The sequence below is a fragment of the Rhizobium leguminosarum genome, assembly GCF_001679785.1.
Lineage (GTDB): Bacteria > Pseudomonadota > Alphaproteobacteria > Rhizobiales > Rhizobiaceae > Rhizobium > Rhizobium leguminosarum_R.
On sequence record NZ_CP016289.1, the window covers coordinates 515,561 to 573,231 of the forward strand.

At 60.9% G+C, this 57,671-nt stretch carries 53 protein-coding genes (2 of these 53 running past the window's edge); 34 read left to right on the forward strand and 19 right to left on the reverse strand.

Features of this window, described 5'->3' with window-relative positions:
• Positions 1 to 165, reverse strand: the start of a protein-coding gene (locus BA011_RS33955; protein WP_065284074.1) for an aldo/keto reductase. It extends 867 nt beyond the left edge of the window; the window shows 165 of its 1,032 coding nt (coding positions 1–165); it begins with the start codon at positions 163 to 165; the stop codon falls past the left edge of the window.
• A gap of 237 nt (positions 166 to 402) precedes the next feature.
• Positions 403 to 1,665 (reverse strand): flavin monoamine oxidase family protein, encoded by a 1,263-nt coding sequence (locus tag BA011_RS33960; RefSeq protein WP_065284075.1) that lies wholly within the window; start codon positions 1,663 to 1,665, stop codon positions 403 to 405.
• Positions 1,666 to 1,857: 192 nt separating this feature from the next.
• Here BA011_RS33960 and BA011_RS33965 point away from each other — a divergent pair, with 192 nt between their 5' ends.
• From BA011_RS33965 to BA011_RS34000, 8 genes are all read left to right on the forward strand, one after another.
• Positions 1,858 to 2,457: a class I SAM-dependent methyltransferase gene (locus BA011_RS33965; RefSeq protein WP_065284076.1), complete on the forward strand. Its 600-nt coding sequence runs from the start codon at positions 1,858 to 1,860 to the stop codon at positions 2,455 to 2,457.
• Between the two features lie 121 nt (positions 2,458 to 2,578).
• The gene (locus BA011_RS33970) at positions 2,579 to 3,253 is read left to right on the forward strand and encodes a response regulator transcription factor (RefSeq protein ID WP_065284077.1); all 675 of its coding nucleotides are present in this window, start codon (positions 2,579 to 2,581) and stop codon (positions 3,251 to 3,253) included.
• Complete coding sequence (locus BA011_RS33975; RefSeq protein WP_065284078.1) at positions 3,250 to 4,629, forward strand: ATP-binding protein; 1,380 nt, start codon at positions 3,250 to 3,252, stop codon at positions 4,627 to 4,629. Before BA011_RS33970 ends, BA011_RS33975 begins: the two co-directional genes overlap by 4 nt.
• An 87-nt stretch (positions 4,630 to 4,716) precedes the next feature.
• Entirely contained in the window at positions 4,717 to 5,697 is a 981-nt protein-coding gene (locus BA011_RS33980) for a 3'-5' exonuclease (RefSeq protein ID WP_065284079.1), read from the forward strand.
• Between the two features lie 181 nt (positions 5,698 to 5,878).
• A complete protein-coding gene (locus BA011_RS33985) occupies positions 5,879 to 6,025 on the forward strand; it encodes a DUF1127 domain-containing protein (RefSeq protein ID WP_003594835.1) in 147 nt (48 codons plus the stop codon).
• Positions 6,026 to 6,653: 628 nt separating this feature from the next.
• Positions 6,654 to 7,490: a 5-dehydro-4-deoxy-D-glucuronate isomerase gene (gene kduI, locus BA011_RS33990; RefSeq protein ID WP_065284080.1), complete on the forward strand. Its 837-nt coding sequence runs from the start codon at positions 6,654 to 6,656 to the stop codon at positions 7,488 to 7,490.
• Positions 7,487 to 8,251 carry a 2-dehydro-3-deoxy-D-gluconate 5-dehydrogenase KduD gene (gene kduD, locus BA011_RS33995; protein WP_020052789.1) on the forward strand — a complete coding sequence of 255 codons (765 nt, stop codon included), beginning with the start codon at positions 7,487 to 7,489 and terminating at the stop codon, positions 8,249 to 8,251. The genes kduI and kduD overlap by 4 nt, the downstream gene beginning before the upstream one ends.
• Before the next feature lie 42 nt (positions 8,252 to 8,293).
• Entirely contained in the window at positions 8,294 to 9,034 is a 741-nt protein-coding gene (locus BA011_RS34000) for a FadR/GntR family transcriptional regulator (RefSeq protein WP_065284081.1), read from the forward strand.
• A 27-nt stretch (positions 9,035 to 9,061) separates the two neighbouring features.
• Here the strand turns inward: BA011_RS34000 and BA011_RS34005 are convergent, their stop codons facing one another.
• Positions 9,062 to 12,349, reverse strand: coding sequence for a GH36-type glycosyl hydrolase domain-containing protein (locus BA011_RS34005; protein ID WP_065284082.1), 3,288 nt, complete (start codon positions 12,347 to 12,349; stop codon positions 9,062 to 9,064).
• 344 nt (positions 12,350 to 12,693) lie between these two features.
• Between BA011_RS34005 and BA011_RS34010 the strand changes: the two genes are divergently transcribed.
• Together BA011_RS34010 and BA011_RS34015 are read left to right on the forward strand one after the other, a co-directional pair.
• Positions 12,694 to 13,362: a hypothetical protein gene (locus BA011_RS34010; protein ID WP_065284083.1), complete on the forward strand. Its 669-nt coding sequence runs from the start codon at positions 12,694 to 12,696 to the stop codon at positions 13,360 to 13,362.
• Positions 13,363 to 13,967: 605 nt separating this feature from the next.
• Complete coding sequence (locus tag BA011_RS34015; protein ID WP_065284084.1) at positions 13,968 to 14,228, forward strand: hypothetical protein; 261 nt, start codon at positions 13,968 to 13,970, stop codon at positions 14,226 to 14,228.
• Positions 14,229 to 14,461: 233 nt separating this feature from the next.
• Here the strand turns inward: BA011_RS34015 and BA011_RS34020 are convergent, their stop codons facing one another.
• Entirely contained in the window at positions 14,462 to 16,003 is a 1,542-nt protein-coding gene (locus BA011_RS34020; protein ID WP_065284085.1) for a DHA2 family efflux MFS transporter permease subunit, read from the reverse strand.
• A gap of 484 nt (positions 16,004 to 16,487) precedes the next feature.
• Here BA011_RS34020 and BA011_RS34025 point away from each other — a divergent pair, with 484 nt between their 5' ends.
• Complete coding sequence (locus tag BA011_RS34025; RefSeq protein ID WP_065284086.1) at positions 16,488 to 18,509, forward strand: beta-N-acetylhexosaminidase; 2,022 nt, start codon at positions 16,488 to 16,490, stop codon at positions 18,507 to 18,509.
• 85 nt (positions 18,510 to 18,594) lie between these two features.
• Here BA011_RS34025 and BA011_RS34030 read toward each other — a convergent pair whose 3' ends face one another.
• Positions 18,595 to 19,059, reverse strand: coding sequence for a winged helix-turn-helix transcriptional regulator (locus BA011_RS34030; RefSeq protein ID WP_065284087.1), 465 nt, complete (start codon positions 19,057 to 19,059; stop codon positions 18,595 to 18,597).
• Between the two features lie 90 nt (positions 19,060 to 19,149).
• Between BA011_RS34030 and BA011_RS34035 the strand changes: the two genes are divergently transcribed.
• Positions 19,150 to 19,965, forward strand: coding sequence for an oxidoreductase (locus tag BA011_RS34035; RefSeq protein WP_062940247.1), 816 nt, complete (start codon positions 19,150 to 19,152; stop codon positions 19,963 to 19,965).
• Between the two features lie 84 nt (positions 19,966 to 20,049).
• Here the strand turns inward: BA011_RS34035 and BA011_RS34040 are convergent, their stop codons facing one another.
• On the reverse strand, positions 20,050 to 20,790 hold the full coding sequence (locus BA011_RS34040; protein ID WP_065284088.1) for a helix-turn-helix domain-containing protein: 741 nt from the start codon (positions 20,788 to 20,790) through the stop codon (positions 20,050 to 20,052).
• A 277-nt stretch (positions 20,791 to 21,067) separates the two neighbouring features.
• Here BA011_RS34040 and BA011_RS34045 point away from each other — a divergent pair, with 277 nt between their 5' ends.
• Entirely contained in the window at positions 21,068 to 21,982 is a 915-nt protein-coding gene (locus BA011_RS34045) for a DMT family transporter (protein WP_065284089.1), read from the forward strand.
• Between the two features lie 35 nt (positions 21,983 to 22,017).
• On the opposite strand, the gene BA011_RS34050 is transcribed toward BA011_RS34045, so the two are convergent.
• The 5 genes from BA011_RS34050 to BA011_RS34070 form a co-directional block, all read right to left on the reverse strand.
• On the reverse strand, positions 22,018 to 23,220 hold the full coding sequence (locus BA011_RS34050) for an ROK family transcriptional regulator (protein ID WP_065284090.1): 1,203 nt from the start codon (positions 23,218 to 23,220) through the stop codon (positions 22,018 to 22,020).
• Positions 23,221 to 23,316: 96 nt separating this feature from the next.
• Positions 23,317 to 24,516 carry an MFS transporter gene (locus tag BA011_RS34055; protein WP_065284091.1) on the reverse strand — a complete coding sequence of 400 codons (1,200 nt, stop codon included), beginning with the start codon at positions 24,514 to 24,516 and terminating at the stop codon, positions 23,317 to 23,319.
• A gap of 163 nt (positions 24,517 to 24,679) precedes the next feature.
• Positions 24,680 to 25,456, reverse strand: a complete 777-nt coding sequence (locus tag BA011_RS34060) for an SDR family oxidoreductase (protein WP_065284092.1) — start codon at positions 25,454 to 25,456, stop codon at positions 24,680 to 24,682.
• A 25-nt stretch (positions 25,457 to 25,481) separates the two neighbouring features.
• Positions 25,482 to 26,345 (reverse strand): MurR/RpiR family transcriptional regulator, encoded by an 864-nt coding sequence (locus BA011_RS34065; RefSeq protein ID WP_065284093.1) that lies wholly within the window; start codon positions 26,343 to 26,345, stop codon positions 25,482 to 25,484.
• 21 nt (positions 26,346 to 26,366) lie between these two features.
• Complete coding sequence (locus tag BA011_RS34070) at positions 26,367 to 26,756, reverse strand: RidA family protein (RefSeq protein ID WP_012555064.1); 390 nt, start codon at positions 26,754 to 26,756, stop codon at positions 26,367 to 26,369.
• 111 nt (positions 26,757 to 26,867) lie between these two features.
• Between BA011_RS34070 and BA011_RS34075 the strand changes: the two genes are divergently transcribed.
• The 4 genes from BA011_RS34075 to BA011_RS34090 all read left to right on the forward strand — a co-directional run bounded on the left by BA011_RS34075 (position 26,868) and on the right by BA011_RS34090 (position 30,824).
• Positions 26,868 to 27,350, forward strand: a complete 483-nt coding sequence (locus BA011_RS34075; protein WP_065284094.1) for a hypothetical protein — start codon at positions 26,868 to 26,870, stop codon at positions 27,348 to 27,350.
• A 30-nt stretch (positions 27,351 to 27,380) separates the two neighbouring features.
• Positions 27,381 to 28,856 (forward strand): M81 family metallopeptidase, encoded by a 1,476-nt coding sequence (locus BA011_RS34080; RefSeq protein ID WP_065284095.1) that lies wholly within the window; start codon positions 27,381 to 27,383, stop codon positions 28,854 to 28,856.
• Positions 28,857 to 29,957, forward strand: coding sequence for a D-TA family PLP-dependent enzyme (locus BA011_RS34085; RefSeq protein ID WP_065284096.1), 1,101 nt, complete (start codon positions 28,857 to 28,859; stop codon positions 29,955 to 29,957).
• A gap of 282 nt (positions 29,958 to 30,239) precedes the next feature.
• On the forward strand, positions 30,240 to 30,824 hold the full coding sequence (locus BA011_RS34090; protein ID WP_186806613.1) for a GNAT family N-acetyltransferase: 585 nt from the start codon (positions 30,240 to 30,242) through the stop codon (positions 30,822 to 30,824).
• A gap of 63 nt (positions 30,825 to 30,887) precedes the next feature.
• On the opposite strand, the gene BA011_RS34095 is transcribed toward BA011_RS34090, so the two are convergent.
• The 7 genes from BA011_RS34095 to BA011_RS34125 all read right to left on the reverse strand — a co-directional run bounded on the left by BA011_RS34095 (position 30,888) and on the right by BA011_RS34125 (position 37,737).
• Positions 30,888 to 31,781 carry an arginase family protein gene (locus BA011_RS34095; protein ID WP_065284098.1) on the reverse strand — a complete coding sequence of 298 codons (894 nt, stop codon included), beginning with the start codon at positions 31,779 to 31,781 and terminating at the stop codon, positions 30,888 to 30,890.
• A 19-nt stretch (positions 31,782 to 31,800) separates the two neighbouring features.
• A complete protein-coding gene (locus BA011_RS34100; protein WP_065284099.1) occupies positions 31,801 to 32,178 on the reverse strand; it encodes a VOC family protein in 378 nt (125 codons plus the stop codon).
• Between the two features lie 142 nt (positions 32,179 to 32,320).
• Positions 32,321 to 33,454 (reverse strand): ABC transporter ATP-binding protein, encoded by a 1,134-nt coding sequence (locus BA011_RS34105; protein ID WP_065284100.1) that lies wholly within the window; start codon positions 33,452 to 33,454, stop codon positions 32,321 to 32,323.
• A 94-nt stretch (positions 33,455 to 33,548) separates the two neighbouring features.
• Positions 33,549 to 34,754 carry an ABC transporter substrate-binding protein gene (locus BA011_RS34110; RefSeq protein ID WP_065284101.1) on the reverse strand — a complete coding sequence of 402 codons (1,206 nt, stop codon included), beginning with the start codon at positions 34,752 to 34,754 and terminating at the stop codon, positions 33,549 to 33,551.
• 73 nt (positions 34,755 to 34,827) lie between these two features.
• Positions 34,828 to 35,685, reverse strand: a complete 858-nt coding sequence (locus BA011_RS34115) for a carbohydrate ABC transporter permease (RefSeq protein ID WP_003553169.1) — start codon at positions 35,683 to 35,685, stop codon at positions 34,828 to 34,830.
• Positions 35,682 to 36,566 (reverse strand): carbohydrate ABC transporter permease, encoded by an 885-nt coding sequence (locus BA011_RS34120; RefSeq protein ID WP_017958115.1) that lies wholly within the window; start codon positions 36,564 to 36,566, stop codon positions 35,682 to 35,684. Before BA011_RS34120 ends, BA011_RS34115 begins: the two co-directional genes overlap by 4 nt.
• 13 nt (positions 36,567 to 36,579) lie before the next feature.
• Positions 36,580 to 37,737, reverse strand: a complete 1,158-nt coding sequence (locus tag BA011_RS34125) for a Gfo/Idh/MocA family protein (protein WP_065284102.1) — start codon at positions 37,735 to 37,737, stop codon at positions 36,580 to 36,582.
• A 332-nt stretch (positions 37,738 to 38,069) separates the two neighbouring features.
• On the opposite strand from BA011_RS34125, the gene yghX reads away from it, so the two are divergent.
• Positions 38,070 to 38,957 carry a YghX family hydrolase gene (yghX, locus tag BA011_RS34130; RefSeq protein ID WP_065284103.1) on the forward strand — a complete coding sequence of 296 codons (888 nt, stop codon included), beginning with the start codon at positions 38,070 to 38,072 and terminating at the stop codon, positions 38,955 to 38,957.
• Positions 38,958 to 39,023: 66 nt separating this feature from the next.
• Here yghX and BA011_RS34135 read toward each other — a convergent pair whose 3' ends face one another.
• Entirely contained in the window at positions 39,024 to 40,397 is a 1,374-nt protein-coding gene (locus BA011_RS34135) for an MmgE/PrpD family protein (protein ID WP_065284104.1), read from the reverse strand.
• Positions 40,398 to 40,436: 39 nt separating this feature from the next.
• Here BA011_RS34135 and BA011_RS34140 point away from each other — a divergent pair, with 39 nt between their 5' ends.
• The 16 genes from BA011_RS34140 to BA011_RS34215 form a co-directional block, all read left to right on the forward strand.
• Positions 40,437 to 41,411 (forward strand): LysR family transcriptional regulator, encoded by a 975-nt coding sequence (locus tag BA011_RS34140; RefSeq protein ID WP_186806614.1) that lies wholly within the window; start codon positions 40,437 to 40,439, stop codon positions 41,409 to 41,411.
• 37 nt (positions 41,412 to 41,448) lie between these two features.
• Positions 41,449 to 42,354, forward strand: a complete 906-nt coding sequence (locus BA011_RS34145; RefSeq protein ID WP_065284106.1) for a LysR family transcriptional regulator — start codon at positions 41,449 to 41,451, stop codon at positions 42,352 to 42,354.
• A gap of 178 nt (positions 42,355 to 42,532) precedes the next feature.
• Positions 42,533 to 43,477: an ABC transporter permease gene (locus BA011_RS34150; protein WP_065284107.1), complete on the forward strand. Its 945-nt coding sequence runs from the start codon at positions 42,533 to 42,535 to the stop codon at positions 43,475 to 43,477.
• On the forward strand, positions 43,474 to 44,292 hold the full coding sequence (locus BA011_RS34155; protein WP_017992060.1) for an ABC transporter permease: 819 nt from the start codon (positions 43,474 to 43,476) through the stop codon (positions 44,290 to 44,292). The genes BA011_RS34150 and BA011_RS34155 overlap by 4 nt, the downstream gene beginning before the upstream one ends.
• Complete coding sequence (locus BA011_RS34160) at positions 44,289 to 45,917, forward strand: ABC transporter ATP-binding protein (protein ID WP_065284108.1); 1,629 nt, start codon at positions 44,289 to 44,291, stop codon at positions 45,915 to 45,917. The genes BA011_RS34155 and BA011_RS34160 overlap by 4 nt, the downstream gene beginning before the upstream one ends.
• A 1-nt stretch (position 45,918) precedes the next feature.
• Entirely contained in the window at positions 45,919 to 46,782 is an 864-nt protein-coding gene (locus tag BA011_RS34165) for a serine hydrolase (protein ID WP_065284109.1), read from the forward strand.
• Between the two features lie 24 nt (positions 46,783 to 46,806).
• The gene (locus BA011_RS34170) at positions 46,807 to 48,351 is read left to right on the forward strand and encodes an ABC transporter substrate-binding protein (protein ID WP_065284110.1); all 1,545 of its coding nucleotides are present in this window, start codon (positions 46,807 to 46,809) and stop codon (positions 48,349 to 48,351) included.
• A 133-nt stretch (positions 48,352 to 48,484) separates the two neighbouring features.
• A complete protein-coding gene (locus tag BA011_RS34175) occupies positions 48,485 to 49,933 on the forward strand; it encodes a M20 family metallopeptidase (RefSeq protein WP_065284111.1) in 1,449 nt (482 codons plus the stop codon).
• 146 nt (positions 49,934 to 50,079) lie between these two features.
• Complete coding sequence (locus tag BA011_RS34180; protein WP_065284112.1) at positions 50,080 to 51,213, forward strand: transporter substrate-binding domain-containing protein; 1,134 nt, start codon at positions 50,080 to 50,082, stop codon at positions 51,211 to 51,213.
• 1 nt (position 51,214) lies between these two features.
• On the forward strand, positions 51,215 to 51,838 hold the full coding sequence (locus BA011_RS34185; protein WP_065284113.1) for an ANTAR domain-containing response regulator: 624 nt from the start codon (positions 51,215 to 51,217) through the stop codon (positions 51,836 to 51,838).
• A 188-nt stretch (positions 51,839 to 52,026) separates the two neighbouring features.
• The gene (locus BA011_RS34190) at positions 52,027 to 52,872 is read left to right on the forward strand and encodes a nitrilase family protein (RefSeq protein WP_065284114.1); all 846 of its coding nucleotides are present in this window, start codon (positions 52,027 to 52,029) and stop codon (positions 52,870 to 52,872) included.
• Positions 52,873 to 52,901: 29 nt separating this feature from the next.
• On the forward strand, positions 52,902 to 54,050 hold the full coding sequence (locus BA011_RS34195; protein ID WP_065284115.1) for a substrate-binding protein: 1,149 nt from the start codon (positions 52,902 to 52,904) through the stop codon (positions 54,048 to 54,050).
• A 51-nt stretch (positions 54,051 to 54,101) separates the two neighbouring features.
• Positions 54,102 to 54,935, forward strand: a complete 834-nt coding sequence (locus tag BA011_RS34200; RefSeq protein ID WP_065284116.1) for a branched-chain amino acid ABC transporter permease — start codon at positions 54,102 to 54,104, stop codon at positions 54,933 to 54,935.
• Entirely contained in the window at positions 54,928 to 56,685 is a 1,758-nt protein-coding gene (locus tag BA011_RS34205; RefSeq protein ID WP_237352801.1) for an ABC transporter permease subunit, read from the forward strand. Before BA011_RS34200 ends, BA011_RS34205 begins: the two co-directional genes overlap by 8 nt.
• Positions 56,678 to 57,385, forward strand: a complete 708-nt coding sequence (locus BA011_RS34210) for an ABC transporter ATP-binding protein (RefSeq protein ID WP_065284118.1) — start codon at positions 56,678 to 56,680, stop codon at positions 57,383 to 57,385. The genes BA011_RS34205 and BA011_RS34210 overlap by 8 nt, the downstream gene beginning before the upstream one ends.
• A gap of 13 nt (positions 57,386 to 57,398) precedes the next feature.
• Positions 57,399 to 57,671, forward strand: the 5' portion of a protein-coding gene (locus BA011_RS34215) for an amidase family protein (protein WP_065284119.1). Its footprint extends 888 nt past the window's final position; 273 of the gene's 1,161 nt are visible here — the first part of the coding sequence; it begins with the start codon at positions 57,399 to 57,401; its stop codon lies beyond the right edge, outside the window.

Sequence of the window (57,671 nt, forward strand, 5' to 3'; positions counted from 1 at the left end):
GGCGCTATAGACATCGGCGGTATCGATGAAATTGCCGCCCCAGGCGAAATAATCGTCGAGCAGCTTGTGCGAGGCGGCCTCATCGGCCTCCGCGCCGAAGGTCATGGTGCCGAGGCAATAGGCGGTGACGACGGTCCCGCTGGGACCGAACTTGCGATAATCCATTTCTTCCTCCTCATGCGGATACCCGCAGCCGACGTGCAAACGTCGGGGTAGAAGCCGGGGCTCCTGCAATCAATGACAATGACAATATTGTGCTTGAGGCGGCCGCTTGCCGCCGGATGACGTATAGCGCCCTGGGCTTGGAGCACAGGGGCGAGGGCAGCATAACCAATCCCGCCCGCGCGACCAAGTGAGAAAAAATATTCCTGCCTGCCGCGGCAGCCGGCGAAGGCACGGACTTCACGAAAACGAGTCGGCGATCCGATCGGCTGCGGCGACGCCGGTCTCGTAGGCGCCGTGCGCAGTTGAATAACGCGACTTCGAACAGGCCTCGCCGGCAAAGAAGATCCGCTCGTCATGCGGCGCGGCGAGACGGCCGCGTTGATCGGAGGCGCCGGGCTCGGCGTAGGAATAGGAGCCGCCGATATGGGGCGCTGCTGCCCAGGCCGACATCGCGGCGACCGACAGCTCCTTGCGGATGTCAGCACCGAAATGTGCCGCCAGTTCGTCTCCTGCGAAGGAGAAGGCAGCCTCTCTGCCTTGCCCCTCCAGATCATGCGCGAGGTCGCCGGCGAAATAGGCCTCGACGACGGGCGCGCCGAACGGCCGGAGCTGATAGGTGCCGGTCGCGCCGCGACGGGTAGAGCCCAACATATGCGTGTCCGCCGGCAGCGCCTCCTGATTTGCGAGCCTCAGGAAGAGCTTGTCGGCGAGCCCGAGCGGCAAACGGGCCGCTGCCTCGATCTTGTCAGGCAAAGGCGGGTCGAAGGCGATCTTGCCGGCGGCAAGCACATTCGTCGAAACCGTCACCAGCACCGCGCGGGCACTGAGCACGCCCTGGTTCGTCTCGATGCCGATACGACCGGCATGACGATGGTCGATGCGGGTTACCTGAGTGCCGAGCCTTGCCCGAACCGGCTTGCCGTAAAGCGAGACCAGCGTTCCATAGCCCTCGCGCACCCGCCAGTCAGGGCCAGGGCCAGGATCATATCTGTTGTAATCGAAGACCGACGACCGCTCCAGTTCGGCGCCGGTGATATAGGTGCCGACCGCCCGGATTTGGCCGTTCCAGGGATTGCCCGGCTCGAGCATATCGGCCATGGCCGCATCATTCCCCGAGTGGCTTTCAAGTCGCTCGAAATAGGCGCCGATCTCCTGCCTAGCGGCACGCGCCTCCGCGTCATCCCGCGGAAGCTGCCGTCCGCCATCATTCCAGGGTGCCGGCGTGCGGTCGACCGTCAGTCCGACCTCGCCGGCGATCGCAGTCCAGGCATTGGTCCGCGCGCCATGCAGCCAGCCGCAGCCGAGATCAAGCCCGATATCGGCAGCTTCAGGCAGGCTGACCGTCCAGGCGCGACCGCCGAGACGATCGCCGGCTTCAAGGAGGAGGATGGAAAGATCGGGGCGGATTGCCCGCAGGCGACGGGCGGCGGCAATGCCGGCGGCACCGGCGCCGATGATGACGACATCCTCGTCGGCACCTTTGCTGTTGTCACCAGGCATGCATTCTCCTTCGGTCGCTCGCCGCCTATTCGCTACCGGCCGTTCCCGCCCGATCACGCTCGATTGAAAGATGCACCTGCAGCCTGTCTCGTATGAATATCCGCGTCAGCGGCGATCCGCCAGCGACATGACAGACTGTTGCAATGTTGAGCCGGTTCATGGGTGGGATCAATCAGCCACCGTGAAGGTCCCATGCCACGTTTCGATCGACGACGCTTTCTTCTTGCCTGGCTACGCGCGCCGCTGCGCATCGCCTCGATCACACCATCAGGCCCCCGCCTTGCGGGCCTGATGACCAAAGAAATTTCTACGTTAACCGGGCCGGTTCTCGAACTCGGCCCAGGCACCGGCGTTTTCACCGCGGCCCTTTTGGAACGCGGCATTGCAGAGCGCGATCTGACTCTGATCGAATACGAACGGGATTTCGCCACGCTGCTTCAAGATCGCTTTCCCGACGCCAGGGTGCTGCATCTGGACGTGCGGGAGATGTGGAAGACGGCGCTTTCCAGAAGCTTTTTCGGTGGTGTCGTCAGCGGGCTTCCGCTTCTTGCCATGCGGCCGGACGATGTGCAGGCGCTGCTCGATGGCTGCTTTTCCAACCTCAGACCGCATGGTGCCTTCTATCAATTCACCTACGGGCCGAAATGCCCTGTGCCCGTCGAAGTCCTCGACTCCCTCGGTCTTGCCTCAAAGAGGATCGGCTGGACGTTGCGCAATATCCCGCCAGCCGCGGTCTACCGCATCAGTCGCCGGTACCAGCCAATGGCCCTGATCGAGCAGCGCCGTGCATAATGAGAGATAGTATCCTTGTTCGAGGCGGCAATCCGGCGTTCGATGCGCTACTGCTGCTGCAGGCGTGGCTGAGGTGATATGGTCTCTTCCTGTGGATCGACGGCCCCGTTAGGAATGTGAGATGCGCATATTACTGATCGAGGATGAACCTCAAATGGCCGTGGCGCTCCGGGGCGCCCTGACCAGGCACGACATGGTGATGGATCATGTTTCGACCCTACGCGACGCCGAACTGGTGATCGGCGACGGTGCCTACGATGCCGTCCTTCTGGATCGGCAACTGCCTGACGGCGATGGCCTGGAACTCATTCCGAAGATCCGCAAGAAGGGGCTGACGCTGCCGATCATCGTCATCACCGCCAAGGGAGAGGTCCCAGACAGGATCACCGGCCTTGAGACCGGCGCCGACGATTACCTTGCCAAACCCTTCGTCTTCGACGAGCTTCTGGCGCGGCTGCGTGCCGTGATGCGCCGCTCCGAAACCTTGCGCCCGGCACTGATCTCGATCGGCCGTCTTTCGTTCGATCCGACCTATTGCGACATCATCGTCTCCGGCCTGCGTCTGGAAATGCCGCGCCGGGAGGCGCTGGTGCTCGAATGCCTCATGCGTCGTGCCGGTCGCATGGTGCCGCGACCGGCCTTGATGGAAGCGGTCTTCGGCTTTGACGACGAGATCCAGTCGAACGCGCTCGATTCCCACATATCGCGATTGCGGCGCAAGCTGGCGGCATCGCAAGCAGGCGTGGTCATCAACGTTATCCGGGGCGTGGGTTATCTCCTGCGGGAAGCATCATGAGCAAACGATGCTCCTATTCGCTGCGCAAGCGCCTGTTCTGGCGCCTTCTTGCCGTGCAATCGGTGGTGCTCATCCTGGTGATGATCGTGCTGATTTCGGTTGGCAAGATATCCGAATACAGGTCGACGGAGGGCACGATCGAGGTCCTGCGCCAGGCCGTCTTCCGCCAACCCACCGGAGAGTTGAGCCTGAGGGAGACCGAGGATCTGCGAGAGCTGCGCAAGGACGCGCCCGATCTGTGGTACACTGTCCGTGACATGCAGGGGCATGTTTTGACCGAGGGCCGAATTCCGGAAGAATATGCCACAATCGGCAACACGCTCGATCATGTCGGCGAGGCCGAGTTCGGCATGAATCTCGGCGACCACGACCCTCCGGCTGCCCGGATGAAGTGGATCGCGACGGATTGGGGACAGGTGCAGTTTCTGACGGGCACCGACGGCCCCATCTCGTCCACCTTCATCCTGCTCAAGCTTTCGCTGGTCCTTGCGAAGATTGTTATTCCGATCGTGGCGGTGATGGCGCTGGGTGCGTTGATCGCGACGCCGCTCGTCGTGCGACGATCGCTGGTCGGGATCGACCAGGCCGCGCTCCAGGCCGATACGATCGATATCGACCAGCGTGGCGGCCGGCTGTCGGAACACGATATTCCCGAAGAGATCGCGCCGCTGGTACACGCCGTCAACCGCGCGCTCGGACGTCTCGACGAGGGTTACGAGCGGCAGGAACGGTTTCTGACCGATGCCGCGCATGAGCTGCGCACGCCGATCGCCATTCTGAATACGAGAATTGGAGCCCTGCCGCACAGTTCGATCAAGACAGACCTCCTGGAAGATGCAGCGAGGCTCGCCGTTCTCACCGAGCAGATGCTCGATCTTCAGCGGCTGAAACAGGGCAAGGTCCAGTTCACCAAGATCGATCTCGGCCAGTTGGCGAGAAAGGTCATGATCGAGATGGCGCCGCTGGCCTTTGCCGCCGGCTACACGGTACAATTCGATGTCGACGGCGCCGGCGAGATCGAGGGCGATCCTCTGGCGCTGCAGCGCGCCCTGATGAACATCCTGCAGAACGCGATCAACCATGGCGGCAGGAAAGGCACCATCTCGCTGACATCAGGCTGCAACTGGATCGAAGTTAGGGACGAGGGACCGGGCATCCCCGCCGATATGCGCGATCGCATATTCGAGCCGTTCTTCAAGCGCCATCACGACGGACGCGGTGCCGGCCTCGGCCTCAATCTCGTTCGCGACATCCTGCGCATGCACGGCGGTGAAGTGACGATCGACAACCACAGTCCCGGGGCGGTCTGCCGGCTGAGCTTCCCGACAGACAAAACGGCACATGTTGATACTCCACCACATCTGGCGACTGCATAATTCAAGGTGCTACAGCGGCGCCTCTCGAAAAGGCGCGGTGCTGTCCGTGCGATGGATTAAATCGCCTCTTCATGACATATAGATTCGATGAGCGTGCACAGAGATTCGCAACTCGACATGTTTGCCAAGCCAGCGCCCGCGACGGCCAAGGCACGCGGTCCATCGCACCGGCGGCCATCGCAGCCGGTCGTCCATTCCGATGAAGACATGGCGCGGGCGCTCGAAGAGAGCGGCAACTATCGCATCTTGAGAAAGCTGGTCGCCCGGCCGATTGCGTCAGTCAGACAGCCGGGGTTTTCGCGCCTCGGTGTCGTTCTCGATACGGAGACCACGGGTCTCAACCATCGCAGCGACGAGATCATCGAAATCGGCGCCGTCGCCTTTACCTTCGACGATGACGGCGCGATCGGCGATATCGTCGGCATTTATGGCGGCCTGCAACAGCCGTCCCGGCCGATCCCGCCCGAGATCACCCGGCTGACGGGGATTACCGACGCGATGGTCGAAGGACAGCTTATCAATATCCAATCGCTGCGAACGCTGATCGAGCCGGCGGATCTGATCATTGCCCACAATGCCGGTTTCGACCGGCCGTTCTGCGAGGCCTTCTCGAAGATTTTCACTGGCAAGGCCTGGGCATGCTCGGTTTCGGAGATCGACTGGAGCGCCCGCGGCTTCGAGGGTACGAAGCTCGGCTATCTCGTCGGCCAAGCCGGGTATTTCCACGAAGGCCATCGCGCCGTGGACGACTGCCACGCACTGCTGGAAATCCTCGATCGAGAGCAGCGCGGCGGTGAAAGCCCGTTCACCGAGCTTTACCGCGCCAGCCAGCGCTCACGCATCCGTATCTTTGCCGAACACAGCCCGTTCGAGATGAAGGATCATCTGAAGGGGAGGGGTTACCGCTGGTCGGACGGCAGCGACGGCCGCCTGAAATCCTGGTGGATCGAAGTCGGCGAAGAGGATCTCGACGATGAGCTATCCTATCTGCGCTCGGATATTTACCGCTGGGCCGAGGCGGAGCCGCCGATCGTGCGGCTGACGGCCTTCGATCGTTTCAAACTCTGACCGCGAAGCGGTTCGGATCCTGATGCTGCAAGATATGGCGACCCATGCAATCGCCGCATAGGTGCAGTGATGCATTGGCGCTGCAATAATCAGATGTCCCGTACTATATAGAGCTCATCGAAGCGAACGAAGCGCCAAGGACTGGCAGCTAAGCTTCGAAAGCCCACGAAAGGGGATCATCATGAACGTAGCACGCTCTTTCAATAACTGGCGCAAGTACCGTCAGACGGTCGCTGAACTGGGTCGTATGTCCGCACGCGAACTGGACGACCTCGGCATCGGCCGCGGCGACATCCGCAACGTCGCCCGCGCAGCCATCGCCCGCTAACGGCAGCTTAGACCAAGCATCTTCAAAGACTATGCCAGCGCCTGCTTCCTCCCGAGCGGGCGCTTTGCTTTTGTGCTTCCAGCGAATGGACAAGGGTAATCGAGCCTCCCGCTTTTCGCATAACGCATAGCTGCCCTGCAAAGAAATGCCTATCAACTGAGCAAGAAATAAGTATGATTATTTCTATCGAAGCGATGCACCTCCTCCCGCGTCCCTTCGATGTACAGGCGCCCCATCCTCCTCCTCCCAGGGTCGTCTGTGGAATGACAGCACTCCTCCTCCCAGCTGTCGTTCGGTTTTTTACGAAAGCCTGCCGCACCTCCTCCCGCGGCAGGCTTTTTCGTTTTGGCCCAGGAAAATGTCGGACCGCGCCGAAGCGTCCGCTTGCGATCATCGCTTGGATGATGACCTCATCATCTCCTTAAAATTCTCCTATCCATCCCCGAATTCGTTTCGTGCTCTTGAGGGCCTTACCTCTCTCGAGCGCGCACGGACAAACATGTTGACATCAAACTTGTCGTACAACTATGTAACCAGCTGGATACCGCCGCGGCGGAACCGGCCGGACAAGACCGGCTCCCGCGACAGCGACGACCCGTGGCGACAATGAAGCGGAAGGAAAATTGACATGCAGATCGACGTGAGGCACGCCTCCCATCCCGAGGCCGTGCGCAATTTCGACACGGAGACGCTGCGGCGTCATTTTCTGGTGGAAACCGTCTTCGCGAGCGGCGAGATCCAGCTCACATATTCGCATTACGACCGGATGGTCATCGGCGGCGCGACGCCGCTCGGCCCCGGGCTGACGCTGACGGTGCCGACAGCGATCGGACAGGAAACCTTCCTTGCCGAACGTGAACTCGGCGCCCTGAACATCGGCGGTGCCGGCCGCATCATCGTCGACGGCACGAACTACGATCTTGCCAAATATGATTGCCTCTATGTCGGCAAGGGTGCCAAGGACATCAGCTTCGAGAGCGCGGATGCTGCCAATCCGGCGAAATTCTATCTGGTCTCGACGCCAGCGCATCAAACGCACCCGACCGTGTTGCTCACCCGCGAAAAGGCCCGTCACCTGACGCCGGGCGAAGCCGCGACGGCCAATAAGCGGTCGATCTACCAGTTCATCCATCCTGAGGTCTGCCAGTCGTGCCAACTCACGCTGGGCTTCACCATGATCGAGCCGGGCAGTGTCTGGAACACAATGCCTGCCCATACGCATGATCGGCGCATGGAAGCCTATCTCTATTTCGATCTGGAAGCCGAGCAGCGTGTGTTCCACTTCATGGGCGAGCCGCAGCAGACCCGGCATATGCTTGTCGCCAACGAACAGGCGGTCATCTCGCCGCCCTGGTCGATTCATTCGGGCGCTGGCACCAAGAACTACAGCTTCATCTGGGCGATGGCCGGCGACAATAAGAGCTTCACCGACATGGACCATATCGCCATTGCAGATCTGAGGTGAGCATCGTGGCAAATCCCTTCGACCTCTCCGGCCGGGTTGCCGTCGTCACCGGCGCCAATACAGGGCTCGGCCAGGCCATCGCGGCAGCGTTGGCGCAGGCCGGTGCGTCGATCGTCGCGGTCGGGCGCTCCTCGATGGACGAAACCGAGGCGCTGGTGCAGGAAGCGGGAAGCCGCTTCCATGTCGTCAAGGCCGATCTTGCCAGCATCGAACCGGTCAAGGGGATTGTCACTGAGACCATCCAGACCTTCGGCGGCCTCGACATCCTCGTCAACAATGCCGGCATCATCCGCCGCGCCGACGCGCTCGATTTCACCGAGGAAGACTGGGACGCGGTGATCGACGTCAATCTGAAGACTGCCTTCTTCCTGTCTCAGGCGGCCGGCCGCCATATGGTCGACAAGGGCAGGGGCAAGATCATCAACATCGCCTCGCTGCTCTCCTTCCAGGGCGGCATCCGGATTCCATCTTATACCGCCTCGAAAAGCGGCCTCGCCGGACTGACCAAGCTGCTGGCCTGCGAATGGGCCGGCAAGGGCGTCAACGTCAACGCCATCGCCCCCGGCTACTTCGTGACCAACAACACCACGGCGCTGCGCGAAGATGCCGACCGCAATGCCGCCATCCTTGCCCGGATCCCGGCCGGGCGCTGGGGAACGCCGTCCGAACTCGGTGGTGCGGCCGTCTTCCTGGCATCGTCGGCCTCCGACTATGTTCACGGAACGGTGCTGCCCGTCGATGGCGGTTGGCTGGCGCGGTAATCGGTTTCGGCGCAGCCGCCCCGACACCAGGATCGAAACAGGATGACGGACAAGGACAACGCGGTCTTCAATACCATTCAGCAGGCGCCGAACCTGCGCAGCAACCTTGCCGACATGTTGACGGCGCAAATCGAGTCCGGCGACCTGAAGCCCGGCCAGCGCCTGCCGACCGAACAGGCGATCATGACGGCGACCGGCGTCAGCCGGACGATCGTTCGCGAAGCGCTCGCCGCGCTGCGCGCGAAGGGGCTGATCACCACGCGGCAAGGCCTTGGGGCTTTTGTCTCGAACGATCCGACGCCCAGATCCTTCTCCATCATTCCGAACGACCTGCAGTCGATCGACGAGGTTCTGCGCGTGCTGGAGCTGCGCATGGGGGTCGAATACGAAGCCGCCGGTCTTGCCGCGTTGCGGCGCACGCAGGAGGATATCGAGCGTATGCAGGATCGTCTCGACGCCCTCGACAAGGCGCTCGAGGAGGGTGGATACGGCGCGCAAGAGGACTACGCCTTCCACAGATCCATTCTGGTCGCGACGCAGAACTCCTATTACGGCCGCCTCTTCGACACGTTCGGCAACATCATGGTGCCGCGGCAATGGGCGCGCTTGGACAAGATGACATCAGCCGAGCGCAAGCGTCATGCGGCGCGCATGCGTAGGGAACACCATGCCATATTCGCGGCGATCCGCGACCGCGACGAGCCCGCCGCGCGCCGCGCCATCCGAAGCCACCTGTCGAAGAGCGCCGCGCGCTTCGAAGAGTTGCGTGACGCTACCGCATAATGCCGCAGTGCATGAGGCGCGCCCGCGTCACACCTCAGGCTTCGGCTTCATCAGCCGGCGCCAGGCGGCGTGGTCGGTTTGCAGATTGGCAGAGGCGTGGATCGCGGGAAGAAGCGGTTTGCGTTTGCGGCGGCCGAAGCGCCGTTTGAAGCCGAGGATATTTTCGACGAAGCTCCTGGTGTAGAGCCCGGGGCCGCTTGAATAGATCCGCCATCCGCCGTCGACGGCGATCTCTCCCGCCTTGACGCGTTCCCATTCGGCCGCTGCCTGATAACGGTCATGGAAAGCCGCATCGCTGCTGCTGAAATAGGTGTTGCGCTGGCGCAGCGACGCATGCGGCAGCGCAGATGTGACGGAAATCGGGTTGACGACAGCGATCGCCCTCCAGAGCTCTTCCGCTTCGGCATCGAGTGCCAGCGTTTCGCAGTAACGCAGATGCGCATGCACATACATCAGCCCGATCTCGCGGCCGAAGAAGGAGGAGGATTCGGCCCGTCGAAACAGCGTCTCGGGTCCGCCGGCATAGGTCGCGGGCTTCTCCATCAGTCGTACGCCGTCGGGAAAGAGCAGATGATTTTCGATCAGCTTCATATGACCCTGTCTCTGAGCCGGCGTGAAGAGGCCGCCGAGCATTGCTTGCGTCATCGAGATCAGCGAGTAATGCAGGCCGGTGCGCCGGTCGCTCGGGTGCAGCAGCAACTCGACGCCGTCATGGCTGGGATCGAAGATGCCATAGCCGGCAACGACGCCGTCACGCACGAGATAGCGGTTGAAATCCCGGCGCATCGCCGTTGCGATCTTCCTCAAGCCTTTGGCCCTGCCGCCATGGCCGAGGCGGCGCAGGATCGCCGAATAACGGACGATCTGCTCGTAGAGCAGGGCAACGGTCCAGCTGCTGACCATCCAGTCGCGCAGATGCGGATCGGCCGGCTGCAGGGAATCGTTCCAGTCTCCCTCGCCATAGCGGATCAGATGCGTTCCGGGAATGAAAGCTTCGCGAACGGTATCAAGCAGCTTCTCGACATGGATCGCGATGGTGTCGAGCTCCGGCGCCCGGGCCATTGTCTTTTCGTCGCGCCAGGAGACTTTCTCGTCGAGGATGGCGAGATCGCCCGTCGCTTCGATATAGTCGCAGAGCGCCTTTAGCGGCCAGACGACGATGTCGCCGTGACTATCGCCCGCCCGAATGTTGGCATAGGGCTCCAGCATGAACCATTGCGGCCAGTCGCCTTTTTCCAGGTATTGTTCGCTGAAGACGGTTTTCAGCACCTCCTTGGCTTCGCGGTCATGCTCATAGGCGAGCAGGAATTCGATCGGCCCCTGGCATGCGTCGCGTGTGCCCCAGGCCGCACCGGTATATTGCTCGAGGCCGTGCGGTACGCTCAGATGCACGATCGCATCATGCGCGAGCCAGGGCAGGAGGGTCGTCTGCGCGGCAAGGTCGGGAGAAGTGCTGGCGATCGTCAGGCCGCGCACGGCGTTCCGCCAGAATTTCGATGCCGGCGCAAGCATGGCTTCGTCGGTGACGCCGGCCTCATAACGTTGCGCCAGTCGCTCGGCTTCCGCCGCATCGGCCATCGAGCCGACGACGGCGAAAGAGAGCGCCTGGGTGATCAGGGATCGGAGCGCCACGAAAGCACCGTTGCGTGTTATCCCATCGCTGTAGAGCAGTTCGTCGCCGCCGATTTCCTCGATCGCGTCGGGCGTCGAACTGACCAGCCAATAGGCGGCATCGGGATAGCGCTCGCCCCAGAGCCAGGCCGGGTCCGGCCGGAAAAGCATGCGTTTGCCCGACGGATCGAATTCGATCTGCCCGCCCGCGTCATATTCGCGCTCGCCAAGCACGACATGGCCGAATACCAGGAAGCGGCACGGCTCGCCCTCGACGGAGACAGTCCACTGCATCGCCGCATCCTCGCCGGAGGCGACCGCCGACACGATGATCGTGCGTTCGAGGAGACGATAGATCCAGCGGCAATCGCTGAGCCCCATTTCGAAAGCCGACGGCACCGCCAGAAGCTGCCAGCCGGCGCCGACATCCGCCATGATGCGCAGCCCGCTGGCGCGGGTCAGATTGTAGGGGTCGCGGGAGACGGAAAAGAGCTTGTGAAAGGACGTATTGCCGATCGTCAGCTGGGCCGCGAAAATGCCCTGCATCCAGCAGGTCGCGGCAAGCGTCGTATCGTCGAGCAGCATATTCTCACCGCTTCTGACGATCGCGCCGTGACGGCGCGCCACAATCAGCTCCTTGTCGCGCAGGACCACATGACGGTTCAGAACGCCATCGGAGACGAAAAACGAAAGAAGCTTTCCGTCGACCCGCTCTTCCAGGCTCCGCTCCGGATAGAGTCGGCCGATCGCCTTTTTGTCCAGCGCCTCGGCCTTCAGCAAGGCAGCATCCTGGAGCAGGCTGCGGACCGGCGCGACCTCCTCGATATCGGCAGGCGCACTGTCTGTCGCCGCTAGCTCGTCAAGCCGTGAAAGGTCGGCATCGTTCGACGCCTCGGGATGATCGGCGGCGAACACGGCAAAGAAGGTCGTGGTCGCGCCGGTCGCCGGCACGGAAAGCGATTTTGACTGAATGGCGGGGCATGCCGTCTCCTGCTGTCGCCGTTTGCTCGGCAGGCTGGTGCCGAAAGGCCCGACCAGCAGGTCGCCGAGGCGGTCGCTCGCCTGCACCAGCTGGATCGCATCGGTGGCATAGGCAGCCGCGCCATCGAGGCAGCCCTGCGCGAGCCAGGGGTTGCGGGCGCCCGACTGCTTGAGATTTTGCCGGTTCATCACGACAGGGCCGAAGGTCTCGTGATCGGCGATATGATGATCGACATATTGCGAGGCATAGGCTTCGCTGTTCATCAGGAAACCGCGATCGCCGAGACCGACGTCCTGGATCAGCACCAGATCGACCGGCAGCGTTCCATCCTTCAGATGCCGGATGGAGGCACGCCAGAACCAGGCCGCTTCGGAGGGATGGAGCTCGAGGCGGACATTGTAGCCGATATCGCCTCTCTTGCCGCTCCAGGAGAGGCTCGTCGCATCGTGCCCGAAGCTGCCATCGGCGCGAGGCCCGACAAGCTCGACGACGTCAGGTGCCGCACCGCCGATGCGCAGATAAAGGCGGCCGATGCCGCCGGCGAGCGGCGAGCCCTGAATCTGGTTGATCTGCACCGATCCCTTGTCGTCGGCATATTCGATGGCAAACAGGGTGCCGTTCGGCAGGGCCGATATCGACAGGCCGGAACCGTTGCTGATCGTGAAGAGGCCAAGCTCGTCGCGTCGCGGCATTTGAAAACTGCGGTCAAGGTCCATGGCCATTGAGATCTCGTCGATTGGCTTCAAAGGGGAATTGGAGGATGACGCAAAATGGTTGAGAGAAATCTTACCACTATCGCCGGTTCTCGATCAGGGCCTTGAAAGCCAGGCCAGTCGATATCACTTGATGTTCCAATTCGATAGTTGCACCGATAGGTCATTGCCAAGGCTTCAAAGGAAGTGTGGTCGCCGTGACGATGATGCCGCCGGGTTGCTCAATGGCGCCATACCGGCGGAAACGGAGTTCCCTATCGTTTAAGTTCAAGGCAAACTGGGACGGAAAGTGCTGATTCCGTCTGTGCGTGCTTCTTGACGCAACTCGCAGCTCCTATTCAACGAGGTGACTATTGACGCAGTTCTTCGAAACCACCCAAGGGATCATGGCAATGGGAGCGTTCATCGGGGCTGGCGGTTTAGCCGCTGGCTCGTTGCTTCCCATCGTCATTCGACTTGCGAAGTCTAGGATCAACCGGCGCCCGAAAGCCGAGGTTAGAAACCTAGCGATGCTGACGGTGCTGGCCCTAGATGATTTTGTCGGAGCCAGCTATGCGGCCGTTCACGACATGCCCGAATTCAATCCTATGGATGAAGGCCAGTTCGCGTTTCACGTTCCCGATCCAACACTTGCACTTCCGCATGACGCAAACTGGGGGCTTTTCAATACCGAGCTTTCAGAAGAAATTTTGTGGTTGTCGAACCGAGTGAAGACCCTTTCTTATGCGTTGGATAGTCTCGACCTTTCCAGGCCCGGATACGATGGCTTCTTCGAACGACGCCAAGAAGGTTATGCTGGTCTGGCGGCTGAAGCGATGGACATTATTGAGCGTATGCTTGAAGAGTTTGACCTCACCCTGCCTGCCAAGCCAGATTATTATCGCCAGCGGGAAGGTCTCGTTTCAGCTATCCAAAAGGCTGGAGAAAATAACTCGCGGCTCCCAAAGGCTCGCACTCTCGCGCACCCGAGTGGGTCAAATGTGCTGCAACTGTTCCCAAAGGCGAACGACGACGCCGAGTAGAATCAAACGAAATCGTCGAACCCGATGAAAGGCATTGCGTCCTCACGCATGGCCTCTTCTCCATAGGATGGCTCGTTTCATCGCGGCCTAGTCCGGCGCCGAATCGGCGCCTTCTAAAAAGTTCAAGACCCAGGCCGCGGTAGCAGCGTTCAAGATCCATCCTCCACGGCTCCTTCGGCTGGATGGTCCGCCGTTGCATAGCTGCATTGCACAAAAAATGTTTTCCAACTGGTCAAAAAAAGAGCATAGTGATTGTAGCTGATGCAACACGACGGCTTTCCTCCCAGTTCCGTCGTTTCAGCTGTTCCCCTCTGGAGGTTTATACCTTCACAACTAATGGGCCACGGTTTTCCGTCGGCCCACTTTTTTTGTCTGCGAAAATCACGCGTTGCCGCCGGGTTTGATCGACCGGCATCCCAGTTCCCAGCCGCTGGCTTCGGTCCTATAACCGTAATTCAGTCATCAATAGAGTTTGTTTGAGACCGGAGCGATATGCGAGCTACGTCGTGGCGACGCGGACGTAAAAGTGGCTGACGAAGCCGGGCAGGGAACACTGCTTTAGGAGTTCTTCGGCTCCAGGGAAGCGACACAATGGTGAGGGTTTGATGGCAGAACGAATGTCTGAACGCGCCAAGGGTGACATCGACGCCATTTTGGAACGGCTCTATCGGGTTTCCCCGGAGCTGGATAGAATTGCCGCCGATTGCGAGAGAGCTTTGCGGCTCAATGCTGAAGCAAGAGGCGATTACCTTTCGCCACGAACCATGCAGGCGTTTGCCGAAATGCGCGATGCCGTGAGCGCGCTGTACGGCTCGGCGCAGAATGCGATGAAGGAAGCCGATAGGTTCTTCAAGCCGAAATCGTAAGTTAGACTTCGCTACGGTGCGGCAGCCTATTTCATCGATGCCGAGACGCGCAGTGCTCAGCTAGCCTAGAAGCCGTTTGACCGATGCGTTGGGCTTCCATCTCAGGATCGCGGGGGTAGGGTTCTGACCTTGTCGCAGAATAAAAGACTGACAGCTGGTGGCGCTATTGCAGTCTCGTCTCCAGGTTTTCAACAACTTAGCTCTCTTTAGAGCGGTTTCGTCAACCCTGGTTTTCACGTAGACGTTGGCCGCCTGGCAAAGGGCACCGAGAGCAGGGCGCAGCCGGTCAGGACGGCAATCACCATCCAGGCTTCGTTGATCGCCTGGACGCTTGCCGCGGTCTGGACCAACGGATCGAGCAGCGCCGTGGTATCCGCGTCGAAGCTGCCACTATGCCCCGATATGGCCTGAAGAGGTGCGCCGACGAATGTCGCAGCCTCGACGTCGCCGGCTTGAAGGCGGGTCCAGAGGACTTGTCCCAGCGGCTCCGAGCGCGTGTAGATGATGGTGTCGATGAGAGCGATGCCGATCGCCCCGCCGAGATTGCGCATCAGGTTGAAAAGTCCGCTTGCGTCGGGAATGCGGTCCGGCGGCAGGGTGCCGAGCGCCAGCCGCGTCGGCGGCAGCAGGCAGAACATGATGGCGACGCCGCGCACGACCTGCGGCCAGAACATCGCGTCATAATCCGAACGAGGATCCTGAAAAGCGCTCATCCCGACACCGATCGCAAAGAGCGCGAAACCGGCCGCCGACAGCAATCGCGCGTCCATCCGCTTCTCCAGCGCGACCGCGATCGGCGCCGTGATCAATTGCGCGACGCCGGTGACGAGCATCGTCATGCCGATTTGGAGGGCGTCGTGTCCCCTGATGAAAGCGAGAAAGACCGGCATGAGATAGACCGAGCCGAAGAGGCCAATGCCGAGCACGAAGCTCAGAACCGAACCGACGAGAAAGTTTCGATCGCCGAAATTGCCGAGATCGACAATCGGCCTGTCTCTGCGCAGCGTTCGCCATATGAACGCGCCTCCCGATGCAAGGCAGACCGTTAGCAGACTTAAAACATAGGCCGAAATCCAGCCGCTCGTCGGCGCCTCTTTCAGGCTGAGTTCCAGGCTCGTCAGCGCGGTTGCCATCAGCAGAAGCGACGGACCGTCGAGATGCCTGAGTTCGGACGGATCGGTCGCCTGCCTCGGCAAGGACCGTGCCGCCAGGATTGCCGAGGCAATGCCTGGAAGGATGTTGATCAGGAACAACCAGTGCCAGGAATAGGTTTGCGTCAGCCATCCGCCGACGATCGGCCCAACGGTCGGGGCCAACACCGCGAGAACGCCGGCGATCGTCGTCGCAAGCGCCTGGCGCTCGTTCGGGAAGAGAACGAACACGGCTGAAAACACCGAAGGGATCAGGGTTCCGCCGGAAAAGCCCTGAAGCACCCGCCAGGCTACCAGCTCACCGAAGCTTCCGCTCATCGCACAGCCGGCGGAGGCCGCGACGAACAGGCTAATGGCGGTAACGAACAGCCATCGCATCGTCAGAAGCCGCGTCAAGAAGCCGGTGAGCGGGATGGCCACTACTTCGGCGATGAGATAGGCCGTCTGTATCCAGCTCATCTGATCCGGATCGATATCCAGCGCCGACTGGATGGTCGGCAGCGATGTCGCCACCACCTGGACGTCGAGGATCGCCATGAACATGCCGACGCACATCGCCATGAAGCCGAGCCAGACGATGGCGGGTGTTTCATCAGGGCGGGCAGATTCAAGTCGTTCCGACATGCGATGATCCCGCGCGCTGCATCCTCCGCCCGGGATGCGAAGACTAAGGCTGATCCTGTTTAAGATCGAGACGGTCAACGGTATGCCGCAATCAAAGACGTGGAGCGCAATTCCGCCGATGCCGACACCATAGTTCGGATGAGGACGGAAGCGATAGGGATCTGCCAACACAAATACGTCACCAACGCGACCAGCCGTCCCACGCCCGACGAGGTCTTCCTGCAGTTCGGTGCGCGTCGCTGAGAGCTGCTCCGGAGCGCCGCAGAAATTTCAAATCGGCAATTGACGTGCTGGCTGGAAACTGACTATCAATCTTAAATCAATTTGATTGACTTCAAGAACGACGGGATCGCGTGGGTGAGGTTGCTTTGATCAACTATGCCCCCGCGCCTTCCATCGGAGCCGGCTTTGCGGCAGCAATCGTTCCGTTCTCGGTAGTGCGCCGGAATGCTTATGATCCGATCATCCAGAGGAAAGAGTGACCATGTCCACACCGCGACCAAAAGCCCTGCGGCTTGAAACCCTTTGGAACCCGCCTGCAGACGGCAAGGAATTTTCCTACGTCCTACGCCTCAAAAACCAGGGCTCCGAGCCGCTTTCGAATTTTTCGCTGTGCGTGAGCGGCCCGGGTCGTGTCGATCCTGCCGGGCGCGTCGAAGGCGCCACGGTTTCACACCGGCTCTCGAATTTCACCGAATTCCAGCCGCCGGCCAATTTCGTTCTCGGTGCCGGAGAGACGTGGACGATCTCTGTCTACGCGCTGAGCTGGCAGTTCCGCCACTGGACGGACGGTGCGACGAGCGGTTATCTCGCCCTTTCCGACGGCAGCACGATCGTGCTCACCATAGAGCCGACACGATCTTCGGTCAGCAACGCCCCATTGAAGCGTGGCGCCGAGATCTATCCGGTGCCCGTCAATGCGCCTGTTCAGGTGTCGATCATCCCCTGGCCGAACCATGTGGCGGTCGCCTCGCGCCGTCCGCTGCCGGCCGGTTTTGCGCCGCAGGCGCGGAGCGTTGAAGGGGAGGCGGCAACACGAAACTTCGCAGCGCTGGTCGAGCATCTCTTCGCCGTCGAAGGCATCGTGCGGAGCGAGGCGGAAGGCGCGGTTCCGGTTGCCCTGAAGGATGCCGCCGGCTTCGGGCCAGAGGCCTATCGGCTGAGCTTCGAGGGTGAGACGATCACCATCGAGGCCAGCAGCCAAACCGGCTTCCTCTACGGCCTCGTCACGCTCGGCCAGATCTGGCGCGGTGCAAGGCTGCATCCCGAGGTCTTCCAGTTTCCGGCCTCCGGCGAGATCGTCGATGAGCCGTCGATGGGCTGGCGCGGCCTGCATCTCGACGTCGCCCGCCAGTTCTACGGTGCGGCCGAGGTCAAGAAGCTGCTGGCGGTGCTTGCCTGGAACAAGCTCAACCGCTTCCACTGGCACCTTTCCGACGACGAAGCCTGGCGCGTCGAGATCGACGCCTATCCTGATTTGACCGCGGTCGGCGCCTGGCGCGGCCACGGCCTAGCCGTTCCGCCGCTGCTCGGTTCGAGCCCGGCCCGCACCGGCGGTTATTACACCAAGGCTGCCATCCGCGAGATCGTCGCCCATGCCAAGAGCTTCGGCGTGGAGGTCGTGCCGGAGATCGATGTCCCCGGCCATTGCTACGCCATGCTGCAGGCGATACCGGAGCTGCGCGATCCGGCCGAGGTCGGCAGTTATTATTCGGTTCAGGGCTTTCCCGACAATTGCATCAATCCGGCCCGCGAGAAGACCTATGAGATCATCGAGACGATCCTCTTAGAACTCATCGAGCTCTTTCCGTTCAAGACCATCCATCTCGGCGCCGACGAAGTTCCGCTTGGCGCGTGGTCCGGTTCGCCGGAAGCGCTCGAACGCCTGCGTAGTGTGGCGGGCAACGAGGTTGCCGATGCGCATGCCAAGCGGCTGAACGTGGTGACCAATACCCATGGCGCCGACGACATCCACGGCTCGGGTGCCGCCATCCTGCAGGCGGAGTTCCTGAACCGCGTCCAGCGCTTCCTTGCGAGCAAGGGCTGCATCACCGGCGGCTGGGAAGAGGCGGCCCACGGCGATGTCATCGACAAATCGAAGAGCTATCTCTGCAGCTGGCGCAATGTCGAGGTCTCGGCCCAACTCGCCGAGCGCGGCTATGAAATCGTCGTCTGCCCCGGACAGGTCTATTACCTCGACATGGCGCTCAGGCCCGACTGGGATGAGCCCGGCGCCAGCTGGGCGGGGACTTCAGACGCGGAGAAGCTCTACAATTTCGATCCCATCGGCGGCTGGACGGCCGCGCAGAAACAGAAACTCCTCGGCATCCAGGCCTGCATCTGGTCCGAGCCGATGACGGATCGCGCCGTATTCGACCGCCTCGTCTTTCCGCGCCTTTCCGCACTTGCCGAAACGGGCTGGACGAAGCCGTCATCCAAGTCGTGGGAGCGCTTCAGGGCGCTCGCCGGACTGATGCCGCTGCTCTACGGGCTACAGCAGTCGTAGCGCCAGGATTGGGTCGCGGGTTTTGATGTGAAGATTATCCTTGCCATTGCCGGAGGCGGTGATGGCAAGGATACTGACATCGCTTTCAAGGGGAGTTGTCAGGTGCCGCGGGCAGCTCGCAGTCGGGTGCGGCGATACGAATAGGACGGGTTCCAATCTCCGCGCCGGTCGCGCGGTCGATTGTGAGGGGATCGATCTCCGTTCCGGTCTCAGCGTCGAAGAAACGGGTGACTGCACCGCCGCTGCGATGCTTGCGGCCCCAGGCGCCGATCGCAAACAGCACCGGCAGAAAGTCGCGGCCGGCTTCCGTCAGCAGATATTCGTCGCGCGGCGGACGCTCGGAATAACGACGCTTTTCCAGCAATCCTTCCTCGGTCAGCGATGACAGCCGCCCCGTCAGCATTGTCGGGACGATGCCGAGGCTTTTGCGAAATTCATCGAAGCGGGTCAGCCCCGCATGGGCGTCGCGCATGATCAACATGCTCCACGCATCGCCGACGAGTGCCAGGCTGCGAGCGATCAGGCAGGGCTGGTTCGAAAGATTCTTCATGTCGATATCTTTTTAGTAGTGACTTGCTATCGATTTGATAGTAACAGAATGCGCATGGATATTCCACGACAAAAACGAAGGCAGACGTCGATGAGCAAAAGAGAACGCGGCATTGCCCTGGTCACAGGGGCTTCTTCCGGCATCGGGCTGGTAACGGCGCAGGCCTTGCTACGCGACGGTTACCAGGTGTTCGGCACCAGCCGAAAGCCGATGGCCGACACCGCCGACGGCATCACCATGCTGGTCTGCGACGTCATCGACGATCAATCGGTGCAGAGCGTCGTCGACGAGGTTCTGAAGCGCACGGGACGGATCGATCTGCTGGTCAACAATGCCGGGATCGGCCTGCTCGGTGGTGCAGAGGAGTCGACGACGGCGCAGGCCAAAGCCGTATTCGACGTCAACGTCTTCGGCACGATGCGCATGACCAATGCGGTGCTGCCGGTAATGCGGCGGCAGCGCGGCGGCCGGATCGTCAACCTGAGCTCGATCCTCGGGCTGATCCCGGCGCCCTTCAACGCGCTCTACGCCGCGACCAAACACGCGATCGAAGGTTACTCGGAATCCCTCGACCATGAAGTGCGCACGCAGGGCATCCGCGTCGTCCTCGTCGAACCGGGCGTCACCCGCACCTCCTTCGAGGAGAACATCACGCGCCCCGACCGGCCGCTTGCCTTCTATGATGCGGTGCGGGCCGACGCGGAGAAGCTGATGCGCGAGATCGTCTCGAAGGGCGATGCGCCCGAGGTGGTCGCCGCAACCGTCATCCGGGCCGCCAATGCGGCCTCGCCCAAGAGACGTTACACAGCCGGAAAAGCAGCAGGACAGGTGCGTTTCATCCGCCGCTTCCTGCCCGAGTCCTTCGTCGACAAGAGCCTCCGGAAATTCAACAAACTTCCCGGTTGAGCCTGCGCCGACGTTATCGGTCAGAGATCAAGGCTGCCGTCCCGCTCCGCCCACAGCGAACAAACGTTTACCGAGCGAAGGGTTTCACTGTCGTTGCCGGTAGGCAGAGGGTGTGACGCCGGTGCCCAACTTGAATGCCCGTGTCATGTGGCTCTGGCTGCTGAAGCCGCAGGCCGAAGCGATCTGCGCTATTGGGTCCATGCCTGATAACATCGATTTGGCGCGCTCGATACGCCGGTGAGCCACCCAGCCATGTGGGGACACACCATAGCTTGCCCGGAACATCCGCTGAAAATGAAAGGCGCTGAGCTGCCCGATCGCCGCCAGATCCTGCAAGCGGATTGTCTCACCGAGATGGGCCTCGATATACTCCAGACTCCGGCGCCGCACATGAGGAGCGAGCCCGCCGCTGATCGCGCAGGGACGCATCCCTCCATAACGCGGATCAACGAAGAAATCGTTGATCGCCTGCGTCATCGCTTCCTCAGCCAGCAGATAACCGCCCGTCACGATCGCTTTCGTCATCTGTCGAAGCGTGTGCGCCAAGACGGGTGCATCTGCGAAGGTTAATTCGGGAAGAGCCATGAGCCGCGCATCGCGGTCAAACGTCTCGGCAAACATCCGGCGCATCTGGTCGTCGGGAACATACAGATGGACGAATTGGGAGAAGTCGGTGATTTCCCATTCGGAAGAGTGCTCCTGCGGCATGATGCACAGCACTCCCGGACGGCCGCGAGCGGCGGGGCTGCCATCCAGACGACGCGTTCCGGCGCCGCCCCTGAGATAAAGACTGAACGTATGACCGTTCGGCCGCTGATAGCTCATCCTGTCGTGTGCATTGCTCCAGATGGCAGCTGATCGCCCGAACCCCAGATCGATGGACTGTGACATCCGCGCAGTGGGAGATGCGGATAGAAACCTGAAAACCGAGGGGTGACTATATTTCACCAATTCTTCCCCACACCTGATCATGCCGCGCGAACAATACCGGCGGACGACCCGCATGGCGAGCCGGAAGTCCGGGCAAATCGATTTCATAGCAAGAATCTGCAAGAGGCCTGCTCACGGTTCGCCTATTGGTCGGGAAAACGAGGATCACTCCATGGCAAATGCCGCTCTTTTCATCGCGACCGTCCTGATATGGGGCACGACCTGGATCGCCATTGCGATGCAGGTCGGTCCCGTGCCGGTCTTGGTCTCGGTCTTTTACAGATTTGCGGTTGCAGCCGTGATCCTCGTCGCCATCCTGGTTGTCATGCGGCAGCTCAAGCTGCCTGCCTTGCGCGATCAACCTTTCATCCTTGCGCAAGCGCTCTGCCTGTTTAGCCTCAATTTCATCTGTTTCTACAACGCCGCCGCCTCTATCCCATCCGGGCTGATCTCGGTGATCTTCTCGCTCGCAACGATCTACAATGCCGTCAATGCACGTCTCTTCTTCGGCGACCGCATTACAGGCCGCACGCTTCTCGCAGCCGCCCTCGGAGCAACCGGCCTTCTCCTCCTTTTCGGACAGGACGTCGTCGTCGATTTCAATATGGGCACGTTGAAAGGAATCGGGCTCGCAGCGCTTGGTACGCTGTTCTTCTCGCTGGGCAATATGGCATCGCGTCGAAACAGCGCGGTCGGAATCTCACCGCTGACCGCCAATGCCTGGGGCATGACCTATGGCACGATCGTCCTCCTCTTCCTGATTGCCGTGACGCAAACGCCGATCGTGGCACCGCCCAACATCACCTATCTTGCCGCCATGCTCTATCTCGCGGCAATCGGATCGGTGATCGGCTTCACCACCTACCTCATGCTGGTGTCCCGCATCGGCTCCTCGCGCGCTGCCTATGCCACCGTCCTGTTCCCGATCGTCGCCCTGTCCTTGTCGACGGTCTTCGAGGGCTACCACTGGAGCGGTCTGGGCTTGATCGGCCTCGCGCTGACGCTTCTCGGCAACGTGGTCATCTTTGCGCGACCTCTAGCCCGTCGCCCGCCGCAGTCAGATACGAGGCTGCCCGCAGGCGGATGAGAGGCCGGCCTCGGCAATCTCCCGGGCGGAGGTAGCTAGCCGAGCGGCTTTTGCAGGACGTCGAAGCGCGGATTGGTTTCGGAAAAGATCGGCAGGGCGGCGGCGCCGAGGATTGCCGTATCCTTGCCGGTCATGCCGATCATCACCCGGGGTACCGTCCGCTTTTGATTGGGGTCGATCGGGGTATGCAGCGGCTCCAGCCGCTCTGCAAGCCGAAGCATCAGCGATGTCGAGATACTGCCGCCGAGCACGATGGTCTGCGGATCGAAGGCCAGTTCCAGAAAATCGACGGTCTGCCGCAGCGGCTGGACGGCCTGATCCAGCCAGGCATCGAGACCTTCGCCGCCCTTGGCGATCCGTGCGTCGAGATCGTCAGGCGACAGCTCCTCGGCATTGGCAATGCCCATGAATTCATAGGCGACGGCCGGTGACACGTAGCGATCCAGACAGCCGCGCTTGCCGCAGCTGCAGAGCTTGCCATGCGGTTCGACGATGATATGGCCGATCTCGCCGGCATTGTTGCGGCTGCCCTTGTAGAGGTGGCCGTCGAGGAACATTCCGGCGCCGATGCCGCCGCCGCCTGCGAGAAACAGATAGACGAAGCTGCCGAAACCGCGGGCAACGCCATGAAGACGCTCGCCGATCGCGGCTGCCGTCGCATCGTTCTCGACGAGCACCGGCACCTTGACCCGCTGTTCGAGCTCATGCCCGACAGGAAAATCCTGCCAGCCGGGCAGGTTCTGCGGGCTGAGCGACGTGGTGCCGCCATCGGCATAGCGGCCGGGCAGGGCCATCCCGACGCCGAGCAGCCTGTTCCGGTCGAATGTGAAGGCCTGCTGGAGATCCTCGACGATGGACTGGAGAGCCGGCATGGCCCTTTGCGGATCCGGATGTTCGACGTGGCGCTCGATGCGCGCGCAGACGGCGCCGGAGAGATCCGTCAGAACCCCGCTTGCGCGCTGGCGGCCAAGTTCGAGACCTATCGAATAGGCGCCGCGCGGATTGATGGTGTAAGGGATGATCGGCTGGCCACGCGCCAGCTTCTGCGCCTCGGACGGAACGAGAAGGTGCGATCGCTCCAGTTCCTCGACGATATTGGAGACGGTCTGGGCAGTCAGCGCCGTCATCCGGGCGATCGCTGCGCGCGACAAGGGACCATTCGTGCGGACAGCCTCGATCACCACACGCCGGTTGTGAGACTTGGCCTGCTCGAGATTCGTGCCGGAGATCGCCTTCATGTCGCCTTCAAAGGAAATGGTGCGTCACCCTTGTCACAAGACGAACACCGATGAAAGCCACATTCTTCGTCACGTCCCATTTGCTAATGCTGTCGACTAGCGGGCTTTGCCTCTATGCAGGAGGCCGATGATCGCTATCCCCGCCAATCCGGTGACGGCGCTGAGGATCGCGGTTCCCGAATAACCAGTCACAAAGGTGCCGGCGGCAAAGATCAGCGCGCCGATCCCGGCACTGGCAAAGATATTGACGGAGATCAGTGCGCTGCCGAGGCCCGGCCGGTCGGCGATCAGATCCTGCAGATAGGTGATCGGAATGCTGATGATCGCCGACGCTCCGATGCCGGCAAGCAAGGTGAGCGCATAGAGGTGCCACGGCTCAGAGGCAAAGCCGAGCAGGCTGAGGAACACGGCATAGATGATGGTACCGGCAGCAAGCGCCGTCATCTGGCCGGCCTTCCGCGCGATCCGCGACCAGACGATGATGAAGACGACCTCCAGCAATGCGACGATGCCGACGAGAATGCCGACGTCACTCAGCCTGCCATGCGCAGCACCAGTGGCGATCAATGGCAGAAGGGCGTCATTGAGATGCAGTGTGCTGGTGATCAGCGCCACCCCGCAAATATGCGCCGAGATGCGCGGCGAAACCACCTGGCGAAGCGCGCCGAGATAACTGAGATGATGAACTGCTGCCATCTCCGTTCCCGCCCGCTTCGGCAGGGCGAAAACGATGATCCCCTGGCAGAGCAGACAGGAGATGCTGGCAAAGAGGTAGGCCGGCAGCATGCTCGATGCGCCAGACAGCAGCAGGCCGGTTATCCCTGGGATCAGCACCCAGGATAGCGAGATCATGGCGCGCACGCCGGAGTTGGCCGTCACCATGTCGCTTCGGTTCATGCCGTGCATCGCCGCGCGCGCATTGGCAAACAGCAGCGAGTTCAGCGCCCCGTAGATCGGCAGCGGCAGCAACCCGCTGATGACGAATATGGCCGCAGTCGGAAACGCGTAGACCATGCCGTAGCCGACGATGCCAAACAGGCAGGCGCCGATCATCGTCGACCGGTACTCGCCAAGCCGGTCGGCGAGATTGCCGAGCAGGATGCTGATGACGACGTTCACCGCTGCCGAGACGAAACTCAGGAAGGAATAGAGACCGTCGCTCAAGCCCAATTCGCGGATACCCACGACCGAACGATAGGGGGCGGTCATCGCCCCCGCCATTCCGAAGGTGAAAATGGCGATCATGCTTGCTCGGATCGCCGGATTACGGAAGACGTCGGGAAAAAGTCGGCTCATGCGGTCATCGATCAGAAGTAAGCCGGCTTCACAACCCGCTCCTCTCGTCTTCCTCTGGAGCAATTCCAGGGAAAGTGCGAAGCGGTTTTTCGTCCGGAATTGCGTAAAACAAAAAGTTAGAGCGGTTCTGCGCTTCCATGAAAAAGTTGAACCGCTCTAGGTTTCAGTAATGTTCCGATTGCGAGAAGGTTCGCGCGAGTTCGGCCTGGCCGGCCGTGAGGCCGCAATCGACAGGCAGGCAGACGCCTGATATCGCTGCGGCCAGGGGACCGGCAAGGAAGGCCACGGCATTGGCAACATCTTTCGGATCGACAACGCGCTGCAGCGGATACCAGCGGCGTGCTTCCTCGAAAACATTCGGATTGGCTGCCGCGCGTGCCTCCCAGGCCTGCGTCTTCACCGTGCCGGGTGCGACGGCGTTGGACCGGATGCCGAACTTGCCGTATTCCACGGCAACCAGCCGGGTGAAATGCAGAAGGCCTGCCTTGGCGACGCTATAGGCCGGGTGCCCGAAGACATGCATGCCGTTGACCGAGGCGATGTTGACGACGGAACCCTTCGAGGCCTTCAGCATGGGTTCGAATGCGCGGAAACATAAGAATGCCGCTTCGAGATTAAGCGCATTGTCCGCCCGCCAGATCTCGGGCGTCGTGTCGTGCAGGCTGGTCGCGCGGGCAGCACCCGCATTGTTGACCAGGGTTCGAACCACGCCGACGTCGGCGGCGCGTCTTGCCAATTCCGCAATGCTCGTCTCGCTGGTTACATCGCATTCGACGGCGACGAAGCGATTGCCCGGTCCGAGTTTCGCGGCCACGGCAGCCGCAGCCTCCGCATCGATGTCGGCGAGCAACACGACGTCGTGGTCATCGGCGAGCCGTGCGGCGATCGCTGCGCCGATATCGCCGGCAGCGCCGGTAACGATGGCTATCGACTGCGTCATTTTCCGTCGCTCCCGTTCATGAACCTCAATCTCCAAGCAATTGCCGGTCGTCGCCGTCACGGTGAATGACAAGCTGCTGCTTGATACGCCGAAGCGTGGTCGTCGCCTTCGGCTGAACGGCATAGGCGACCAGGCTCGACAGGATATCGATCGTCGCGATGTAGGCGATCCGCGTCGAGGTCGGGCGATAGATATTGTGGCCCTCGGGAAGATCGATCGGCACGACGATTTCGGCGGCCTTGGCAACCGGGCTGTCCGTCTGGGTGAGCGCGATCGTCTTCACCTTGGTCTGGCGGGCAAGCTCGAAGGCCCGCACCAGCTCCATATTGCGCCCTGAGAAGGACGAGCCGATCAACACGTCACCGGGCCTTGCCGCGGCAGCCATCATCAGCTGCATGCTGTGGTCGGAACTTGCCGTGATGCGAAGCCCGAGACGGAAGAGCCGGTTCTGCAGTTCGTCGGCGATCATCGACGAATTGCCGCCCGACCCGAACGCATAGATCATATCGGCCTTGGCGATATGCGAAACGGCGGCTTCGATCGCGGCAAGATCGAGCGACCGATGCAGGAGAAAGAGCGCGTTCTGGGCCTTGGTGATGATATCCTGGACGACATCGGCCGGATCGGTGCTTTTCGATTCCGGTTTCAGATAACGAACGCCGATATGGGCGGTGCGGGCAAGCTGCACCTTGAAGTCGGAAAAGCTCTCGCAACCGAGCCGCCGGCAAAAGCGGGTAACGGTTGGCGGCGATACCTCGGCCCGTTCCGCGAGCTCGATGATCGAGGCATTCACGGCAAACTCGAAGTCGTTGACGATAATCTCCGCGATGCGGCTCTCGGAGGGAGAGAGCCGACCCTTGTCTTCCTGCAGCGTTGAAAAGATATCCAAGCCCGTCCCCCCGATGGTTCTCTATCCATCCTTCTTCTTATAGGCCACGCAGTCGATCTCAACCTTGCAATCAACCATCATCGACGATTGCACACAGGCGCGTGCCGGCGGGTGTTCGCCGAAGTACTCCTGATAGATTTTATTGAAGGTCCAGAAATCGCGCGGATCATCGAGCCAGACGCCGACGCGCACGACGTCCTCGACGCCATATCCGGCCTCATCGAGGATCGCCAGGACATTGGCAATCGTCTTGTGGGTCTGAGCAATGATGTTGCCGTCGATGATTTCGCCATCTTCCATCGCAACCTGGCCGGAAACATACAGCCATCCGTCGGCTTCGACCGCACGTGCGAAAGGCAGCGCCTTGCCGCCGGCGCCCGTTTGAACAGTGCCATAGCGCTTGATCGGCATGCTGGAGTCCTTGCAAATTATTTTCTTGATAAGTTGACAAGTGACCATAGAAAGCAGAATTTGACCAGAGAAAAACACCATTTATGAAAAGAATTTCAATCCGGGGCTGATATGCGCGATCCTTTCCAGAATCCTTTCCCGTCAGACGGCGCCCGGCATGCCATCTGGGAAATGCTCGTCCCGCGCGATATCGATGCGTTTCTGGCGGCCGATTGGTCGATGGTGGAACATGACTTCGTCGAAGAGGGCTTTATCGGTATCGATGCCCAGAAGCAGGTCAGCCCCGACAGGTGGCGTCTGGCATTTCCGACGCTGTCGGCCTATCGCCAGGAATGGCTGAGGCAGGCAAAGGATTTCGCCGAGCAGAGTTTCGCAGAAGACGCGCGCACGGCGATCTTCACCACGACGACGCTTGAGGATATCGAAATCGAGGGCGAAATGGCCCTCGTTCGCAAGAAATTCGACGGCGGCATTACCAAGAGCGACGATACCCGGGACGTCCTGCAATGGCAGACGCTCTATTACTGCAGGCTTCACCAAGGGCGCTGGAAAATCTCAGGTTTCACCGGCTACCTGCCGAACCCGATGGGGTAAAGCAGAGCCGACAACACGAAGGCGACTTACTTGCGCATTTTCACGGCGGCACTGGCGACCGAGACCAACACCTTTTCCCCGATCTGCGTGGATCGCCGCGCATTCGAAGCCTCGCTTTATGCGCCCCCCGGTCAACATCCAGAAACGCCGACGCTGTGCACTGCGCCGATCACCGTCGGAAGGCGCGTCACCCGAGAAAAGGGTTGGGAACTGATTGAGGGAACCGCCACCTGGGCCGACCCCGCAGGCCTCGTCAACCGGGCGACCTACGAGGAACTGCGTGACGAAATCCTCGAGCAGCTCCGCGCGGCAATGCCGGTCGACGCCGTTGTCATGGGCCTGCACGGCGCCATGGTGGCCGCCGGATACGAGGATACCGAAGGCGATCTTCTCTCGCGCATCCGCGAGATCGTCGGGCCCGATGTCCTCATCTGCGCCGAACTCGATCCGCACAGCCATCTCACGGCAAAACGTGTCGCCGCTCTCAATTTCGCTGTCTATTTCAAGGAGTTTCCGCACACGGACTTCGTCGACCGTGCCGAGGATCTCTGGCGCATCGCGGTCGAAACGCTCGAAGGGCGGATCAAGCCTGATATGTCGGTGTTCGACTGCCGAATGATCGACGTCTTCCCGACATCGCGCGAGCCCATGCGTTCCTTCGTCGACAAGATCATGCAGATCGAGAAGGATGATCCGGATGTCCTGTCGATCTCGGTGATCCACGGCTTCATGGTAGGCGACGTTCCCGAAATGGGAACGAAGCTGCTTGTCGTGACGGACAATAGACCGGCAAAGGGCGCGGCTTTGGCGCGCGAACTCGGTCTCGAACTGTTTTCGAAGCGCGGCACCTTCATGGTCCCGCAGATCGACGAGAAGGAAGCCGTCTCACGCGCGATGACTGCCACCGCATGGCCTGTTGTCATCGCCGATGTCTGGGATAATCCCGGTGGCGGCACCGCAGGAGATGCGACGGTCATCCTCGGAGAGCTGATCGCCCGCGGCGTCACGAGTGCCGCGATCGGCACCATCTGGGATCCGGTGGCCGTCCAGATCTGTTTTGCGGCGGGCGAGGGGGCGGAAATTCCGCTGCGCTTCGGCGCCAAGTCGGCGCCCGGCACCGGCAATCCCGTCGACGGTACCGTCAAGGTCGTCAAGCTGGTGAAGAATGCCGAGATGCAGTTCGGCGAGAGCCTCGCACCTTTCGGCGACGCCGCACATATCGTGCTTGACGGCATCGACATCATCCTCAATTCGACACGCGCTCAAAGCTTCGATCCGAGCCTTTTTTCGTCGATGGGCATCGACCCCGCAAGGCAGAAGATCCTGGTGATCAAATCCACCAACCACTTCTTCGCGTCCTTCTCGAAGATCGCGGCCGAGATCCTTTACTGCTCTGCCGGAACGCCCTATCCCAATAATCCGGCGACGACACCATACCGGCGGGCACCGAAGACCATATGGCCGATCGTCGCCGATCCACACGGACCAGAACGCGGAGCCGCCTAGATGCATGACAACAGGTTTGCCGTCATCGCCAAGGCAGGTGACAGGATCGCCGATCTCTCGACGCCGCGTCCTGTGATCGACGAAGACAGGCTGGCGGCAAACATAGACCGCGTTCAATCCTATATGGATCAGCACGGGCTGAACTTCCGCCCGCATATCAAGACGCACAAGATCCCGGCTCTCGCCGTCGTGCAGGTTGCCGCGGGCGCCAAGGGCATCAATTGCCAGAAGGTGACGGAAGCCGAAGTCTTTGCCGAAGCCGGCTTCGAGGATATCCTCATCACCTTCAATATCCTCGGACCGCAGAAGATCGAGCGGCTGGCCAAGTTGAACGAGAGAATTTCGGCCCTCAAGGTCGTCGCCGACAGCGAAGTGACGGTCGACGGGCTCGCGGCGCATTTCTCCGGCCACAAGCCGCTGAACGTGCTGGTCGAATGCGATACCGGCGGCGGCCGCTGCGGCGTGCAGACACCGGGTGAGGCGGCCTCGCTCGCCAGGCGCATCGCCGCTGCCGATGGCCTCACCTTCGGCGGCATCGTGACCTATCCGAAGCCGCAATCGGCCGCCGCCGTGGAAGCCTTCATCGCCGAAACGCTGAAACAGCTGAAAACGGAAGGCATAACCTGCCCGATCGTCAGCAATGGCGGAACGCCAAGCCTCTTCGAGGCGCATCTCGTCACCTCAGCCACGGAACACCGCGCCGGCACCTATATCTATAATGATCGCCAGATGGTGCGCATGGGCCATTGCACCGAGGACGATTGCGCGATGCACGTGCTGGCGACCGTCGTGTCACGGCCAAACGCCGATCGCGCCGTCATCGATGCCGGGTCGAAGGCGTTGACCTCGGATCTTCAGGGTTTTAGCGATTACGGCCTGATCGTCGGTTATCCCGAGGCGCGGATCAGCAGCCTCTCGGAAGAACACGGCGTGATCGACCTGTCGAATTGTGCCGGCCCCCGGCCGCAAATCGGCCAGAAGCTCTTCATCATCCCGAACCACACCTGCGTGGTCTCCAACCTGTTCGATACGATGGTCTTCCATCGGGGCGGCATCGTCACCCGCGTCGAAGAAGTCGCCGCCCGCGGCCTCGTTTGGTAGGAGCCGCTTCCGATTGAGGGCGAAATGGCCCTGATCGCCGAAGGCCATTTATTCTGGACTGCAGTGGTTACCCCCACCTAAAGACGTTCACTCCCAAGCGGGCCGACGCCAGTTGCATCTCTGAGGTAAAATGTCCATGTCCGAAGGCCAGAATGGACCGAAGCGAATCCGGAACCGCTGAGCCAGCAGCAACCTGTATCGCTCTCACGCCATCCGGGTTACGATGCGTAGCTGAGAACCGGCGCGGTCGCTGCGTCGGACCACCTACGTCAGGAGGGCCATGTGAAATCGCCAACAGTGAGAGTTATGGCCGCGGCCGAGGAAGTTTTGGCGGTCGAAACGGTCATGTTGGCGTTTGCAGCGGATCCTATGGCGCGATGGACCTGGCCGCATGCACACCAGTACCTTGCGGCCATGCCGCGAATGATCCGGGCGTTCGGGAGCAGCGCATTCTCTAACGGAAGCGCCTTTTGCACCGACGGCTACGCCGGGACGGCGCTGTGGCTATCGCCCGGGGTGCATTCCGACGAGGAAGGGCTTGGTGCGGTGCTCGAGAGCACGGTTGCGCCCGCTCTTGCCCCCGAAACCGCGGCCATATTCGAGCAGATGGCCACGTACCACCCAACGGAACCACATTGGTACCTGCCCCTGATCGGCGTCGACCCGGCGCATCAAGGCAAAGGTCACGGTGACGTCTTGATGGCGTACGCACTCGCACGGTGCGATCGCGATCACGCGCCAGCCTATTTGGAATCCTCGAACCCGCGCAACATTCCGTTCTACCGACGCTACGGCTTCGAACCGCTCGGCGCGATCCAGGTCGGTTCGTCGCCGACGCTCGTCCCGATGCTGCGGCGGCCGCGTTGAGCTACTAACCCAAAGTCTGCGTTCGGAGTGTGTCTGCGCCGGCAAACAAACGTGCTCACGTGTTCAGTGCGCTGCTGTTCCGAGCGCTGCGGCTAGTACGTCGGCCAGGCCGCGCCCGGCGCTGCCGTCCTCATCAAGGCGCGGATTGTAGATGGTGATCTCGATACCGACTGCCTTGCCACTCGCCAAGGCAACCCGAAGCGCGGTTTCTAGCTCGTCCCACGATAACCCGCCCGGCACGCGGAAATCGACAGCCGGCATGATGCCGTCATCGAGGCAATCGGCGTCGAGATGGATGAAGAAGCCGTCCAATTCCTCTCGCGTCAGGTGGTCGACCGCTTCGCGCGCGGCGGCCTCGATGCCCATCGCGCGCACGGCGGGAAGGTCAATCGCCTTGAGCTCTTTGGGAAGCGGCTGGCTTCCGTACTCCTCCTGATCGTTATGATCGCGATATGCGAACGCGACGGCGTCTTCGGGACGGACCAAAGGACCGCGACCTTCAATGTCGGTCAGGAGCGACGGGCCGTGGCCGGTGACCAAGGCAAGATCCATCGAGGCGCCCTCACCATTGGGTTCCGCCTCGGGCTGAAAGAAATCGGCGTTGCCGTCGATGAAGAACAGGCCGTAGCGGCCGCGCCGTCGAAACGCGAGCATCGAGCCCATCAGGATCGTGCAATCGCCGCCGAGTACAACCGGAAATCTGCCCGCGTCAAGCACCGCTTCCACCGCGTCGGCGAGCTTGGGCGACCACGCCGCGATTGCCCTGGCATTCAGGATACCGGTCTCGGGATCGGGCATAGGGTCCTTCGGAGGCACCGCCAGCCGCTCGGCGCGGTGCGCATGGATGCGCTCCGCAAGTCCGAGGCCCAAGAGCTGGCCAGGCAAGCGCTCCACACCGTCGGTCGCCAAGCCCAGCGTAGAGGGGGCTTCGAGAATTGCATAGGGAAGGGTCGGCATGCGCGGCTCCGTTAGCGAGTCATTTTGCGGAGTAGGTCACGGCCTCGATCTTGTGACCGTCCGGATCGCGGACGAACGCTCCATAATAGTTCGCATCATAACTCGGCCGCAGGCCCGGAGCGCCATCGTCGCTGCCGCCATATTTTAGTGCTGCTGCGTAAAATTGATTGACCATCGAACGGTCCTCGACAGCAAAGGCGATATGAGTGCCATTGCCCACGGTCGCTGGTTTTCCATCAATCGGAACCTGGACGCTGAAATGAAACGTACCACTGCCGTAACCAAGTCCACCCTCGTCCTCGGCCATCGGCACAATTCCGACGATGGGTAAAACGGCGTCGTAGAAGCGCTTCGAACGCGCAACATCATTCGTCCCAACCGAGACATGGTGGATCACGACTACCTCCGCTAGCCTTGTCCCCTAACGGCAGCTTTTGGTCATTGTTCCCTCAAACCGTTGTTTGCAATCGCCTCGCGTGTCATTTCCTCCCCGGAACCGATCCCTGGCAGGACAAACCACTGAAACGGAGCCAGTCGGTTCAAGCCGCCGTCGGGTTGATCACGTTCATATCGATTTCGGTCAGCTCAACGCGCCGCTCGAAAGCTATGCCCGCCTCGTCGAAGAGGTGGCAATCTGCGGCATTGATGCCGGTCGCGACAGGCGCGTCCGCACGGATGCCAACGCTGCCCGGCAGCATGGCGCAGAAATTCTCGGACTCTCCGTTGAGCGAGGCGTAGGCGACCGTATTTGCCCCGAGGCGCTCGATGACTGTCGGGGTCACGGTAAAGACGATATCGCCGCCGCCAAGCTGGATATGCTCCGGCCGGATGCCGAGCGTCAAAGCCTTGCCGGCCATGCCGTCACGCGGCGTCACGGGCAGAACGGCTGTCTGGCCTTGATATTCCACCTCGACGCCATTGGCGCTGACGCCCTTGCAGGTCACGGGAAGAAAATTCATTTTCGGATTGCCGATGAAGCCGGCGACGAACTGGTTTGCGGGCTTGTGATAAAGCTCCAGCGGCGCGCCCGTCTGGGAGATGTCACCGGAATCCAGCACGACGATGCGATCGGCCATGGTCATCGCCTCGACCTGGTCGTGCGTCACATAGATCATCGTCGCCTTCAACTGCCTGTGCAGCTTGGCAAGCTCGATACGCATGTCGGCGCGAAGTGCTGCGTCGAGGTTGGAAAGCGGCTCGTCGAACAGGAATATCTTCGGTTCGCGCACGATGGCGCGGCCGATCGCGACGCGCTGGCGCTGGCCGCCGGACAGCATGCCGGGTTTCTGCTGCAGCCGCTGTTCGAGGTGAAGGATGCGCGCCGCGTTCTCCACCTTGGCCTTGAGCTTTTCCTCTTCCATCCTTTCGACCCGAAGCGGAAAGGCGATGTTCTCGAAGACCGTCATGTGCGGATAAAGCGCGTAGGACTGGAACACCATGGCGATGCCGCGCTTGACCGGCGGCAGGTCGTTGACCCTGACGCCATTAATGACGATGTCGCCGGCGGTCGTCGCGTCGAGACCTGCGATCATGCGCAAGAGCGTGGACTTGCCGCAGCCCGACGGTCCGACGAAAACGACGAACTCGCCGTTCCGCACCTCGAGCTGCACGCCCTTCAGAACTTCGTAGTCGCCATAGAATTTCTGAACTTTGTTGAGAAGGAGCTGTCCCAAAAATCTGTCTCCACCGGCGGCCTTGGTCGCGCGTTCATCGTCAGGGAAGGGATCGCGGATATCATACCCCGCGATCCCAGAGAGCCCGAGGGGCTTATTTGAAGGCTTCGATTTCGCCCGCAGCCTTCTTGAGCGCGGCCTCCGGCTCGGCCTTACCCGTCACGACGGATTGGATCATCTCGATCATCGAGTTCTGGAAGCCTTTATAGTCGGTGAAGAGCGGCTCCGGGCCGCCGTAGCTGATGCCTTCGATCAAAGGCTTCCAGTGCGGATCCTTGGCGACAAATTCATCGACCTTGGGCGACGGACGCAGCGGTGTGAGGCCGGCGCCGCCCTGCAGTTCATATTCGGACTGCACATCCGGCGAGGTGATGAACTTGGCGAATTCCATCGCCTTGTCCTCGACACCCGAACCCTTGAAGATCGCCAGGCTGTCGGTGATCAGCAGCGTGCCGGGCCCCTTGGCGTCGGGGCCGAGCGGCAGCGTCGTGATACCCCAGCTGATTTTCGTCGCCTTCAAGCGGTCGGCGGCACCCGAGCCGGCCTGGATCATGGCAACCTTACCGTCGAGGAAGATCGCGCGGACTTCGTTCTGCTCATAGGCCGTCGGGCCTTCTTCGGAGTAGGGGACGATATCCTTGTAGGCCTTCAGCGCGGCGAGAATCTGCGGGCTGTCGAGCGTGACCTTGCCATCGGCATCGATCACCGAGCCGTTGTTGGTGTAAACCCAATGCATGAACTGGTGCATCGTGTTGTCGAAGGTCTTGGCGGAGAGACCGAAGCCCGGAATGCCGGTCTTTTCCTTGATGGTCTTTGCCATCTCGATTTCTTCAGCCCAGGTCTTCGGCGGCGTCTCGGGATCGAGGCCTGCCTGCTTGAAAAGATCCTTGTTCCAGTAAAGCGCCTTGGTGGAAAAAGCGATCGGAACGCCCCACTGCGTGCCCTCGAAGGTCACGGTGTTGACGATGTTCGGATAGTAGGTCTTCTTCTCCTCGTCCGTCATCGGCACCGGAACGATCAGGTCGTTCTGCGCGAATTCCTTCAGCGTGCGCGAGCCGACATAGGCCATCGCCACCGGCGTGCCGGCGGCAGCAAGCGTCGTTGCCTTGTCCTGGCACTGCGCCCAGCCGACGACCTCGGGGGCGACCTTCCAGCCTGTGTTCTTTTCTTCCCATTGCTTGATGTATTTAGTGTGGACCGGGTCGATCGTGTCGCCGCAATAGATCCAGCTGATTTCCTTGTCGGCCGCCTGGGCAGTGACGGCGGTCAGTGCCGTCGAACCGAGCAGGGCGAGCGCCATAAGGCCTGTCTTGATTGATATGCTCACGTCGTGACTCCCATTCTTGTGTTAGCTGTTCACTCGTTTTTTGGTCTTATTGTTTCACCGCACCGGCGGTCAGCCCGCCGACAAGGTAGCGCTGAAGGAAGAAGATGACGACCATCGCCGGCGCGATACCGACGAAGGAAGCCGCCATCAGTTCGTTCCAGATGACCTCCTGCTTGCCGAAGTAAGCAAAGAGCCCCACCGGCAAGGGCATGTATTCGGTCTTCGAGTTGAACGTCAGCGCGAAGATGAATTGCTGGGCATAGGCGCCGATGAAGGTGGTGATGGCGACGACGATAATCCCCGGCATCGCAATGGGCAGGATGACCCGGCGCAGCGTGTAGAAATGGCTGGCGCCATCCATGTAGGCCGCTTCGTTGAGTTCCTGCGGAATACGGATCATGTAGGTGCGCAGCAGCCAGATCGCCGAGGGGATCAGGAAGGCGACGCCCGGCACGATCATGGCGAGATAGGTGTTGAGCACGCCGATGCTGCGCATCAACCGAAAGAGCGGGATCAACAGCACGGCGCCGGAGAACATGTTCACCGTCAGGAAGGCGCCGAGCAGGATGCCCATGCCCCTGAATTCGAATTTCGCGAAGGCATAGGCCGCCGGAATGACGAGGCAGAGCACAATCAGCGTGACGATGATCGAGATGAAGAACGAGTTGAAGATATAGCGCCCGAAGCCCGGCACGCTGATCCACATCGTCCGGTAGGCTTCGAAGGAGCCGTTCTCCGGCCAGAAGCGATAGGGCGAGGAGAAGAGCTGGCTGAGCGGCTTCAGCGAAACCAGGAAACCTTCGACGAAGGGCGACAGAACGAAGAAAAGAAACAGCGCAATGCCGCAATAGATCAGGATGATTTCCCACCAGCGGTAACGGTCGATCATGGCTGCATTGCTCATGCGCGTTTCTCCGGATTGAGGCGGCGGGTGACGCGGAAATAGGCGAAGCAGAAGAGCGACAGGAAGATGCAGATCAAAACGGCGCGCGCTGCACCTTCACCGTATTTCTTCGAGCCGATCGCGGTCTGATAGGTATCGATGATCATCGTCGTCGTCTCGCCGCTCGGTCCGCCCTGCGTCAGGATCCAGATGATGTCGAACGAGTTGAAGGTGGCGATCAGCGAGAGCATCGACATGGTGATGATCGCCGGCACCATCAGCGGCAGCGTGATGCGGCGGAAGCGGTACCAGCGGCCGGCGCCGTCGGTCCAGGCGGCCTCGTAGAGATCCTTCGGAATGGATTGGATCGCCGCCAGGAAGTAGATCGTCACCAGCGGCACGCCGATCCATACGTCGGTGATGATCGTTGCCCAGAAGGCGGTGCTTCCGTAGGCGAGGAAGGCGACCGGTCCGTCGACGAGACCGAAGCGCTGCAACAGGCCCGATATCATCCCGAACTGGCCATTATACATCCAGCCCCACATGAAGATGCCGATCGCCATCGGCACGATCCACGGCGGCATGGTCAAAAGCCGGAACAAGGAGCGGCCGGGAACCGCGGCATTCAGCATGCATGCGCCGAACGTGCCGATCACCATTTTCAGGGCAACGGAGAAGAAGGTCCAGACGAAGGTGCGGATGATCACTTCCGCAAACCGTTCATTGAAGATCTTCTCGTAATTGGCCCAGCCGACCCAGTTGGTGGTCTTCCTGAGGGACGCGTCGGTGAAGGAGAGAATGAAGGTATCGACCAGCGGATAGGCGACGATCGCCAGAACATAGAGCACAGCCGGAAGAAGAAGAATGCAAGCGAAGATGAAGGTGCTTCTTTGAACACTCATCTTGCCGCCCTCCTCAAGCCGCTCTCGCGTGAAGGGCTTCGTCGAAGCGGTCCCAGACGGGTCTGAGATCGACGACCGTTTTCTTCATCCTCGCTTCGTCCATCGCCAAGGCGAGGATGCCGGCCTCGAGCGCGTTCAGGGTGGAAACAGGAAGTTCGAGCCCGGTGCGCACGCTTTCAAGCAGGTCGCTCGCCATCTGTTCATCGGCGCCGTAGTGCTGGGAGAGCTCGGTGGCGGCATATTTGTTTTCGACCACCTTATTGCCGGTCAGCTGTTCGTGAACGTCGAGATAGCCGCGAACGAAATCGCCTTCGGCCATGCCGCGCGATCCCATGATGGCGAAACGGCGGAACTGGTCGGGCACGTTGAGATTGGTGTGGAAGTTCATGCCGACGCCATTGGCATATTCGACGATCGCCACCTGATAGTCGATGATGTCGGCATCGCTGTCGAAGACCTTGTCCGAGCCCATCCATCCGCTCGGCTTGCGGTGGAAAAGCTCGAGGTCGTTGATGCCCTCGCGCGCCGGGTCGTTTGCCGGGATGAAGCTCTTGCGGCCGCCGAAACTTGCGACGCGCTCCGGCCGCGCGCCGACGACACCATTATAGAGATCGAGGTCGTGGCAGCATTTCTCCAGCATGAAGCTGCCGGAATAGCGCTCATAGCGGCGCCAGTCGCGCATGAAGAAGGCGCCGTGATAGGGCTCGATATGTTCGGACGCCTCGATCGACACGATCTGGCCAAGCTTGCCCTCCGCCTGGATGGCGCGGAGATCCTTGTAAAGAGGAGAATAGCGCAGCACGAGACCGACCATCAGTCGCTCATGGCCGAATTTTGCCATCAGATGGGCAAGCTCGATGCTTTCGGCGATCGTCGTGACGATCGGCTTTTCGCAGAAGACCTTGAGACCGGCTTGAAGCCCGAGCCTGATATGATCGAGATGCAGGTGATTGGGGGAGCCGATCATCAGCAGATCGAGTTTTTCGGAGGCGAGGAGCTCTTCCGGCGAACCATAGGCCTTGCCGACTGAAATTCCCTTTTCCGTCAATCCGGGAAGTCCGGCGGGTTCCGGATCCACATAGCCGACAATGTCGAAGCTGCTATCGATTGCCTTGAAAACATAGCCGAGATAGCCGAGCCGGAATCCTAGCCCGATGATTCCCACTTTCATGCCGATCAGGTTCCCATTTAGTAATTTATTTTCTTTAAGTTGGGACAAAAATCGGAAGGCGTCAATAGAAAACGGGCATCGAAGCGCAAGCATGAAATTAATTTTCATAGATCGCTAGCCGGCGGGCGATGGCTCGCTGCAGCCGACCGGATGCCGATTGCTAGAGGGAATGGGGCGCATCTCTTAAGGCGAGGCGGGCGGCGAATTCAGCGACTGTGGTGCAGCCGATGATCGCCCCGGCAAGCTCACGCCGAACTCGCGAAATGTTGAAAAGAGCCGCGAGTTTACGTGTGTAGGATGACGCGACAACCTGTAGGCAAGGAGGAGCCATCATGACTCGTATGACAGCCAAGGATTTCCCCCAGGAACTTCTCGAACTCTACGATTACTACGCGCATGGGAGAATTACCAAGCGCGAGTTTCTCGACCGGGCCGGCAAATTCGCTGTCGGCGGGCTTACGGCAGCCGCCATTCTTTCATCGCTGAGCCCCGACTATGCGCTGGCGACCCAGGTCGAGTTCACCGATCCCGATATATCAGCCGAATACATCACCTATCCCTCGCCAAAGGGAAATGGCGATGTCCGCGGCTATCTCGTCCGCCCCAAAAACGCGACCGGCAAAGTCGCCGCCGTGGTGGTCGTTCACGAGAACAGAGGTCTGAACCCCTATATCGAAGATGTGGCGCGGCGCGTGGCAAAGGCGGGTTTCATCGCTCTTGCGCCGGATGGCCTGACCTCGGTCGGAGGCTATCCTGGCAACGACGAAAAGGGGCGGGAACTCCAGCAGAAAGTCGACCCAGAAAAGCTGATGAACGACTTCTTCGCGGCGGTCGAATTTTTGATGAACAACGATCTCACCACAGGCAAGGTCGGCATCACCGGCTTCTGCTATGGCGGCGGCGTCGCCAACGCTGCGGCTGTGGCCTATCCGGAGCTTGCCGCAGCCGTGCCGTTCTACGGCAGGCAGCCGCGCCCCGAAGACGTGCCGAAGATCAAGGCGCCATTGCTTATCCACTATGCCGGTCTGGACAAGGGGATCAACGAAGGCTGGCCGGCCTATGAAGCTGCCCTGAAGTCATCGGGAAAAACATTCGAGGCCTATATCTATCCCGACGTCAATCACGGCTTTCACAATGATTCCACGCCCCGCTACGACGAAGCGGCTGCCAAGCTCGCCTGGCAGCGGACGGTCGACTGGTTTACGAAATACCTCGCCTGAGAAGGCCGGATTTGAACGAGCTGCGGCGGGGAGCCATTCCCCGCCGCTTTTCCGTCCCGCGGCTTGTCAAGGCGACTGACAGTCCGCGATCAGGCTCCAGAAGTGATCGTCGCCGGACAGGTTTTCAGAATCGGCAAGCCTGCGAAGCTGCAGGAAAGAGGCGTCGGATACATTCCGATTTCCCCAGCGCAAGCAGTCCATGAATTTGACTTCGCGTTCATGAACGCTCATCGGCGCTTCGAGCGATCCCTTCGCATGCAAGCGTAACTTCTTCAAAATGCGCCCGGCGCGCATCGTGACCGTGACGACATGCGGGAGGCGCTCCACGCCTTTTTCCTCATCAGCTGAATAGGACTGCATTTCGACGCGCGGCATGAACTCCCGAATTTCCGCTCGCCCAATCTCCCGCCGTGTAAAATCCGAAAGGCTAAGGGAGCCTTTGAGGAAAGCTGTCGCCAGACAATATTGCATTGAGAAGCGTGCCTGCATCTCGTCGGCGGGCTCGGGATAAGCGAGGTTGCGAGCAGCGGATATGCCGACTTTCGTCTCGATCCTGGCAATGTCGTCCGCCAAAAGCCCATGCTCCTGCTTCAGTTCCAGAAGCGCATCGATGGCGCGATGGGTGGAGGCGCAGCAGGGATGGCGCTTGGTCACCACGCCCCGGCTTTCGATGATATGCTCCTCGTCGAATGTCAGGTCTTCCCAGCCCTTGGCATCATCGCCCCCGAAAAGATCGAGGAAGCCTTGCGGCCGCTCGAGGATATCCGGCCGCCCGCTCATGCCCGCCAGCGCCATGCGCGCCGCGTCCACGGCATTGCGCGCGGCAATGCCGGCATGAAGCGGTTTGGCGGTCGTGCCGAATTGCCCTTTCGGGCCGCAGGCGAAGCTCGTCGCCAGGCTCATCGCCGCGATTAGGCTTTCTTCGTCGGCGCCGAGAAGCCGAGCCACGCCAGCCGCAGCCCCGATGCCGCCGACCGTCGCCGTTGCGTGCCAGCCTCTGTTGTAGTGAGAGGGATTGACGCCGAAGCCGACCGCCGCCTGCGCTTCCAGCCCGGCCAGGTAGGCCTCGAGAAACCGTCTTCCGCTCGTCGCCTTGCCGCTCGTCAGAACCGCCAGCAGCGCAGGCACCAGCACTGCGGAAGCATGAGCTCTCGCCGGATGGAAATTGTCATCGAAATCGAGCGCATGAGCCGCCGTTGCGTTGATGAGTGCGGCGAAAGAGGGCGAGGCGGAGCCGCCGGTGACGAGCCGAGCTGCGCCGCCTTCGGCGATTTCCCCGTCGAAGGCGCGGGTGAGCGCGGCAACGCTTTCATCGCCCCTGCCTGCAATCATACAGCCGATGGTGTCCACCGCAGCATCTCTTGCCCGGTCCATGGCGAGGTCTGAGAACGTCGTTCGCGACAGGAGCTGTTCCGCGATCTTCCGGAGAATGGTGGCCATTGACGAAAGTCTTTCCGTGAGTTTGGTTCTCAGCGGAAAATGTTCAACTTTCCGCAGGTCCGCAATCTTATGCGGTTTGCGGGTAGGGCTATCGATGTTGGAGATAGAATGGCGCGAGACACGAGTGCGGCGATCAGCCTGAAGCATATCGAGGCCTATGACGCCATCGCCGCGACGGGCTCGACGATTGCCGCTTCCGTCGAGCTTGGGATCTCGCAATCGAACGCCAGTCGTTTGTTGCAGCAACTGGAAGACTATCTCGGCGTCCGGCTTTTCGACCGGGAAAAGAACCGGCTTCAACCGACCCGCGAGGGGCTGCAGCTCGGCCCGGAAATCCGTGCCATTTCCGACCGGCTACGCGCCTTGAAAACGGCGGCGATGGAGCTCGAGAGCGGTCGATCGCGCGAGATCATGCTGCGGCTCGCCTTTCCCTCCAGTCTTTCCTCGACGCGCATTCCAAAGCTCGTGAAGAACTTTCTCGCATCGAACGGTCCGATGCGCGTCGAAGTCGCATCCGGCAGCTATCTGGCAATTGAACGGATGGTGGCCGACGGCGAGGCCGATCTCGGCTTCGCGCGTCTGCCGCTGATGAGCCCGGGCTTGAAACAGGAGAAGATCCTGTCGTCGCGGGTCATTTGCGCCCTACACAACGATCATCCCATGGCTGGCAGCCGCCAATTGTCGGTCGGCGACCTGAAGGGGCAGGATCTGATCATGCTGAACAGGGAGCGACCGGTTCGCCACGAGCTTGAGGCGTTGTTCTACAAGGCCGGCATCCGCCAACGCCCCCTGCTCGAAGCGCATTCGGTGGCGAGTGCCTGCGCGCTGGCCGCCCAGGGGCTCGGCATTGCGCTGGTCGGCGAGATCATCGCCCACGAATATGCGACGCTGCCGCTGCAGTTCATTCCGCTCGAACCGGAACTGCCGATTGCCTACGCGCTGATCAGCGGAGAGAAATTTCCGATGCCCAAGGCCGCCAGCCTCTTCCTTCAAAGCATTTCGGACTGGGCATGATGACGGTGCCTGAATCGTCCCGGGGGGTCGCAAACGCATGAATATCAAGCAACTGGAAGTCCTGCGCACGCTTCTGGCGACGGGGTCGACGATTGCCACGGCAAAGACGATGGGCCTCAGTCAGTCCGGCGTCAGCCGCCTTCTCCAGCAACTCGAGGCGGACCTCTCGATGTCGCTTTTCGTGCGCGACAAAGGCCGTCTCATCCCCACCCCCGAGGCCCTGCTTCTCGCTCGCGATGCCGAGAACATCTTGCTCGCGGTCGATCGGATGTCGGGCCACGCGGAGGACTTAAGAAGCGGCGCCGCCGGCCCGGAGATCGTCCGCGTCGGCCTGCCGAGCAGCATGTGGGAGCATTTCGCGCCGGCAATGCTGGCCGATTACATCAGCGATTTCCCCGGTGTGCGGATCGAAACCTTCTTCGAGACGACGACAGCGATCAACAAGCTCGTCGAGCAGAGGGTGATCGATTTCGGCTTTCTGCGCATGGAGGGCGAGAGCGGACCGGGCATCGAGGTCGAGCGGGTCGCCACCGGCGAAAGCGTCTGCGTCGTTCCGAAGGATCATCCTCTTGCGAAACTGGAGGAAATCACGGTCAGGAATTTGCGCGACGTGCCCCTCATTCTGATCGGCCGCCAACGGCCGAACCGCATGGCGCTCGACCAGACCTTCCGGCGGGCCGGCGTCAAGCAGATCGTCAAGATCGAGACGCATACCAACAGCTCCGCCTGTTCCTACGTCGCCCATGGCCTTGGGGTCACGATCATCAGCAGTTTTTATGCGAATCTCTATCGCCATCTGCCGGTGGTTCACCGTCCTTTCGTGCCGCGCGCGACCCAGGAATTCGGATTGGCGAGAGCGGTCGGGACGCCACTCTCGATTGCCGCCCACGCTCTGAGTGATGCCTTGAAGCGACAGATCAAGCTTTCACAAAAAGACATTTGAAATCAAATTTTTAGCCGGAACTCCTACTCGAGCTTAGCCGTTTTGGTTGCGGTCGTATTCCGCATAGACTTATGACAGAATCGCATAATATTGCGGATATTTCTTCATTCGATCATAGTCTGCGGCAACGAAACCGATGGCGCCGGGCACTGTCCGTCGCCAATCGCGGGGAACAAAAATGCTGAAATTCGTTCTGAACCGCCTGCTGATGGCATTGCCGACGATCGTCCTCGTTTCGGTGACCGTCTTCACGCTGATCCGCTTCATACCCGGCGATCCGGCGGCACTGATGCTGGGTGATATGGCCGAGCCGGCCCAGATCGCGGCAATGCGCTCGGAACTTGGCCTCGACAAATCGCTGCCGCAACAGTTCCTGATCTGGAGCGCCAATGTCGTGCAGGGTGACTTCGGCCGCTCGATCGTCAATGACGAGCCGGTTCTGCCGCTTGTCGCATCACGCTTTCTGGTCAGTGCCGAAATCGTCGTCGTCGCCGTCCTTCTGGCGAGCCTCATCGCCGTGCCGGCGGGTGTCATCGCCGCCTGGCGGCAGAACAGTCTGACGGACCTGGCGCTGGTCGGCACGGCCACGATCCTGCTGTCGATCCCGACATTCTGGCTCGGCCTCCTGCTTCTGCTTTTCTTCGGCTTGAAACTCGGCTGGTTACCGGTCCTCGGCTATGTCTCGATCGGCAGCAACGTGACCGGCGGCCTGCTCTACCTCGTGCTGCCGATCATGACCCTGGTCATTCACGAAATGGGTGTGTTGATCCGTATGGCACGCGCCTCGACGCTGGAAGTGCTGCGTCTCGACTATATCACCCACGCCCGGGCCAAGGGGCTGTCCGAGAGCGCCGTCCTCTGGCGGCACGCCTTCAAGAATGCCTTCGGCCCGACCTGGACAGTCATCGGTCTGATCCTCGGCAATCTCCTCGGCGGCATTGCCGTCATCGAGACGGTCTTCACCATTCCGGGGCTCGGGCGACTGATGGTCGACAGTATTTTTGCTCGCGACTACCCCGTGATCCAGGGTTGCCTGCTGTTCGTCTCGCTTTCTTATGTGCTGGTCAATTTGGTCATCGACCTGCTCTATCCCTTGTTCGATCCGCGGGTAGTCGCCGAATGAAAAACGTTACGTTCAACGGCTTCATCGGCAGCATTCTGATTGCCGCATTGCTGATCTCGGCTGCGATCGGCCTTTTCTGGACCCCCTATGATCCGATGAAGCTCGGCTTCACGGCACGGCTGGCGGCACCCAGCAGCGCCCACTGGCTCGGAACCGACGAATTCGGCCGCGACGTGCTCAGCCGCCTGATCGTCGGCGCCCGGGCGAGCGTCTGGATCGGCACCTTGACGGTCACATTCGCGACGGTCTGCGGCACGCTGATCGGTCTCGTCAGCGGTTACGCCCGCGGTTGGATCGATGCCGTCATCATGGCCGTCAACAATGCGCTTCTCGCATTTCCAGGCATCCTTCTGGCGCTGGGATTGCTCGCCGTCTTCGGCGCCAATCAATATGGCATCATCTTCGCGCTGGGCATTGCCTATTCTCCATCCATGGCCCGCGTTGTCCGGGGCGCCGTCCTGTCGCTGCGCGAGCGGGAATTCATCGAGGCCTCCAAGGTGATGGGCAATGGCGAGCTCTACACCATGTTCCGCCATATTCTTCCCAATTGCATCGCGCCGATCACCGTGCTGGCGACCTCGATGTTCGGTTGGGCGATCCTTTCGGAAAGCGCGCTCAGCTTTCTCGGTCTCGGCGTCCCGCCACCGGCGCCGACCTGGGGCAACATGCTGGCCGCCGGCCGACCATTCATCGAGCAGGCGGTCTGGCTGGGTCTCTTCCCGGGCCTGGCGATCGCCCTGACGCTCCTCGGCATCAATCTTCTGGGCGACGCTCTTCGGGACAAGCTTGATCCGCGGATGAGGGGGCTGAAATGACCAATAGAACGCTTTTGAATGTCCGCAACCTGTCGCTTCAGGTCACCGGGACCGGTGTGCAGGTCGTCAAGGAGGTCAGCTTCGACATCGCGCCGGGCGAGATCTTCGGCATCGTCGGGGAAAGCGGATCGGGCAAGACGCTGGCAACACGCGCCCTGATCTCGCTGCTGCCGGCACCCATCAAGGTGATCGGCGGCTCCGTTGCCTACAAGGGACGCGACGTGCTTTCCATGAACGGCGCGCAATTGCGCCAATTGCGTGGTGCGGAAATCGGTGTCGTCTTCCAGGAGCCGATGACCTCGCTCAATCCCTCGATGACCGTCGGCCGCCAACTCGAAGAAGGGTTGCAGCTGCATACGAAACTTTCGAAGGAAGAACGGCGCAGCCGGATCCTCGACATGCTGAACCGGGTCGGGATCCGCGATCCCGCCGGGGCGCTCACGTCCTATCCGCATGAATTCTCGGGCGGCATGCGCCAGCGCATCATGCTGGCATCGGTCATGCTCTTGAAACCGGCGCTCTTGATCGCCGACGAGCCGACGACGGCGCTCGATGCCGTGATCCAGCGCGATGTCATGGAATTGATGGTGGAACTGACTCAGGCGGAAGGCACCGCCGTGCTGCTGATCAGTCACGACCTGCCGATGGTTGCCCGCTATACGAACCGCATCGTCGTCATGGAAAGGGGCGTGATCGTCGAAGAAGGACGCACCGCCGATCTGCTCCACGCACCGCAGCGTGCCTATACGAAGAAACTGCTTTCCTCCCTGCCGTTCCGCGGAGAGACGCGGACGATCGACAAGACCAGGGCGCCGATGGTCTCGGCGCGGGATATCGTCGTCGACTATCCGGGCCGGCGGTCGCTGATGAAGAAAGAAACGCCGAAACGGGCGCTGCATGGCGTCAGCATCGATATCCACGAGGGCGAAGTCGTGGCGCTGGTCGGCGGTTCGGGTTCCGGCAAGACCACGCTCGGCCGCACCATTGCCGGACTGGTCCGCGAGAGCGAAGGCGATATCCGGTTCAAGGGACGCAGCCGCGCCGCCGACTGGATGGACTATCGGCTGAATTGCCAGATGGTGTTTCAAGATCCTTATTCCTCGCTCGATCCGCGCATGACCATCCTCGCGCTCGTGGAAGAAGCGCTGCGGCTCGTTCCCGATCTCGACGCCATGGCTAAGCGCAAGCGCGCCCTGGAGGCGCTGGAGGAAGTCGGCCTCGGGGCCGACTATGCCGGACGCTACCCGCATGAGCTTTCGGGCGGCCAGCGGCAGCGCGTGGCGATTGCCCGCGCCATTGCGCGCCGGCCGAAATTCCTGATCGCCGACGAACCGGTATCGGCGCTTGACGTGACGGTCCGGGCGCAGGTGCTCGAACTCCTGTCCGATCTGCAAAAACGCTACGGCTTTTCCTGCCTGTTCATCAGCCACGATCTCGGCGTGGTCGAACAGGTGGCCGATCGCGTCGTCGTCATGCAGGACGGCCGGATCATCGAGGAGGGCGACCGCGATACGGTTTTCGACAGCCCGAAGGAGGCCTATACGCAAAGGCTTCTCTCGGCCATCCCCGCTCTGGACCACAATGCTCAGGGCGGCGTGATCCTCAAATGGCGCCTGGAGAACTGACATGACGACGATGATTGAATCCGCAAAGCTCGCGCAGCGATTGAACGCGATCTGCGATGCCCAGCCTTTCGTGACGCGCTTCATGGTGCGTGCGCTTGGCAGCGGCGAAACGATCGTCAGGGGCGCGGACGAGGAAACCCCTTCCGCCAGCACCCGAAAGACCTCGATCATGATGGCGGCCCTGAAGGCCGCGCATGAAGGCCGCCTGGACCTGGACGAACGGATCACCTACGAAAAACGTTTCGCCGAGGAAGTGGCGAGCGGGATGTTCCGCTATCTGACGCCTGGTATCGTCATATCGCTGCGCGATGCCATCACCGGCATGATGGTGCTGAGCGACAATGTCTGCACCAAGATGGTCTTCGAAAGGCTGACGCTCGAAGAGGTCGACAGCTATTGCAAGTCGATCGGCATGACGGGCACCAACCATCGCTTCCTCATCCCTCCCTTGGCGCTGTCGCCCGATCATTCATTGAAAGCCGTCACCACGACGACGGCGCGGGATCAGGTCTATCTGCTACAGACCATCCTGGATGCCCAGGATTCGCGGGAAGCCGCGGACCGGCTCGGTTGCTCGCAGGCGCTTTGCGCCTATGCGCTTCAAACCCTGAAGAACCAGATCCTGCGCTATGCCATTCCCTCCCGGCTGCCCTTCGGTGTGCTCGTCGCCCACAAGGGCGGCACCGGAAAGCGCGGCCGCATGAATGCCGGTATCGTCTATCGCGACGGGTCCCCTTTCTACATCATCGCCGCCTTTACCGACGACGTGCCGCAGGAAATGCCGGACGGCACCCCCGGCTACACGGTCGCGCTTGAAACCATCGGCAGGCTTTCACGCGCCTGCTGGGATGAATTCCAATCCTAACGATCATAAAAAGAGGGTAGAACAATGCACAAACTTCTTCTTGCAGGCACCATGTTGATGGCGATGACCGGCGTGGTCGACGCCCGCGACATCGTCGTGGCTCAAAGTTCCGATCTGCGCAGCGCCAATCCAAGCGTCAATCGCGACGGCAATACCGATGGCGTCATCCTGCATATCGTCGAAGGGCTCGTCGGCTATGCCAACAACGGCGAGGTCAAGCCGCTGCTGGCAAAGAGCTTCGAAGTCTCGGCGGACGGGCTGAGCTATAGCTTCAAACTGCGTGACGACGTCAAATTTCATAACGGTAAGACATTGACCGCCGATGACGTCGAGTGGAACTGGAACCGCTATCTCAAGCCCGAAACGAAATGGACCTGCCTTCCCGATTTCGACGGCAGCGGCAGCGTGCATGTTACGGGGGTCAAGGCAGTCGATGCTTCGACCGTCACCATCACGCTGGAAAAGCCATCCGCGGTCTTCCTTGGCCTGATGTCGCGCCCCGAATGCGGCTACACCGGGATCATTTCGCCGGAATCGGTCGGCACGGACGGAAGCTTCGTCAAGCCGATCGGCACCGGTCCCTTCAAATGGGATGAATGGAAGAAGGGCGAGTATATCCATCTCGCCAAATTCGACGATTATGTCTCGCCAGAGAACGACGGCAAGCCCGACGGCATGGTCGGCTCCAAACGCCCTCTCGTCGATGGCATCAAGTTCATGGTCATTCCCGATGCTTCGACCGTAAAGGCCGGCCTTCAGTCCGGCGTGCTCGATACCGCGGAGATTTCGCCGGATCTCATTCCCGAATTCAAGACGAGCGATACGATGCAGTTAATCGTGGCGCGCAACAACGGCAAAAATCTCTTCTACATCCAGACGCGCGACGAGGTTCTGAGCAATCCCGGCGTGCGCCGCGCCATGGCGATGGCACTCGATCTCGACCAGCTCGTCGAGGCCGCCTCCAATGGCACCGGCGCAGCCAACGGTTCGATGGTTTCGCAAGACTCGCTCTATTTCGACGATGTCCAGAAGGAGCGTCTGCCCTACGACATCGAGGCCGCGAAGAAAGAGCTTGCGACGGCCGGCTACAAGGGCGAGCCGATTACCATCATCGCCAACAAGCGCAGCAACGTGCCAAGCTTCCCGGCTGCGGTGATGGCGCAGGCCATGATGCAGCAGGCAGGTCTCAATGTGCAGATCGAGGTGCTCGACTATGCGACGCAGGTCGATCGCCGCCGGTCCGGCAACTATCAGATCATCTCGCAATCGGTCGCACCGCGGCTCGATCCGGCGCTGATGTACGGCTTCTATGTCGGCAACAAGGACAAGAATGCGTCGTTGATGTGGGATGATCCGAAGGCCGTCGAACTGATGAAGGCCGCCTATGCGGAACCCGACCAGACGAAGCGTCAGGCGATCTTCGATGAGTTTCACACGCTGATGCTCAAGCAAATGCCGGGCATCTTCCTCTATGACATGGTCGATGTCTGGGGTGCCACCAAGAAGCTGAAGGGCCAGCCCGTCTGGCAATCGAATGCCCGTCTTTGGGAAGTTTCGCTCGACAATTGAGCCTGAACTGCCGCGCCCGGTGGGTCGGGCGCCGCCATCCCCTTTCGACAGTCAACAGGAGATCCGGCAGGCAGTCCTGCCGGGTCCAGTGCAACACGTCTCTGTGGCGGCAGGGCAGGCAGCGAGGAATACCATGAATCTTGACGCGATCAGCTCCATTGCCGCGACGGTCGAAAAGATCAAGCCGGATTATATCGCCCTCAGCGACAGTATCTGGGACTTCGCGGAGTTGAAGTTCGAGGAGCGGCGCTCGTCCCAATTGCTGGCAAGGACACTCGAGGAAAACGGCTTTGCCGTGCGCCGCGGCGTGGCAAGCATGGAAACGGCCTTCATCGGCCAATTCGGCAGCGGCGAGCCGGTGATTGCTTTCCTCGGCGAATTCGATGCCCTGGCCGGAATGAGCCAGACCGCCGACGTCGCCGAGCCTCTTCCCGAGGCGGCGGGAGCAACCGGTCACGGCTGCGGGCACAATCTGCTTGGCGTCGGATCGCTGATGGCGGCGGTTGCGCTTGCCCGCCACCTCAAGGACAACAACCTGCCGGGAACGGTGCGCTATTACGGCTGCCCGGGAGAGGAGGGCGGTTCCGGCAAGACCTTCATGGTTCGCGCCGGCGCATTCGATGACGTCGATGCCGCCCTGACCTGGCATCCGGCTCCGTTCAATGGTGTTCGCTCGACGAACAATCTTGCCGTTCTTGAATATTACTATCGTTTCAGGGGTGTCGCGGCACATGCTGCCAACAGCGCTCATCTCGGCCGCTCGGCGCTCGATGCGGTCGAACTCATGAATGTCGGCGTCAATTTCCTGCGTGAACACATGCCGCAGGATTGCCGCGTTCACTACGCGATCACCGACACCGGCGGCAGAGCCGCCAATGTCGTGCAGGCCAGCGCCGAGGTTCTCTATCTGATCAGGGCGCCTGATATGCCGCAGGCGCTTGAGCTTGCCGGGCGCGTCGAGAAGGTTGCACGAGGTGCGGCGATGATGACCGAAACAGAGGTCGAGATCGTGTTCGACACCGCCTCGACGAACCTTCTTCCCAACATCACGCTTGAAACGGCGATGCACGAGAACATGGTCGCGCTCGGGCCGATAGCCTTCGACGAGGCCGACATCGCCTTCGCCAGGAAAATCCAGGATACCTTCACGCAGGAAGCGATCAGGAGCAGCATCCGCCTCTATCAGATCAAGGGCGATGTGTTCTCCAACGCCAAGGTCGATGGCTCGACGCCCTTGCATACCGGCCTGCGCGATTTCGAGGGAGAATCGCATTTCCGGGCCGGATCGACCGATGTCGGCGATGTCAGCTGGGTGACGCCAACCGCGCAATGCTGGGCGCCAGCCTGGGCGATCGGCACCAATCCCCATACCTGGCAGGTCGTTGCGCAGGGAAAGAGCCCGGCCGCGCACAAAGCCATGGCGCATGCGGCCAAGACGCTTGCGACCACGGGGCTCGCATTGATGTCGTCATCCGACCTCCTCGCAGCCGCGAAGGCCGAGTGGCGGGAAAAGACCAGCGGCAAAGCCTATGTGTGCCCGATACCCGACGATGTGATGCCTGCATCGGCTCACAGCCGGTAGTTCCCGTCTCCGTCTATTGTGACAGCGACCTGCATCCGCACCCGCTTGCAGTATCCCATGAAAAAGCACTAAGGGTATGGAAGTCGAAAACGCGGAACTGAGGCATTCACCGCTTTCGAACCTCCAACACGTCGGAAAAGGTAACGATGACAAGCTCCGAATGGCGGGTGGGAGTGCTGTTTTCCAGAAGCGGAATTAGCGAAATTACGGAAACCGAGCACTTTCTTGGCACCGCACTTGCGATCGAGGAAGTCAATGCGGCGGGGGGCGTGCTTGGCAAGCCCATCGTTCCGATCGCCTATGATCCGGGCGGGGATCAAACGGCCTATCGCAATCTGGCCCGGCGACTTCTGGCCGATGACGACGTCAACATCATTTTCGGTGCGTCGATGTCAGCCAGCCGAAAGGCGGTGCTGCCGATCGTCGAGCGGCACAACGGACTGCTGTTTTATCCGTCGATGTATGAAGGTTTCGAATATTCGGAAAATGTGGTCTATACCGGCGCCACCCTCAATCAGAATACTTTCGCGCTCGCAGAATACCTTCTCCGCCACCATGGACGCCGGATCCTATTCGTCGGCGCGGATTATATTTATCCGCGCGAATCCAATCGGGTCATGCGGGATGTGGTCGAGGCAAAGGGCGGCGAAGTCGTCAGCGAACGATATCTTCCTCTTCATGCCGACGAACAGACCTTGCGTTCGGTTATTTCCGATATCGTCCGTCTCAAGCCCGATGCCATCTTCTCGACGATCATCGGCCGGCCGGCGCAGCGTTTTTACCGCATGTATTCCGAGGCCGGGATCGATCGAACGCGGGTTCCGATTGCCAGTCTGACCATGGCCGAAAGCGAGATTCGCGAGATCGGAGCCGATGCCTGCACCGGCCATATTCTCTCGGCGACCTATTTCCAGACGGTCGAGAACGAGGCGAATGAGCGCTTCGTAGGGGCATTCAAAGCCCGCTTCGGCCAGGACTTCACCACGAGCGTCTGGTCGCAGCCGGCTTATGCGCAGGTTCACCTTTTCGCCCGCGCGCTTGCCCGGGCCGGCTCGCTCGAAACCCATCGCATTTCCGAAGAAATTCTCCTGGAAGATTTTCTTGCTCCGGAAGGCCGGATCAATTTCGACGCCGATACCCGCCACCTCTGGCTGCATCCCCGCATTGGCGTGGCGCGCGCCGATGGACTTTTCGACATTGCCTGGCAGGCGCCTGGCCCGATCCGGCCGGATCCGTACCTGACGGCGTCGCGGTTCGAAGACGTTTGGCTGGAGGCCTGAGATGGCGGGATCGAGCAGGATCGTTCAGGATCTGCGGCGCGCACGCGTTCTGGTCGTCCATCCTCGCGACGAGGACGGCGACGTGCTGATCGCCCACCTCAAGCGCCTTGGCTGTGAGGTTCGGGCCACCTGGCCGCTTCCGCCAGCCTTGCCTCCCGACGTAGACACCGTCTTTCTGCACGTCGAGGATGTGCATGTCGAGCACGCGCTGCAGATTATCGACCTCCAGCAGACGGCGATCATCGCCATCGTAACCTATGAGAGCCCGACCGCCCTCCAGGCGATCATCGATCTCAACGCTCACGGCGTGATCAGCAAACCGTTGCGGCCACTCGGCATCCTGACGCAATTTGCGCTTGCACGTTATCGGCATAGCTACGAAAAACGGCTCGCCGGCAAGGTGCAGAAACTCGAGGAAACCTTGAAAAGTCGCCGGCTGGTCGAAAAAGCCGTTTCAGCGCTGCGGGTGATGAATGGTCTCGACGAGGAGGCGGCCTATAAGCTCTTGCGCGATCAGGCGACGTCGAAGCGCGTTCCGATGGCGACGATCGCCGAATCCATCATTGCCGCGCAAGACACCATGAAAAGCCTCGGACTTACCATCGGCCCAAAAACGCAACCTTAAGTCGCCAACTCTTGCCCTCCTGAAAATGCCTGCCGAAGCGGCTTGACGGTCACATTCTTTCGTGCAAGCCTAAAGACAACGAGCAGGTTTGCTCGGCGGCAGGGCTGCCGCATTCACATCATGGCTATGTAGCCTCTGGTTCACGGATTGAATTCCGTGCCAGAGGTTTTTTGCGTTTGGAGACAAGATTGACCGTCAAGACCTCAGCCGCACGGACGGTAACCGTCGCAACCGTCCAATTCGAACCGATCGTCGGTGATCGCGCCGGTAATCTTGCGGCTATCGATCGGCTGGTGAGGTCGGCAAACACCAGGGGCGCGGAGATCGTCGTTCTGCCGGAACTCGCCGATAGCGGCTATAACTTCCGTGACGGCGACGAGGTTGCCACATTGGCCGGCCCGGTACCCGGCGGCGCGAGTGCCGAGACGCTCTGCCGCCTTGCCGAGGAGCTTGGCCTTTACATCGTCAGCGGCGTTGCCGAGCAGGATGGCGACCGGTTTTACAACAGCGCTCTTCTCTGTGGTCCCGAGGGATACATCGGCAAATACCGCAAGCTTCATCTGTGGAACAACGAAAACCGTCTGTTCAGAAAAGGCGATCTCGGACTGCCGGTATTCGACCTGCCCTTCGGCCGTATCGGCATCGCCATCTGCTACGACGGCTGGTTTCCGGAAACGTTTCGTCAGTTGGCGCTGGCCGGCGCCGAACTGGTCTGCGTCCCCACCAACTGGGTACCGATGGCCGGGGCGGAAAGCGTTCCCGAGCCGATGGCCAATATCCTCCACAAGGCGGCGGCCCACACCAACGGTCTCTACATCGCCTGCGCCGACCGGATCGGCATCGAGCGCGGCCAGTCCTTCATCGGCCGCAGCCTTATCGTCGGTCCGCAGGGCTGGCCGATATCCGGTCCGGCCAGCGCCGATCGCGAGGAAATCCTCCTTGCGCAAATCGATCTGTCGAGCGTGACGGAAACCCGCACGCTCAACAGCTTCAATCATCTGCTCGGCGATCGCCGAGCCGATGTCTACGGATAACATCGACCCACTCAAGAAAGGGGAACAAAATGCAAATGAAAACCATAATGCTGACGCTGGCATCTGCGGCATTCGCCACCGCAGCTTTCGCCGAGGATCCGATCAAGATCGGCGTGCCGGTCGGGCTGTCTGGCGCAAACAGCGTGGTCGCGCCGTCCGTCGTCCAAGCTGCGGAGCTTGCCGTCGAAGAAATCAATGGCAAAGGCGGCGTGCTCGGGCGGCCTCTGCAGCTTGAGATCGCCGACGACGCGTCAGGTGCGGCCGGCGCGCAAAAGGCCTTCGATTCCCTGGTTTTCCAGAAGGAGGTGAACGTCGTCATCTCCATGGAGACGAGTGCTGCGCGCAATGCCGGCTTGCCGATCATTTCCAAGGGTGACGTGCCATACATCTACACGTCGTTCTACGAAGGCAAATCCTGCAACGCCAATCTTTTCGTCGATGCCTGGGTTCCGGAACAGCAGGTGCCGCCTGTCGTCGACAATTTCATCACCAAACAGGGCGCAAAGAAGTTCTTCCTGATCGGCTCAGATTATGCCTTCGGACGCGGCATGCTGACCTTCGCCAAGGGCTATATCGAAAAAGCCGGCGCTCAGGTCGTCGGCGAGGAATATCTGCCGATGGATGGCAGCGACTGGACAGCGATCATCTCCAAGCTCCGCTCCTCCGGCGCCGATGCCATCATCACCTCGACGGCCGGCGGCGCACCGAACGTGACCTTGACCAAGCAGTTGCGCTCGTCTGGCGTCACCTTGCCTTACGGCAATCTCGCGGTCGACGAAGGCACCGCCAAGAGCATGGGCACGGATGCCAAGGACATCTTCCTCTCCGCTTCCTACGTCACCGGCATCGACAGCCCGGAAAACAAGGCTTTTCTTTCGGCCATGGACAAGAAGTTCGGCAAGGAACTGCGCACGCCGAACGATCTTTCCGTACCGCAATATGAAGCGATCTACCTTTACAAGGCAGCCGTCGAAAAGGCCGGCAGCACCGATACGGCGGACGTGCTCAAAGCCCTTCCTGACGTATCCTTCACCGGTCCGCGCGGCAAGATCTCCATGAACAAGCAGCACCACGCGCCGCTGACGATGTATCTTGGCCAGGTCAAGGACGATGGCAGCGTTGCAGTCGTCGATAGCTTCAAGGACGTCGATCCCGGCGATCAGTGCCCGAATCTCTGAAACCAGCGTGGCGGGGCAGGGCGCCCCGCCTCCAGCATCGGAGTTCTAGAAATGACGCTCTTTCTCGATATTGTCAGCACTGCGGCCATTCTCTTCATCGTTGCCGCCGGGCTGCTTGCGATCTTCGGCGTGCTGAAGATCATCAATTTCGCGCATGGCGCATGGCTGACCATCGGGGCTTACTGCGCCGTCGTCGTCAGCGGGTTTGGCCTCAATCCGTGGCTTGCCATTCCCTTCGCCTTCCTGGTCGGAGCGATCCTCGGCGGTGTTACCGAGCGGTTCATCGTGCGGCCTCTCTATCGCCGCCCGCTCGACGCCATTCTTGCAACCTGGGGCCTTGGCATCGTCATCGGCCAGCTGATCACGCTCTGGTTTGGCCGCGACGTGCAGTTCACGCCGGCGCTGCTGCCGGGCACCTTCGATCTCTTTGGCACCGGCTACTCGGCCTACCGTCTTTTCGCCATTGTCGCGGCTGTCGGTCTGGGGCTCGGCTTCACCTTGCTGCTCGATGGGACAAGGCTTGGTCTTTCCGCCCGGGCGGTCATCATGAACGAAACGCTGGCCCGCGGACTCGGTATCGATACCGAAAAGGTGCGGCTCGCAACCTTCATGATTGGCACCGGCCTTGCCGCCCTTGCAGGCGTGCTGCTCGCGCCGCTGACCAGCGTCGATCCCAATATGGGTGTCGCCTGGCTGACGGGCGCCTTCATGCTGGTAATGGTCGCAGGCTCTTCTTTCGGTGCGCTTGCTGCCGCCTGTCTCATCTTCGGGGCCGCTCAGGTGCTCGTCAGCATCTATTTCAGTCCAATCCTCGGCGGCATCACCGTAGCCGTCCTCTGCGCAATCACACTGCGCATACGTCCGAAGGGATTTGCCCGTGCGTGACAGACAAAAACTCCGGCTTGTCCTTCTTCTGACGCTGGCGCTCACAGCTCTCCTCTTGATCGTCTTCGGACCGATGTTTCTCGGCCGCTTCAGCCTCAACGTACTGACGCGTTCGATGATCTACGCCATGCTGGCGATCACCGTCGACTTGCTCTGGGGCTATACGGGTGTTCTCACCTTCGGGCAGGCGGCGTTCTTCGGCGTTGGCGCCTATGCCACCGCCATGGTTCTCACCCATATCGGCGCAAGCCCGGCGCTTTTCGTCGTCGCCCTTGTTGCCGCCGTGCTCGTTCCGCTCGTGCTTGGCCTCGCCGTCGGCTGGCTGTCGTTCTATCACGGCTCGACACCGCTCTATGCCACCGTGATCTCGCTCGTGGTGCCGATCGTCGTCACCCAGCTCGTCTTTTCGGGCGGCACCTGGACTGGTTCCTCGAGTGGCCTCGTCGGTTACGAAACGCTCCCGCTCGGGCTTCCCGGCTATTTCCGCCTGTCGGGCGCGTGCCTGCTGGCCTTGGCCGTTCTTGCCATCGTCTTCGTCCGGTCGGACGCCGGCCGTCTGCTCGTGGCAATCCGCGATAACGAAGCCCGCATCGCCTATCTGGGCATGAACCCCGCCCGGCTGAAGATCGTCCTGACCGGCGTTCTGGCTGGCGTATGCGGCCTGGCGGGCTTCCTCTTTGCCAATGCTTCCGGTGTCGTCGCACCTGAAAACACCGGCTTCGTATTCGGAACCGAACTCGTCGTCTGGACGGCGCTCGGTGGTCGGGGAACGATTATCGGACCGTTGTTCGGCGCAATCGGGATCGATTATCTGAGCGCCAGTCTTTCGGGCGATCTGCCCTTCCTGTGGCAACTGATCGTCGGTGGGCTCTTCGTCGCCATGATCATCCTTTTGCCGGGCGGCCTCGCCTCCCTGGTGACGCGATTCCTGAAGTCGGCAAACTCCAGCAGTACTCTGAAGTCCTTGCCGACGCGCATCGTCGCCAAGGATATTGCGTTGGCAGGTAAAAGCCTTTTGTCGATCCGCGGTCTCGGCAAGTCCTATGGCAGCTTCGCCGTCCTCAAGGGCATCGACCTTGAAATCGGCGCCGGCGAACTCGTCAGCCTGGTCGGCCCCAATGGCGCCGGCAAGACCACGCTGATGCGTTGTCTGTCGGACGGTACCCAGCAGATCGAAGGTCAAGTGGACATCATCGGTACGAATATTGCCGGTCGTGCACCCGAACGGATCGTCGCCCTCGGTGTCGGCCGCAAATTCCAGGTTGCCAGCATCTTCGACAGCATGACGGTCGGCGAATGCCTGAAGATGGCGCGTTTCAGCCGCGAGAGACCCAACCCGCTGCGATCGCTCGCCGAGATCATGCTGCCGGCCGCTGCGGCCGAGATCCTGGCGCTCACCGGCATGGCTGATATGCTGGACAAGCCGGTCTCGCTGCTGTCGCACGGTCAAAGGCAGGCTCTCGAACTGGCGATGGTCGTCGCTCTGGAACCACGCATCATTCTTCTCGACGAGCCGACTGCGGGTCTTACCAAGACCGAGCGCATGACCATCGGAACCATCCTCAAGAAACTGACGGACGAGATGGGTTTCGCCGCCATCCTGGTCGAACATGATCTGGATTTCGTGCGCGACATATCGAGCCGCATCGTGGTTCTCCACCAGGGCAAGCTCGTTCTCGACGGCACGGTGAATGACGTGGTCAATTCCGAAACGGTTCGCACCATCTACGCAGGAGGCGCCCATGGCTGATACGTTCAAACTCAAGCTCAGCGGCGTATCGAGCGGATATGGCGCGGTCGATGTGGTCAATGGCGTTTCGCTCGCCATCCGGCCGGGCGAGATCTTCGCCCTTATGGGCAAGAACGGCATGGGCAAGACGACGCTACTGAAGACGATCCTTGGCTTCCTGCGTGTCGGCAAAGGCAAGATCGAGGTGGACGGTGCTGCTATCACCGACAGGAAGCCCGCGGAGCTGATCGCTTCCGGCATCGGCTACGCCCCGCAGGAATTGCCGTTGTTTCAGGACCTCTCCATCCGCGACAATCTGCGCCTTGCGCTCAAAGGCGACCGGGATCTGGCATCCGCCCTGGAGCGGGTCTACGGTTATTTCCCATTTCTCAAGGACCGGCTGGCGCAGAAGGCCGGCACCCTGTCGGGCGGGGAGCAGAAAATGCTGATCCTCGCGCGGGCGCTGATGCTGCGGCCAAAACTGCTGCTGATCGACGAAATCTCCGAAGGCCTGCAGCCCTCCGTCGTCCAGAACATCGCCAAAGCATTGAGGGACGACCGCGAAAAGCGCGGCACGACCATTCTGCTCGTCGAACAGAACCTGGATTTCGCCCTTTCGGTGGCCGACCGCTGGGCCATTCTCAAACTCGGGGCGATCGAAGACGAAAGCCCAAATGGTCCAGATAGCCGCAGCCGTGTGCTGCAACATCTGAAGATCTAGGGAGCCAGGGCAAGTGCGGGACTCGTGGAATGCATTCATGCCCTATCCCGATGCGGATGTCGGGCACGCGGCCATCGGTCCGCTTTCCGGCCTTCGCCTGGCGGTCAAGGACCTTTTCGACGTTGCCGGCTATCCGACCGCTGCCGGCAATGCCGCGGTGCTCGCTGCCTCCGGCATCAAGACATCGACGGCGCCCCTGGTCCAGACGCTGCTTGATGCTGGCGCTTGTTTCGTCGGCAAAACCAATACGGATGAGCTCGCCTATTCCCTTATCGGCGGCAACATC

Bases quoted from the DNA above. Each gene is read 5' to 3' on its own strand.
- BA011_RS33960 (WP_065284075.1), bottom strand. From the start codon at position 1,665: ATGCCTGGTGACAACAGCAAAGGTGCCGACGAGGATGTCGTCATCATC.
- BA011_RS33965 (WP_065284076.1), top strand. From the start codon at position 1,858: ATGCCACGTTTCGATCGACGACGCTTTCTTCTTGCCTGGCTACGCGCG.
- BA011_RS33970 (WP_065284077.1), top strand. From the start codon at position 2,579: ATGCGCATATTACTGATCGAGGATGAACCTCAAATGGCCGTGGCGCTC.
- BA011_RS33975 (WP_065284078.1), top strand. From the start codon at position 3,250: ATGAGCAAACGATGCTCCTATTCGCTGCGCAAGCGCCTGTTCTGGCGC.
- BA011_RS33980 (WP_065284079.1), top strand. From the start codon at position 4,717: ATGAGCGTGCACAGAGATTCGCAACTCGACATGTTTGCCAAGCCAGCG.
- BA011_RS33985 (WP_003594835.1), top strand. From the start codon at position 5,879: ATGAACGTAGCACGCTCTTTCAATAACTGGCGCAAGTACCGTCAGACG.
- kduI (WP_065284080.1), top strand. From the start codon at position 6,654: ATGCAGATCGACGTGAGGCACGCCTCCCATCCCGAGGCCGTGCGCAAT.
- BA011_RS34000 (WP_065284081.1), top strand. From the start codon at position 8,294: ATGACGGACAAGGACAACGCGGTCTTCAATACCATTCAGCAGGCGCCG.
- BA011_RS34005 (WP_065284082.1), bottom strand. From the start codon at position 12,349: ATGGCCATGGACCTTGACCGCAGTTTTCAAATGCCGCGACGCGACGAG.
- BA011_RS34015 (WP_065284084.1), top strand. From the start codon at position 13,968: ATGGCAGAACGAATGTCTGAACGCGCCAAGGGTGACATCGACGCCATT.
- BA011_RS34020 (WP_065284085.1), bottom strand. From the start codon at position 16,003: ATGTCGGAACGACTTGAATCTGCCCGCCCTGATGAAACACCCGCCATC.
- BA011_RS34025 (WP_065284086.1), top strand. From the start codon at position 16,488: ATGTCCACACCGCGACCAAAAGCCCTGCGGCTTGAAACCCTTTGGAAC.
- BA011_RS34030 (WP_065284087.1), bottom strand. From the start codon at position 19,059: ATGAAGAATCTTTCGAACCAGCCCTGCCTGATCGCTCGCAGCCTGGCA.
- BA011_RS34035 (WP_062940247.1), top strand. From the start codon at position 19,150: ATGAGCAAAAGAGAACGCGGCATTGCCCTGGTCACAGGGGCTTCTTCC.
- BA011_RS34040 (WP_065284088.1), bottom strand. From the start codon at position 20,790: ATGAGCTATCAGCGGCCGAACGGTCATACGTTCAGTCTTTATCTCAGG.
- BA011_RS34045 (WP_065284089.1), top strand. From the start codon at position 21,068: ATGGCAAATGCCGCTCTTTTCATCGCGACCGTCCTGATATGGGGCACG.
- BA011_RS34050 (WP_065284090.1), bottom strand. From the start codon at position 23,220: ATGAAGGCGATCTCCGGCACGAATCTCGAGCAGGCCAAGTCTCACAAC.
- BA011_RS34055 (WP_065284091.1), bottom strand. From the start codon at position 24,516: ATGAGCCGACTTTTTCCCGACGTCTTCCGTAATCCGGCGATCCGAGCA.
- BA011_RS34060 (WP_065284092.1), bottom strand. From the start codon at position 25,456: ATGACGCAGTCGATAGCCATCGTTACCGGCGCTGCCGGCGATATCGGC.
- BA011_RS34070 (WP_012555064.1), bottom strand. From the start codon at position 26,756: ATGCCGATCAAGCGCTATGGCACTGTTCAAACGGGCGCCGGCGGCAAG.
- BA011_RS34075 (WP_065284094.1), top strand. From the start codon at position 26,868: ATGCGCGATCCTTTCCAGAATCCTTTCCCGTCAGACGGCGCCCGGCAT.
- BA011_RS34085 (WP_065284096.1), top strand. From the start codon at position 28,857: ATGCATGACAACAGGTTTGCCGTCATCGCCAAGGCAGGTGACAGGATC.
- BA011_RS34095 (WP_065284098.1), bottom strand. From the start codon at position 31,781: ATGCCGACCCTTCCCTATGCAATTCTCGAAGCCCCCTCTACGCTGGGC.
- BA011_RS34110 (WP_065284101.1), bottom strand. From the start codon at position 34,754: ATGGCGCTCGCCCTGCTCGGTTCGACGGCACTGACCGCCGTCACTGCC.
- BA011_RS34115 (WP_003553169.1), bottom strand. From the start codon at position 35,685: ATGAGCAATGCAGCCATGATCGACCGTTACCGCTGGTGGGAAATCATC.
- BA011_RS34120 (WP_017958115.1), bottom strand. From the start codon at position 36,566: ATGAGTGTTCAAAGAAGCACCTTCATCTTCGCTTGCATTCTTCTTCTT.
- BA011_RS34125 (WP_065284102.1), bottom strand. From the start codon at position 37,737: ATGAAAGTGGGAATCATCGGGCTAGGATTCCGGCTCGGCTATCTCGGC.
- yghX (WP_065284103.1), top strand. From the start codon at position 38,070: ATGACTCGTATGACAGCCAAGGATTTCCCCCAGGAACTTCTCGAACTC.
- BA011_RS34135 (WP_065284104.1), bottom strand. From the start codon at position 40,397: ATGGCCACCATTCTCCGGAAGATCGCGGAACAGCTCCTGTCGCGAACG.
- BA011_RS34140 (WP_186806614.1), top strand. From the start codon at position 40,437: ATGTTCAACTTTCCGCAGGTCCGCAATCTTATGCGGTTTGCGGGTAGG.
- BA011_RS34145 (WP_065284106.1), top strand. From the start codon at position 41,449: ATGAATATCAAGCAACTGGAAGTCCTGCGCACGCTTCTGGCGACGGGG.
- BA011_RS34150 (WP_065284107.1), top strand. From the start codon at position 42,533: ATGCTGAAATTCGTTCTGAACCGCCTGCTGATGGCATTGCCGACGATC.
- BA011_RS34155 (WP_017992060.1), top strand. From the start codon at position 43,474: ATGAAAAACGTTACGTTCAACGGCTTCATCGGCAGCATTCTGATTGCC.
- BA011_RS34160 (WP_065284108.1), top strand. From the start codon at position 44,289: ATGACCAATAGAACGCTTTTGAATGTCCGCAACCTGTCGCTTCAGGTC.
- BA011_RS34165 (WP_065284109.1), top strand. From the start codon at position 45,919: ATGACGACGATGATTGAATCCGCAAAGCTCGCGCAGCGATTGAACGCG.
- BA011_RS34170 (WP_065284110.1), top strand. From the start codon at position 46,807: ATGCACAAACTTCTTCTTGCAGGCACCATGTTGATGGCGATGACCGGC.
- BA011_RS34175 (WP_065284111.1), top strand. From the start codon at position 48,485: ATGAATCTTGACGCGATCAGCTCCATTGCCGCGACGGTCGAAAAGATC.
- BA011_RS34180 (WP_065284112.1), top strand. From the start codon at position 50,080: ATGACAAGCTCCGAATGGCGGGTGGGAGTGCTGTTTTCCAGAAGCGGA.
- BA011_RS34185 (WP_065284113.1), top strand. From the start codon at position 51,215: ATGGCGGGATCGAGCAGGATCGTTCAGGATCTGCGGCGCGCACGCGTT.
- BA011_RS34195 (WP_065284115.1), top strand. From the start codon at position 52,902: ATGCAAATGAAAACCATAATGCTGACGCTGGCATCTGCGGCATTCGCC.
- BA011_RS34200 (WP_065284116.1), top strand. From the start codon at position 54,102: ATGACGCTCTTTCTCGATATTGTCAGCACTGCGGCCATTCTCTTCATC.
- BA011_RS34210 (WP_065284118.1), top strand. From the start codon at position 56,678: ATGGCTGATACGTTCAAACTCAAGCTCAGCGGCGTATCGAGCGGATAT.